This is a genomic window from Nocardia lasii (assembly GCF_042658545.1).
In the GTDB taxonomy this organism is placed as follows: Bacteria; Actinomycetota; Actinomycetes; order Mycobacteriales; family Mycobacteriaceae; genus Nocardia; species Nocardia lasii.
Window position 1 is genome coordinate 594342 of the sequence record NZ_JBHSQN010000015.1, and the last position, 47267, is coordinate 641608.

General features: G+C 69.3%; 32 protein-coding genes and 1 pseudogene. 6 read left to right on the forward strand and 27 right to left on the reverse strand.

What is annotated here, in order from left to right; all coding sequences use genetic code 11:
* Positions 1-173: 173 nt before the first annotated feature.
* The 6 genes and pseudogenes from ACFP3H_RS24725 to mftA form a co-directional block, all read right to left on the reverse strand.
* Positions 174-13094, reverse strand: a pseudogene (locus ACFP3H_RS24725) (non-ribosomal peptide synthetase); the annotation flags it as partial.
* Between the two features lie 279 nt (positions 13095-13373).
* Positions 13374-14738, reverse strand: a complete 1365-nt coding sequence (locus ACFP3H_RS24730; protein WP_378609516.1) for a GAF domain-containing protein — start codon at positions 14736-14738, stop codon at positions 13374-13376.
* A 105-nt stretch (positions 14739-14843) separates the two neighbouring features.
* Positions 14844-16424: a GMC family oxidoreductase N-terminal domain-containing protein gene (locus ACFP3H_RS24735; protein ID WP_378609518.1), complete on the reverse strand. Its 1581-nt coding sequence runs from the start codon at positions 16422-16424 to the stop codon at positions 14844-14846.
* 10 nt (positions 16425-16434) lie between these two features.
* Complete coding sequence (gene mftF / locus ACFP3H_RS24740; RefSeq protein ID WP_378609519.1) at positions 16435-17832, reverse strand: mycofactocin biosynthesis glycosyltransferase MftF; 1398 nt, start codon at positions 17830-17832, stop codon at positions 16435-16437.
* Positions 17833-17974: 142 nt separating this feature from the next.
* Entirely contained in the window at positions 17975-19450 is a 1476-nt protein-coding gene (gene mftC / locus ACFP3H_RS24745) for a mycofactocin radical SAM maturase (protein WP_378609596.1), read from the reverse strand.
* Positions 19451-19452: 2 nt separating this feature from the next.
* A complete protein-coding gene (gene mftA, locus ACFP3H_RS24750; RefSeq protein WP_378609521.1) occupies positions 19453-19557 on the reverse strand; it encodes a mycofactocin precursor MftA in 105 nt (34 codons plus the stop codon).
* 178 nt (positions 19558-19735) lie between these two features.
* On the opposite strand from mftA, the gene mftR2 reads away from it, so the two are divergent.
* Both mftR2 and ACFP3H_RS24760 read left to right on the forward strand, forming a co-directional pair.
* Positions 19736-20368, forward strand: coding sequence for a mycofactocin system transcriptional regulator MftR2 (mftR2, locus tag ACFP3H_RS24755; RefSeq protein ID WP_378609522.1), 633 nt, complete (start codon positions 19736-19738; stop codon positions 20366-20368).
* A 34-nt stretch (positions 20369-20402) separates the two neighbouring features.
* Entirely contained in the window at positions 20403-21458 is a 1056-nt protein-coding gene (locus tag ACFP3H_RS24760; protein ID WP_378609524.1) for a 2Fe-2S iron-sulfur cluster-binding protein, read from the forward strand.
* A 4-nt stretch (positions 21459-21462) separates the two neighbouring features.
* On the opposite strand, the gene ACFP3H_RS24765 is transcribed toward ACFP3H_RS24760, so the two are convergent.
* The 4 genes from ACFP3H_RS24765 to fusA (ACFP3H_RS24780) form a co-directional block, all read right to left on the reverse strand.
* Entirely contained in the window at positions 21463-22203 is a 741-nt protein-coding gene (locus tag ACFP3H_RS24765) for a DNA alkylation repair protein (protein ID WP_378609525.1), read from the reverse strand.
* 100 nt (positions 22204-22303) lie between these two features.
* Positions 22304-23068, reverse strand: coding sequence for a glutamate racemase (locus ACFP3H_RS24770; protein ID WP_378609527.1), 765 nt, complete (start codon positions 23066-23068; stop codon positions 22304-22306).
* A gap of 122 nt (positions 23069-23190) precedes the next feature.
* Positions 23191-24390, reverse strand: coding sequence for an NAD(P)/FAD-dependent oxidoreductase (locus ACFP3H_RS24775; protein WP_378609528.1), 1200 nt, complete (start codon positions 24388-24390; stop codon positions 23191-23193).
* 263 nt (positions 24391-24653) lie between these two features.
* Positions 24654-26732 carry an elongation factor G gene (gene fusA, locus ACFP3H_RS24780; protein WP_378609530.1) on the reverse strand — a complete coding sequence of 693 codons (2079 nt, stop codon included), beginning with the start codon at positions 26730-26732 and terminating at the stop codon, positions 24654-24656.
* A 281-nt stretch (positions 26733-27013) separates the two neighbouring features.
* Here fusA (ACFP3H_RS24780) and ACFP3H_RS24785 point away from each other — a divergent pair, with 281 nt between their 5' ends.
* Positions 27014-27445, forward strand: coding sequence for a PPOX class F420-dependent oxidoreductase (locus ACFP3H_RS24785; RefSeq protein ID WP_378609531.1), 432 nt, complete (start codon positions 27014-27016; stop codon positions 27443-27445).
* Positions 27446-27507: 62 nt separating this feature from the next.
* Complete coding sequence (locus tag ACFP3H_RS24790) at positions 27508-27864, forward strand: nitroreductase/quinone reductase family protein (RefSeq protein ID WP_378609533.1); 357 nt, start codon at positions 27508-27510, stop codon at positions 27862-27864.
* A gap of 10 nt (positions 27865-27874) precedes the next feature.
* Here the strand turns inward: ACFP3H_RS24790 and ACFP3H_RS24795 are convergent, their stop codons facing one another.
* The 8 genes from ACFP3H_RS24795 to hppD form a co-directional block, all read right to left on the reverse strand.
* Positions 27875-28375, reverse strand: a complete 501-nt coding sequence (locus ACFP3H_RS24795; RefSeq protein WP_378609535.1) for a hypothetical protein — start codon at positions 28373-28375, stop codon at positions 27875-27877.
* A 231-nt stretch (positions 28376-28606) separates the two neighbouring features.
* Complete coding sequence (tuf, locus tag ACFP3H_RS24800; protein ID WP_378609536.1) at positions 28607-29797, reverse strand: elongation factor Tu; 1191 nt, start codon at positions 29795-29797, stop codon at positions 28607-28609.
* Between the two features lie 135 nt (positions 29798-29932).
* Positions 29933-32035, reverse strand: coding sequence for an elongation factor G (fusA, locus tag ACFP3H_RS24805; protein ID WP_378609538.1), 2103 nt, complete (start codon positions 32033-32035; stop codon positions 29933-29935).
* 33 nt (positions 32036-32068) lie between these two features.
* Positions 32069-32539: a 30S ribosomal protein S7 gene (rpsG, locus tag ACFP3H_RS24810; protein ID WP_056814216.1), complete on the reverse strand. Its 471-nt coding sequence runs from the start codon at positions 32537-32539 to the stop codon at positions 32069-32071.
* A gap of 1 nt (position 32540) precedes the next feature.
* Complete coding sequence (gene rpsL, locus ACFP3H_RS24815) at positions 32541-32915, reverse strand: 30S ribosomal protein S12 (RefSeq protein WP_056814220.1); 375 nt, start codon at positions 32913-32915, stop codon at positions 32541-32543.
* Between the two features lie 269 nt (positions 32916-33184).
* A complete protein-coding gene (locus ACFP3H_RS24820) occupies positions 33185-33766 on the reverse strand; it encodes a DUF3558 domain-containing protein (RefSeq protein ID WP_378609539.1) in 582 nt (193 codons plus the stop codon).
* Entirely contained in the window at positions 33763-34287 is a 525-nt protein-coding gene (locus ACFP3H_RS24825; protein ID WP_378609540.1) for a DUF3558 domain-containing protein, read from the reverse strand. Before ACFP3H_RS24825 ends, ACFP3H_RS24820 begins: the two co-directional genes overlap by 4 nt.
* A 54-nt stretch (positions 34288-34341) precedes the next feature.
* Positions 34342-35484, reverse strand: coding sequence for a 4-hydroxyphenylpyruvate dioxygenase (gene hppD / locus ACFP3H_RS24830; RefSeq protein WP_378609541.1), 1143 nt, complete (start codon positions 35482-35484; stop codon positions 34342-34344).
* A gap of 131 nt (positions 35485-35615) precedes the next feature.
* Between hppD and ACFP3H_RS24835 the strand changes: the two genes are divergently transcribed.
* Positions 35616-36131, forward strand: coding sequence for an Lrp/AsnC family transcriptional regulator (locus ACFP3H_RS24835; RefSeq protein WP_378609542.1), 516 nt, complete (start codon positions 35616-35618; stop codon positions 36129-36131).
* Between the two features lie 72 nt (positions 36132-36203).
* Here the strand turns inward: ACFP3H_RS24835 and ACFP3H_RS24840 are convergent, their stop codons facing one another.
* From ACFP3H_RS24840 to ACFP3H_RS24880, 9 genes are all read right to left on the reverse strand, one after another.
* Positions 36204-36851, reverse strand: coding sequence for a GntR family transcriptional regulator (locus tag ACFP3H_RS24840; protein WP_378609543.1), 648 nt, complete (start codon positions 36849-36851; stop codon positions 36204-36206).
* A gap of 33 nt (positions 36852-36884) precedes the next feature.
* Positions 36885-37877, reverse strand: a complete 993-nt coding sequence (locus tag ACFP3H_RS24845; RefSeq protein WP_378609544.1) for an isopenicillin N synthase family dioxygenase — start codon at positions 37875-37877, stop codon at positions 36885-36887.
* 10 nt (positions 37878-37887) lie between these two features.
* Entirely contained in the window at positions 37888-39051 is a 1164-nt protein-coding gene (locus ACFP3H_RS24850) for a substrate-binding domain-containing protein (protein WP_378609545.1), read from the reverse strand.
* Positions 39052-39067: 16 nt separating this feature from the next.
* The gene (locus ACFP3H_RS24855) at positions 39068-39907 is read right to left on the reverse strand and encodes an ABC transporter permease (protein ID WP_378609546.1); all 840 of its coding nucleotides are present in this window, start codon (positions 39905-39907) and stop codon (positions 39068-39070) included.
* Positions 39907-40692, reverse strand: coding sequence for an ABC transporter ATP-binding protein (locus tag ACFP3H_RS24860; RefSeq protein WP_378609547.1), 786 nt, complete (start codon positions 40690-40692; stop codon positions 39907-39909). Before ACFP3H_RS24860 ends, ACFP3H_RS24855 begins: the two co-directional genes overlap by 1 nt.
* 106 nt (positions 40693-40798) lie before the next feature.
* Positions 40799-42112 (reverse strand): amidohydrolase family protein, encoded by a 1314-nt coding sequence (locus ACFP3H_RS24865; RefSeq protein WP_378609548.1) that lies wholly within the window; start codon positions 42110-42112, stop codon positions 40799-40801.
* Between the two features lie 324 nt (positions 42113-42436).
* Positions 42437-43549: a winged helix DNA-binding domain-containing protein gene (locus tag ACFP3H_RS24870; RefSeq protein ID WP_378609549.1), complete on the reverse strand. Its 1113-nt coding sequence runs from the start codon at positions 43547-43549 to the stop codon at positions 42437-42439.
* A gap of 67 nt (positions 43550-43616) precedes the next feature.
* A complete protein-coding gene (locus ACFP3H_RS24875) occupies positions 43617-44591 on the reverse strand; it encodes an NADPH:quinone oxidoreductase family protein (RefSeq protein ID WP_378609550.1) in 975 nt (324 codons plus the stop codon).
* A gap of 65 nt (positions 44592-44656) precedes the next feature.
* Positions 44657-46279, reverse strand: a complete 1623-nt coding sequence (locus tag ACFP3H_RS24880; protein WP_378609551.1) for a serine/threonine-protein kinase — start codon at positions 46277-46279, stop codon at positions 44657-44659.
* Between the two features lie 142 nt (positions 46280-46421).
* On the opposite strand from ACFP3H_RS24880, the gene ACFP3H_RS24885 reads away from it, so the two are divergent.
* Positions 46422-47192, forward strand: coding sequence for an acyl-[acyl-carrier-protein] thioesterase (locus tag ACFP3H_RS24885; protein ID WP_378609552.1), 771 nt, complete (start codon positions 46422-46424; stop codon positions 47190-47192).
* Positions 47193-47267 lie beyond the last annotated feature (75 nt).

A 47267-nucleotide genomic window follows, 5' to 3' on the forward strand; every position in this document is an offset into this window, starting at 1 on the left:
CGGGCGGGCTGGCCGTCGGCGCGGCCGAGGACCTCGGTGTAGACGGCGGCGACGAGCTGCTCGGTGACGGTGCTCGGGCGACGGTAGGCGGTGGTGTCGAAGACCGGGGCGGGCAGGGCGGCGCGGTCGAGCTTGCCGTTGACGGTCAGCGGGATGCGGTCGACGACGACCACGGCGGCCGGGAGCATGTGCTCGGGCAGCGTGCGGGCCAGTTCCTGGCGCAGGGCGGCGGTGTCGATCGCGGCCTCGGCGACGAGGTAGGCGACGATGCGGGGCTCGTCAACCAAGTCGGTGCGCACCAGCACCGCGACCTCGCGCGGCGCGACCGAGCTGTGCAGCAGCGCGGCCTCGATCTCGCCGAGTTCCACGCGGAAGCCGCGCAGGTTGACCTGCTGGTCGGCGCGGCCGAGGTATTCCAGGTCGATGGCGGCGCGGGGGCCGGGTTCGGCGGTCCAGCGGGCCAGGTCGCCGGAGCGGTAGGCCAGGCTGCCGGGCGGACCGTAGGGGTCGGCGACGAAGCGGCTCGCGGTGAGGTCGGGGCGACCGAGGTAGCCGCGGGCCAATTGCGGGCCGGAGACATAGATTTCGCCGGGGACGCCGAGCGGGACGGGACGCAGGCGCGAATCCAGCACGCGCACGGTCAGACCCGCGATGGCGCCGCCGATCACGCTGGCGGAACCGGTGTTCGGGGTGATCTCGCGGTAGGAGACGTGGACCGTGGTCTCGGTGATGCCGTACATGTTCACCAGGCGCGGAGCGTGCGGGTAGCGGGCGAACCAGCCGGCCAGGCGCTGGGGTTCGAGGGCCTCGCCGCCGAAGATCACGGTGCGCAGGGCGTAGTCGGCCGGATCGGCGGCCAGGTCGGCGGCGACGAGCTGGTAGAACGCCGACGGGGTCTGGTTGAGGACGGTGACGCCCTCGGTCACCAGCAGTTCGCGGAACTGCTCGGGCGAGCGGGAGGTGAAGTAGTCGACCAGGACCACCGAGCCGCCGTGCAGCAGCGCGCCCCACAGCTCCCAGACCGAGAAGTCGAAGGCGTAGGAGTGGAACATCGTCCACACGTCCGAGGGGCCGAAACCGAAGTGGGTGGCCGTATTGTCCAGCAGCGCGGTCACATTCGCGTGCGGGATCACCACGCCCTTGGGGCGGCCGGTGGAGCCGGAGGTGTAGATGACGTAGGCGGTGTTGGCGGGGGTGAGCGGGGTGCGGCGGTCCGCGTCGGCGACGGGCTCGGCGGGGAAATCCAGGAGGTTCTCGGCGGCGGGATCGATGACGGGGCCACCGAACCAGTCGGGCGCGAGGCCGGTGTCGCCGTTGGTGATGGCGCACAGCGGGCGGGCGTCGGTGAGGACGTATTCGATGCGGTCGGCCGGGTAGTTGGGGTCGATCGGCAGGTAGCCGCCGCCGGCCTTGAGCACGGCCAGCAGGGCCACGGGCAGTTCCAGCGAGCGCGGAAGTGCCACGGCCACCAGGGATTCCGGGCCGACGCCGGCATTGATGAGGCGGTGGGCCAGGCGGTTGGACCAGGCGTCGAGTTCGGCGTAGGTGAGGGTGTATTCGCCCGCCTTCACCGCGACGGCGTTCGGGTCGAGGGCGGCGGCGCGGGCGAAGCGGTGCACCATCGTGTCGGCGGTGGCCGTGGAGGCGCCGGTGGTGGACCAGTCGTAGAGGGTGCGCTGCTGCTCTTCGGCGCTGAGCAGCTGGATGTCGCCGACGACGACGGTCGGGTCGGCGACCACGGCGGCGAGGACCTGGGCGAAGCGGCGGGCCAGCACGGCGACGCTGCTCGCGTCGAAAAGGTCGGTGGCGTAGGAGATCTCGATGGACATGCCGTTGGCGCGGCCGTCGATGTCCTCGGCTTCGGCGAGGGTGAACTGCAGGTCGAACTTGGCGACGGCGGCGTCGAAGTCGACGGGGGCGACGCGCAGGCCCGCCGCTTCCAGGGCGGGGACGGTGAAGTTCTGCAGGACCAGTGCCACCTGGAACAGGGGGTGGCGGTTGCGGGCGCGGGCGGGGTCGATGGCGTCGACGACCTGCTCGAACGGGAGGTCGGCGTGCGAGAGGGCGTCGAGGTCACCGGCGCGGACGGCGTCGAGGGTGGTTTCGAACTCGGTGCGCGGGTCGATCTGGGTGCGCAGGACCAGGGTGTTGACGAACATGCCGATCAGGCCGTCGAGGGCGGCCTCGCCACGGCCCGCGACCGGGGTGCCGATCGCGATGTCGCTGCCGCCGGACAGCCGCGCCAGCAGCACCGCGAGGGCGGCGTGGACGGTGCTGAACAGGGTGGCCTCGTGCTTGCGGGCCAGTTCGCGCAGTTCGCTGTGCAGGTCGGAGTCGATCTGGAAGCGATGGACCGAGCCACGGTAGGTGGACTCGGCCGGGCGGGGGCGATCGGTCGGGAGGTCGAGCTGTTCGGGCAGACCGGCCAGGGCGCGGCGCCAGAAGTCGAGCTGGGTGTGGGCCAGCGAGGCGGGATCGGTGGTCTCGCCGAGGACTTCGTGCTGCCACAGGGCGTAGTCGGCGTACTGGATGGGCAGCGGGGTCCAGGTGGGGGCGGTGCCGGTGCTGCGGGCGGCGTAGGCGGTCATCAGGTCGGCGGCCAGCGGGCCGAGGGAGAAACCGTCGGCGGCGATGTGGTGCACGACCAGGACCAGGACGTGCTCGCCGTTGATCGCGAACAGTGCCGCGCGCACGGGGATCTCGGTGGTCAGGTCGAATCGCACTGCGGCGCAGGCCAACAGGCGTTCGGGGAGCTGCGCCTCGGTGATGTCCTCGGCGCGCAGGGTGAGGTCGGCGGTGTCGGCGATCAACTGTTCGGCGCCGTCGGGGCCGTCGGGGTAGCTGGTGCGCAGGGTCTCGTGGCGGGCGATGACGTCGGCCAGCGCGGCCTCGAGGGCGGCGGTGTCGAGGTCGCCGGTCAGGCGAAGGGCGACGGGGATGTTGTCGACCGCGTCGCCGATGCCGTCCACGTCGGCGAGGTAGCGGTTGAGGAACCACATGCGGCGCTGGGCGGCCGAGAGCGGAATGCGCTGGGGGCGTTCGCGAGTGGTGAGTTCCAGGCGGGCGCCGGTGCCGCGCAGGGCGGCGCAGCGGTCGGCCAGGTCGAGGACCGTGGGCGCGTCGAACAGCAGGCGGACGGGAATCTGGGTGTCGAGGGCGGCGCCGAGGCGGGCCGCGACCTGGGTGGCGTTGAGGGAGTTGCCGCCGAGGGCGAAGAAGTCGTCGTCGCGGCCGACTTCGCGATCGGCCGGGAAACCGAGGACGGTGGCGAAGGTGCGCGCCACGATCCGTTCGACCTCGGTGGCGGGGGCGCGGAAGACCGCGGCCTCGAACAGCGGGGCGGGCAGGGCCTTGCGGTCGAGCTTGCCGGAGGGGTTGAGCGGGAACTCGTCGAGGACGACGAAGGCCGCCGGGACCATATAGGCGGGCAGGGTGCGGGTGAGGGCGGATTTCACCTCGGGCACGTCGAGGTGCTGGGCGACGACATACGCGACCAGGCTGTCGTCGCGGACGAGCACGGCGGCCTGGGTGACCTCGGGCAGCACCGCGAGGGCGGCTTCGATCTCGCCGAGTTCGATGCGCAGGCCACGCAGTTTGACCTGGAAGTCGGTGCGGCCCAGGTATTCCAGTTCACCGCGCACGTCGTCGCGATCCGCGTCGACCGCGACGGGGCCCGCCGTGGTCCAGATGACGAGGTCGCCCGTGCGGTACATGCGCTCGCCGGGGGTGAAGGGGTTGGCGACGAAGCGGTCGGCGGTCAGGTCGACGCGGGCCGCGTAGCCGCGGGCCAGCTGGGTGCCCGCCAGGTACAGCTCGCCGGGGACGCCGGCGGGGACCGGGCGCAGACGGCTGTCGAGGACGTAGACCTGGGTGTTGTGGACGGGGGCGCCGATGGGGACGGTGGTGGTGTCGGCGTCGACGACCTCGTGGAAGGTGACGTCGACGGCGGCCTCGGTGGGGCCGTAGAGGTTGTGCACGGCGGTGCCGGTGCGGCGGCGCAGGGTGTGCGCGGGGGCGGGCGGCAGGGCCTCGCCCGAGGCGAAGACCATGCGCAGGGAGGTGCAGGCGGCGGTGTCGTCGAGGGCGGCGACGAAGACCGACAGCATCGACGGGACGAAGTGGGCGACGGTGATCTGCTCGGTGTCGATCAGCCGCGTCAGGTAGGCGGGATCGCGGTGGCCGTCGGGGCCGGCCAGGACCAGGCGGGCGCCGATCTGCAAGGGCCAGAAGAACTCCCACACCGACACGTCGAAGGTGGCGGGGGTCTTCTGGAGCACGGAATCGGCGGGGGTGAGGCGGTAGGCGTCCTGCATCCAGACCAGGCGGTTGACGATCGCGGCGTGGGTGACCACGACGCCCTTGGGCGTGCCGGTGGAGCCTGAGGTGAAGATCAGGTAGGCCGCGTTGGCCGGGGTGAGGGTGGCGAGGCGGTCGGCGTCGGTGATCGGGTCCGACGCGTAGTCGGCGGTGTCGAGCTGCTCGAGGTCGAGCACGGCGGGGGCCGTGGCGGCGGACAGGTCGACGGCGTCGAGCGCGCGGGTCAGCACGCAGACCGGGTCGGCGGCGTCGAGGACCGCGGCGATGCGGTCGGCCGGGTGGTCGGGGTCGAGCGGCACGTAGGCGCCGCCCGCGGCGATGACCGCGTACATGGCCACGACCAGGTCGGTGGAGCGGCGGATGCCCAGTGCCACGGTGCGCTCGGGGCCGACGCCGATGGAGATGAGCAGGCGGGCGAGGCGGTTCACCTTCGCCGCGAACTCGGCGTAGGTGAGGGAGTCGCCGTCGGCGCTCAGCGCGGTCGCGTGGGGGGTGCGGGTGGCCTGCGCGGCGAACAGCGACGCCAGGTTCATGCGGGCGTCGACCGGGTAGGCGGTGTCGTTCCAGGTGTCGAGCACAAGGGTGCGCTCGGCGGAGTCGAGCAGATCGATGTCGCCGATCACGACGTTGGGATCGGCGGTCACCGTCTCCAGCAACCGCGACAGGCGGGTGCTGAAATCTGTGATGGTGCGGGCATCGAACAGGTCGGTCGCGTACTCGAAGCGGGCGAGCAGGCCGTCGCTGGTCTCGCGCAGGGTCAGCTGCAGGTCGAATTTGGCTGTGCGGGTGTCGATCTCGATCTCCGAGGCGGTCAGGCCCGCGAGTTCGAGTTCGGTCTGGGAGTTGTTCTGGAAGTCGAGCATCACCTGGAACAGCGGGTGCCGGGCGGTCGAGCGTTCGGGATTGAGGACCTCGACGAGGCGGTCGAAGGTGACATCGGTGTTGGCCAGGGCGCGCAGGTCGCCCGCGCGGACCGTGCCGAGCAGGTCGGTGAAGGTGGCGTCGGGGCGGACCGGGGTGCGCAGGACCAGGGTGTTGACGAACATGCCGACCAGGTCGTCGAGGGCCTGATCCCCACGGGCGGCGACGGGCGTGCCGATCGAGATGTCCTGCTGGGCTGACAGTTTCGACAGGGTGGCGGCGAAGGCGGCGTGCAGGACCATGAACAGCGACGCGTTCGCGGTGGCGGCCAGTTCGCGCAGGCGATCGGTGGTCGCGGCGGGGATCGTGAACGCTTGGCGCGCACCGCGTCCCGAGGCCACGGCCGGACGGGGGCGATCGGTCGGGAGGGCGAGCAGGTCGGGCAGGTCGGCGAGTTCGGTTGTCCAGAAGGCGATCTGCTGGGCCATGGGCGAGGTCGGGTCGTCCTCGGCGCCGAGGGCTTCGCGCTGCCAGAGGGCGAAGTCGGCGTACTGGACGGGCAGCGGGGTCCACTGCGGCGCGGTGCCGGCCCGGTGGGCGGCGTAGGCGACCATCACGTCGCGGGTCAGCGGCGCGACCGACCAGCCGTCGGCGGCGATGTGGTGCAGGACAAGGACCAGGACGTGCTCGTCGGCGGCGGTGTGCAGCAGGTGCAGGCGGACCGGGGGTTCCTGGTCGACCGCGAACGGGACGGCGGCCAGGTCGCGGATGCGGCGGTCGAGGTCGACCGGGGCGATGGCGTGCGGTTCCAGGGTGATCGACTGCGCGTCGATGTCGAGGACCTGCTGGAAGGGGATGCCGTCGGTGGCGGGGTAGCGGGTGCGCAGGGCCTCGTGGCGGGCGAAGACCGCGGCCACGGCGGCGTTGAGGGCGGCCGGGTCGAGGGCGCCGGTGAGGCGGATGGCGGCGGCGATGTTGTCGGCGACCGAATCGGCGTCGAACTGGTTGAGGAACCACATGCGCTGCTGGGCGTAGGACAGCGGAATCCGGTGCGGGCGTTCGGCTGCCACCAGCGCGGGCCTGGTCGCGATCTCCTGCGCGGAGTCGAGCAGGGCGGCCAGGGCGGTGACGGCGGGGGCCTCGAACAGGACCTTCAGCGACACGGCGCGACCGAGCGCGGCGCCCAGGCGCGAGACGACCTGGGTGGCGACCAGGGAGTTGCCGCCGAGGGCGAAGAAGTCGTCGTCGGCGCCGACCTGGTCCACGCCGAGCACCTCGCCGAACACGCGGGCCACGGTGGACTCGGTGCCCTGGGCGGGGGCGCGGAAGGCGCGGGCGGCGAAGACCGGCTGCGGCAGGGCCTTGCGGTCGAGCTTTCCGTTGGGGGTCAGGGGCAGTTCGTCGAGGACGACGAAGGCCGACGGGACCATGTGGGCGGCGAGCGTGCCGCGCAGGATCGCCGTGACCTGGTCGACGTCGAGGTCTGTCCGCTGTAGGTCCGACGCCGCGTGGTCACCGAGTTCGGCTGCCGAGGCGATCGGTCCCGCGACAGCCGGAGACTGGCCGCCAGCGCCCGTGACGCTGGAGGTCGGGTTGGCGTCGCTCGCCAGGTGGCGGGTTCGGGGCGCGTCGTCGAGAGCGGATTCGGCCGGGGTGGCCGGAACCAGGTAGGCGACGAGTTGGTCGCCGCGGTGCGCGTCCGGGCGGACGAGCACGACGGCCTGGCGGATCGTGGGCTGGGCGAGCAGGGCGGTTTCGATTTCGCCGAGTTCGATGCGGAAGCCGCGGAGTTTGACCTGGTCGTCGTTGCGGCCGAGGTACTCGAGGGTGTCCTCGGTGGTCCAGCGGACCAGGTCGCCGGTGCGGTACATGCGCTCGGCGGGGGCCCACGGGCAGGCGACGAAGCGGGCGGCGGTGAGGTCGGCGCGGTTGCGGTAACCGCGGGCCACCTGGGCGCCCGCGACGTAGAGCTCGCCGGCGACACCGACGGGGACCGGCCGCAGGCGGGTGTCGAGGACCCATTCGGTGATGCCGCGCAGGGGGGTGCCAAGGGTGAGGGGGGTGTCGAGGTCGAGGGGGGCGCTGATGTTGGTGGCGACCGTGGTCTCGGACGGGCCGTAGGCGTTGACGAAGGCGCGCGGGACGGCGCCGGTGGTCCAGCGGGCGATCAGGTCGGGCGGGCAGGCTTCGCCGCCGACCATCACCATGCGCAGGTCGTCGAGCTGGGCGGGGTCGAGCACGGCCAGGCGCGAGGGGGTCATCAGGGCGTGGGTGACCCGCTGGCGCGAGAGCAGCTGCGCGAGTTCGTCGCCCACGTCGTGGCCGGGGACGGCGATCACCAGGGTGGCGGCGGAGTTCACGGCGAGCAGGAATTCCATCACCGAGATGTCGAAGGACGGCGAGCCGACCTGGAGCACGCGGGCGTCGGCGGTGCCGAACATGCGCGCCGATTCCTCGGCGGCGAAACCGGCGATGCCCGCCTGGCGCACGAGCACGCCCTTGGGCAGGCCGGTGGAACCGGAGGTGTAGATGACGTAGGCGAGGTGCTCGGCGCGCAGGGGGCGCACGCGGTCGCGGTCGGTGACGGGATCGCTGGAGCGCCAGGCGCATTCGGCCATGACCTTGAGGTCGTCGAGGGCGAGCCACTCGATCGGGCCGGGCAGCGACGCGTGCGACTGTGACACCGTAAGACCCAGTCGCGCACCGGAATCGGTCACCATATGGGTGATCCGATCGAGCGGGTAACTCGGATCGACAGGGAGCCACGCGGCACCGGACTTGGCGATGGCCCAGACCGCGAGGACGGACTCGATCGAGCGCGGAATGCCCACTGCCACCACATCATCGGGGCCGATGCCGGCGTCGATGAGGACCCTGGCCAGGCGTGCCGACGCGCGATCGAGTTCGCGGTAGGTGAGGGTGCGGGCGCCGTCGGTGGCGGCCTCGCGCTCGGGGCCGACGGCGACCGCGGCGGACAACAGATCGGGCAGCAGACCGGTGGCGGTGACAGGACCCCCACGCAGAGAGGTGAGGTGGGCGTGTTCGGCGGACGAGAGCAGGGCCAGGTCACCGACCGGGGTCTGCGGCGCGGTGACGGCGGCGTCGAGGACGCGCACGAAGCGGGCGCCGAGTTCGCGCATCTCGTGCTCGTCGAACAGGTCGGTGGCGTAGAGGGCGACGGCCTCGATGCCCGCGAATTCGCCGGTGGCGGTGCGGCGTTCGGCCAGGGTGATCTGCAGGTCGAACTTGGTGATGTCGAGTTCGATCTCGTGCACGGTGACCGGCGAACCGGCCAGGTCGAAGGTGGTGTCGAGGACGGCCTGGAAGTTCAGCGCGACCTGGAACAGCGGGTGACGCGACTGCGAACGCGCCGGGTTGACCACGTCGACGAGCCGGTCGAACGGGACGGTGGCGTGCGCGAAGGCGGCCAGGTCGGTTTCGCGGGTGTGCTCGAGGGCGGCGGTGAACGGGGCGGCGGGGTCGACCTCGGTGCGCAGGACCAGGGTGTTGACGAACATGCCGATCAGGTCGTCGATGGCCCGGTCGCCACGGCCGGCGACACCGGTGCCGATGGCGATATCGGTGGTGCCGGACAGGCGCGCGAGCAGCACGGCCAGCGCGGTGTGCAGGACCATGAACAGCGAGGCGCCGGCCTGCTGGGCCAGCTCCGCCAGGCGCCGGTGCAGCTCGGCGTCGATGGTGAAGTCGGTTCGGGCGCCGCGCATGGTGGACTCGAGCGGGCGCTGGCGGGCCGAGGGGAGCTCGAGCTGGTCGGGCAGATCGGCGAGAGTGCGCTCCCAGAAGGCGATTTCGCGCGAGGCGAGGGACTGGGGGTCGGTCTCGGTGCCGAGGAGTTCGCGCTGCCACAGGGCGTAGTCGGCGTAGTGGACGTTCAGGGGCGCCCAGGCGGGGGCGATGTTCTCGGTGGCCGCGCGGTAGGCGGTGAGGACGTCGCGGACAAGGACCTGGAGCGAAACACCGTCCGCGGCAATGTGATGCAGGACGACGGCCAGGACACACTCGCCCGCCTGATCGTGCGCGGCGACCGAATCGGCGTCGGCGGCACTCGACGCGGCTGTCGCGTCGTGAGCGTCCGCCGTCGTCGACACCGCGGCGGCCGAACGGGTTTCCGCGTCGTGCTCGGCGGCGTCGGTGGCCGCGACGAGGAAGATCTTCGCGCGGAAGGGCGGTTCGGTTTCGAGGTCGAAGCCGGTGCGGGCGAAGCCGGTGAGGGCCGCGTCCAGGGCGGGCGCGGGGACTTCGACGGGGGCGTCGATGTGGAAGCGGCCGGGCTCACGCACGACCTGCTCGGCGACCTCGCCACCGGGGGCGTCGACGGCGGGGAAGACGGTGCGCAGGGCCTCGTGGCGGTCGACCACGGCGGTCAGGGCGGTGACCAGGGCGGGCAGGTCGGCGGTGCCGCGCAGGCGGATGACGAACGGCATGTTGTAGCCGGGCGCCGACGGGTCGAAGCGGTTGAGGAACCAGATGCGCTGCTGGGCGGGCGAGAGCGGGATCAGCGCGGGGCGCGGACGCGCGGCGAGAACCGGCAGTTGCGCGGAGACGCCGGTGTCGCGCTCGGTGATGGCGGCGGCCAGGCGGGTCACGGTGGTGGCGCCGAACAGGTCGCGGATGCCGAGCCGGCAGCCGAGATCGGCGCTCAGGCGAGCCGCCACCTGGGTGGCGACCAGGCTGTTGCCGCCGAGGGCGAAGAAGTCGTCGTCGCGGCCGACCCGGTCGAGGCCGAGGACCTCGGCGAACACGCGCGCCACGGTCTGCTCGACCGGGCCGACGGGTTCGGCGTAGCTGACCACGGTGCGGGTGGGGGCGGGCAGGGCCTTGCGGTCGAGCTTGCCGGAGGCGTTCACCGGCAGGGCCTCGAGCAGCACGAACGCGGCGGGCACCATGTAGGCCGGCAGCGCGCGCAGGGCGGTTTCGCGCAGGGTGTCGACCGTGACGGCGCCGGGCTCGGCCTCGACCACGTAGGCGACGAGCTGTTCGCCCACGCCCGCGTCGTCACGGACCACGACCACCGCACGGGTGGCGGAGTCGACGCTCTCGAGCACGGCCTCGATCTCGCCGAGTTCGATGCGCAGGCCGCGCAGCTTGACCTGGAAGTCGGTGCGGCCCAGGTATTCCAGTTCACCGTTGGTGGTCCAGCGGACCAGGTCGCCGGTGCGGTACATCCGCAGGCCCGACGGCGCGGCGACGAAGCGTCCCGCCGTGAGCTCGGGTCGTCCCACATAGCCCCGGGCGAGCTGTACCCCCGACAGATACAGCTCACCCGGAGCCCCGACCGGAACCGGCCGCAGCCGCGAGTCGAGAACATGGAGCCGGGTGTTGAACACCGGCGCGCCGATCGGCACCGTGGTCCGGTCCGCGTCGTTCACCTCGTGGAAGGTGACATCGACCGCGGCCTCGGTGGGGCCGTAGAGATTGTGCAGCCGGGCGCCGGTGAGCAGCCGCAGCCGCTGCGCAGGCGCGGCGGGCAGGGCCTCGCCGGAGGCGAAGACCAGCCGCAGCGTGCTGCGCTCGGCGATCTCCTGCTGGGCGAGAAAGACTTCCAGCATCGAGGGCACGAAATGTGCCACGGTGACGCCGTATTCGTCGATGACCCGACGCAGGTAGGCGGGATCGCGGTGGCCGTCCGGCTCGGCGAGCAGCAGCGTGGCGCCGATCTGCAAGGGCCAGAAGAACTCCCACACCGACACGTCGAAGGTCATCGGGGTCTTCTGCAACACCACGTCGACGCCGTGCAGGCGGTAGCTCTGCTGCATCCAGACGAGGCGGTTCACGATCGCGGCGTGCTCGACGGCGACGCCCTTGGGCAGACCGGTGGAGCCGGAGGTGAAGATGACGTAGGCGGGGTGGTTCGGGCGCAGCGGGGCGGTGCGGTCGGCGTCGGTGAGCGGGTGCTCGGGGTAGCCGCTCAGGTCGAGGGTGTCCACGGCCAGCACGGGCAGGTCGTCGACGGGGGCGCCGTCGCGGCTGGTGGTGAGGACCGCGGCCGGGGCGGCGGTGGCGAGGATGTGGGCGATGCGGTCGGCCGGGTGATCCGGGTCGATCGGCACGTAGGCGGCGCCCGCGGCGAGCACCGCGTACATGGCGACGACCAGCTCGGGCGAACGGCGGATGCTCAGCGCGACAAGGGATTCGGGGCCGATGCCGTCTTCGCGCAGGCGGCGGGCGAGGCGGTTGGCGCGCTCGGACAGCTCGCGGTAGGTGAGCGTGTCACCGGCGTCGGCGGCCGCGGACGCCATGCGCACGGCCACGTCGTCGGGCGTGCGGGCGACCTGGGCCTCGAACATGGCGGGCAGGGTCGCGATCGACACCGCGCGCTGGGCCAGCGCGGCGTCCACATCGAACCGGGTGGAGTTCCAGATCTGGGTACTGACCTGCAGTTCCAGCTCGGTCGCTACGTCGATGCGGGCCAGCGGGGTGTCCAGGTCGGCGGCGGCGAGGCGCTCGAGGAAACCGAGGAAGCGCGCGTGGTGGCGGGCCAGGGTGTCGGCGTCGTAGAGGTTCGGGTTGGCTTCGAAGTCGACGTGCACGCGGTCGCGGTCGCCGTAGTAGACGTTGAAGCTCAGGTCCTCGATCGGACCGGTGGACAGCACCCGGTAGCGGCCGGTGGTGGAACCGAGGGTCAGGTCGCTGCGGAAGAGCATGAAGTTGGCCAGCGGGCCGAACAGGGCGCGCCGGGCCGGGCGGCCGTCGTCCTCGGCGTCGCGGCGGATGTCCTCGGCGCGGTAGCGCTGGTGACGCAGCGCGCCCGCCACCTCCACCCGGGCCGCGCGCAGCAGCTCGCCCCAGGTCGCGGCCGAATCGGCGGCGCCGGTGGGCAGTCGCAGCGGCACGATATTGGACAGCATGCCCGCCGAGCGGCGCATGACGGCGGTGGTGCGGGCGGTGACGGGCAGGCTCAGGACGGCGTCGGGGCGGTCGGTCAGGCGACCGAGGTAGGCGGCGAAGGCGGCGAGCAGCACCCCGGAGATGGTCGAGTCGTCGCTGGCCGCGATGGTTTCCAGGCGTTCGACCAGGCCCTCGGAGAGGCGACCGCCGGTGACCAGGTTGATCGCCGAGCGCGGGGCGGTGCGGCCGTCGAGCGCGGTCGGGCTGTCCAGGCCCGCGATGCGCTGGGCCCAGTGCTCGCGGTCGCCGATGAAACGGGTGCTCTCGCGGTAGCGCTGCTCGCCCTCGACCAGGGCGGACAGTTCGCCGGGAACGACCTCGCGGGCCTGGGTGCCCAGCACCCGGGCGGTGTAGAGCTCGGCGATGCGCTGGGAGTTGGTGAACGCGCCGTAGCCGTCGAGCACGATGTGGTGCCCGCGCAGGTACCAGAACCAGCGCCGCCGGCCGACCCACAGCAGCGCGCCCGCCACCAGGCGATCCGCGAGCAGGTCAAGGGGCGCGCCGAACTCCGCGCGCATCCACTCCTGCGCGGCGGCGATCGGGTCGTCGTGGTGGCGCAGGTCGATCACCGGCAGCTCGTCCTCGACCGGGATGGTGTGGTCGATGTACTGGTACGGCACGCCGTCGGCTTCGCCCAGGCGCACCAGCGAGGAGCCGTAGGCACGGGCGGCTTCGGCGCTGACCTGTTGCAGCGCAACAACATCGAGCTCGCCGTCGATATCGATGTACTGGGCGATGGTGATCGGAACGTCGGGGTCGAGCAGCTGCGCGTACCAGACACCCAGCTGAGCCGGAGCCAGCGCGAACGCCGGCCCGACGACCCGCGCTTCCTGTGGTAGCGCGCTGAACCCACCCAACTCCGTACCGTGCACCAGAGCCTCCTCACATCGCGAAAAAACAGCAGATCGAACGTTTTCGGGCAGCACGAATACACCTCGTGAGCCACTGGTTCGATGTGAACGTGGTGGGCGTGACGCCACACGCACGCAAGATCCCCGACAGATCATGTGGACGACGACCCGTGGTCGTCGCGGCGACGGACACCGGGTCCGTCGCGTGCCTAGCTGTTGATCATTCCTCCAACTGCTTTGTCTGTTGCATCACATGGACGCTTGACCATGCATTGGTGACACTAGGCGTTACGGTAATAAAAAGAAACTTTTCCCGCTAAAAAGATTGTCCGATTCTCGAGCCCGTACCGGCGGGTAGCCATGACCTGGGCATGAGTGTGGTCACCAACACAGGAGTCATCTCGATGTGACTCACCACACGTTCAGACCGGGACCTTATGAGCCGAAACGTTGCATCCGCGTTGCATCAGCGCCGATCCGCCGGTCGAGTACCCGGATTTTGGCCTCTATCTGCGCATACAGGGGCGAATCGCGGTCCACCGTCGAGCGGTAGGCGGCCCAGGCGGCGGCATCGTCACGACCCTCCGGGCACGACGTCCAGCGGCGCAGCACGCCGGCCTCGGGCGCGGCGAGCACCGCGGCCCGCAGTCGGACGCGCAGTTCGTCGCGAATGTCGCAGATGCCCGGCGCCGAGGAGCGCGGCAGCACCGGACCGAGGTACAAGCGTAATGCGGTTTCGATATCACCGGAGTCGAGCGCGGCCCGCAGCGCCTCCACATCGGTTGCGACATGCACGCGCAGACGGTAGGGACGCGAACCCACCACCGAGGCGCCGACCACCGAACGCAACCGCGACATCGCGGCGCGGATCGTGCCGTTGTCCAGATCGGTGTCGTCGAGCAGCAGGGCCAGATGGTCGGCGCCCAGACCCTCGGGATGCTCGGTGAGCAACAGCAGGATCTCGGCATGCCGCTGCGAGAGCGAGACGCGCTCCCCGGCCACACTCAACTGCGGCTGGCCGAGACCGAGCACATCCAGGGCCAGCGGGGCGGGTTCGCTCTCGTCGGCGGCGGGCTCGGCCGGCGCGGCGATGCCGTGACTGGCGCGCATCGCCCGCAGCACCAGGTCCATTTCGGCGGCGGTCGCGGCGGCTTTGACCAGCGCGAGGATCTCGGGCTTGGCCACCCGCATCCCACCGGCAATCATCAGCACACCGATCAGGCGGCCGTCGGGCTCGTGCACGGGGGCCGCGGCGCCGGTGATCTGGTGCATGCGATGCAGGAAATGTTCGGGTCCGTGGATCCAGGTGGCGCGCCCGGTGCGCACGACGAGGCCGACGGCGTTGGTGCCGATGCGACGTTCACTGAGATCGTCGCCCTCGCGCACGCCGATCTCGGCGGCGGCGGCGACCTGCTCGGGATGGCCGTGCACCGAGAGCACGCGACCGAACTGGTCGGCCACGGTGACGATCAAACCGGCCTGCGACGCGTCCTGGACCAGCAGTTTGTCGATCAGCGGCATGAGCACGGCGATGGGGTGGGCGTCGCGATACCGCTCGAGGTCGGCGCCGCGCAGACCGCGACCGCCGATCACATCGGTCGGATCGATACCGCCGCGTACGCTGCGCAACCACGACTCGAGCACGAGCGGGCGCAGCAGACCGGCCAGCTGGGTCAGCTGTTCACCACCGGCACTGAGAAATCCATGGGCCTGTGCGGCATAGGCCTCGAGAGCCCCGAGCTGCGCGCCCGACTCCGGTGCCTGCCGTGGGGGCCGCCCACCTGCAAGATTGCTGACCATTTGCCTTTCTTTCCCGCTACAAACTGTACCGGGCAGCTAACGGCGTAAACGCAAGAAGTGGGGGTTTGTCCGGCAGGTCACATCGTGGTATCGATCGTCACATCGTCACACGACCATATGGTCGGCTATGGCTGCGGCGAGCATCACGGTGGTGGCCTGGGGGCCACGGCGCAGCGGGACCGGGACGATCGAGAGATCGGCGATCGTGAGGGCGTCGATGCCGTGGACGCGGCCACTCTCGTCGACCACGGCGCGCTCGTCGTCGGCGGGGCCCATGCGGCAGGTGCCCGAAAGGTGTTGGGAGGTACCGAGGTTCGCGCGCAGCCAGGGGTCGTCGGCGGGGCCGATCCGGCGGCCGTAGAGGTCGGCGGTCAGGGCTACGCCGTCGCGGAGTCGGGCGCGGTCGCGGGCGGTGCGCAGGTAGCGCTGGTCGACGCGGGCGGGGACGGTGGGGTCGGTCGAGACCAGGGTCAGTTCGCCCGTTGATTCGGGGTGCATCAAGGCCACGCCCACCCGTCGGAGGCCCGGCGAGAACATCGTGGCGTACGGGCGTATCTCGAGGTCGTCGAGGTGGAGGACGTATTCGAGTGGGACGGCGGGCTGGGCGGGGTCGGTGGTCGGGAACTCGACGCCGATCTCGGGGTGGTCGGTGCACCAGGTGCCCACCGGGAGCGGCTGGACCACCGGGACGCCGAGGGCGCGGAGCTGGGGTTCGGGGCCGATCCCGGATCTGAGGAGGAGTGCGGCCGACTCGATGGCGCCCGCGCACACCACCGTGTGATCGGCGTAGGTTCGCCCGCGCTCGCGACCGCGTGCCCATTCGGCGCCGATCACCCGCGTGCCGCTGAGGAGTAGGCGGGTCACCGTGGTGTCGCCGGTGACCGTCAGGTTGGGGCGGGTCATCGCCGGATAGAGGTGGGTGACGGCGGGGCCCGCTCGACGGTGCCGCGACACCGCCAATGGCACTCGGCCGAATCCCGCCGGAAGGGCCGGGCCCAGCCGCGCGAGGGTGTCGACGAATCTCGTCGGGTCGACTGCGGAGAGTCCGGGGAGTCCGGGGAGTCCGGGGAGTCCGGGGAGTCCGGGGAGTCCGGGGAGTCCGGGGAGTCCGAGTATCGGTGGACGTTCGACCCGTAGGCCTCCGCGCTGTTCGGTGGGGGGCTGTGACTGGTCGAACCCGGCCGGGGTGTTGAGGTCGGGAAGCTCGGTGAATCCCGCCGCAGTGCACCGCTGCGCGAACTCGGCGCTGAACTCGGTGAAGTCGCTGGTTCGCGAAATCGGGATCGGGCCGTGGGCGCCGTGGCCGGGTGCGTCGCCGAAATCCTCGTCGCGTTCCAGGGCGCGGAAGACGGGCAGCACCGAGGCGAACGACCAGCGCGGGCCCGCTATCGCACTCCACGCGGCGAAGTCGGCGGCGGGTGGGCGGAGGAAGTAACTGCCGTTGATCGACCCCGATCCGCCGATGAGTTTGCCGCGCAACAGATTTCCCCGGTACCGCCACACCCACCGGGATTCGGGACCGATCGGGAGCCGGGACGGGTCGAGCAGCTCGCGCGGCAGCTCCCCCATCGTCCGGAAGACCGGGCCTGCTTCGAGGACGCTGACCGAGCGGGCCGGATCGGCGCTGAGTCGGGCGGCGAGCACGCACCCCGCCGACCCGGCGCCGATGATGAGGGTGTTCGGCACGCGGTCGGATTCAGCGGGGCGGCATGCTCGGCTTGAGCGCCTCGAAGCTGCGGGCGCGCAGGGCGCCGAGCCACAGGCCGGTGCCGTAGGCGACGTCGTCGAGGCGTTTGTAGGCGACGTAGCGGACTGGGTCGAGGCCGCCGGCATCGCGGTGGGTGAACCAGTCGGCCAGGCCGTCGGCCAGTGCCATGGTGAGCGCGACCTTGCGGATCCGGCGCGAGGTGAGCACCGCGAGCAGGGTCACCGGCCAGTAGTCGCGGCACATCGCCGAGGCCAGGCGCCACATGCCGGCGAAGTAGCCGCGGGCGAGGTAGACCGCGGCGATCCTGGTCGGGTTGTCGAGTTCGGTGAAGACGCGGCGCAGGCGGAGCAGGGCGGTGGTCAGGGTGACCAGGCCGCCGAACAGGCCCCACCTGGACAGGGTCGCGAACAACAGACTGGCCAGCACGGTCCAGGTCGGGACCTGGAGCGGCGAGACCAGGCCCGAGTGCCGCTTGCCGAGCGGGGCGGCGCCGGTGCCGTAGAACAGCTTTCGGCCGAACCAGGCGCGGAAGGCCACGCGGTGATCGTGGGCCACCCGCGCGGCGGGTTCGTAGCGCAACCGCCAGCCCGCGCGTTCGAGCCGCCAGCACAGGTCGACATCCTCGGCCACCTGCATCGACTCGTCGAATCCGCCCTCGGCCGACAGGGCCGAGTGCCGGGCCAGCAGCGCCGCGCTGGGCACGTACGACACGATGCCGCGCGCGTGCACGGCCGACTCGCGGCGGCCCAGATCCAGCGAGGAGCGGGTGTGTTCGTAGCGGGCCAGCGCGTTGGACTCGGCGTCGAGCGCGACGATGCGCGGCGCGACCAACGCGACCTGCGGATCGCTGAAGTGTCCGAGCATGACCTCGAGCCAGCCGCTGCGCGGGACCACATCGGAATCGAGGAAGGCGACGAAGTCCGTTGTCGCGGCTTTCAATCCGGCGTTGCGCGCCGCCGCGGGACCGAGCGGGGATTCGTGACGGATCACCGTCACCTGGCCACGGCCCTGGCGCGGCGGGATGCGGACCGGCTCGTCGGAACCGTCGTCGACGACGATCACATTGTGTCCGCGCAGCACGGCCAACAGGCGCACGAGCCCGTCGGCGTTGTTGTACAGCGGGATGACCACCGTGACATCGTCGAGCGAGGGTTCCAGGCGCGGACGCGGGTTGGCCACACCGGAATCGAGCAGTCGGCGGGCGATGGTCGCGGACTTGCTGTCGGTCACCTCCAGGTATCCGTCGCCGATCAACTCGGCGGCCTCCGGGGCCAAGCGCAGCATCCGTGCGGGCGATCCTCCGATCAGGATTCGACCCCCGGAAAATGCGCGTACCCGTGGATCGATCCGTACCCCGAAGCCGTCGGGCAGACGATCATGGCGCATTCCTCGCATGCTATGCGCAGTTGGGCTCGCAGACATCATCACCCCAGAAAAAAGGACCAAAGTCTGTTCCAAATGCGGTCGTGACCGAGTTAGCGGACGCCTCAACAAGATCGGCAGCGCACTCTCGGCAACCGATCGACGGCTACCCGAGCGGACTCTCGTTGCACGCCTTGGCGGGTGGGCGCCGCACGGTCAGCGGCAACGACACTCGGGTGCGGGCGCGGACCGGCCGGGAATGGTCGACGGCGGGGCGCGGAATGGTCCGGCCGGGGGCCGACAGGGCCGCTTCGCCGTAGCCCTGCACGCACTCCGGGTCGGGGCCGTCGGCGGGCAGACCGGTGAAGAATTTCGCGGCCATGCAGCCGCCGCGGCAGCTGTCGTAGTGCGCGCAGCTCGTGCACGCGCCGCCGTCGACGGGTTCGCGGAGTTCGGCGAACAGCGTGGAGTGGGTCCAGACCTCGTCGAAACCGCCGTCGGCGACGATGTTTCCGGCCTTGAAGCGGTCGTGGATGGCGAAGGGGCAGGCGTAGACGTCACCGAGCGGGTCGATCAGGCAGACCACCCGGCCCGCGCCGCACATGTTCAGGCCCGGCAGCGCCGAGCCGAACGCGGACAGGTGGAAGAAGGAGTCGCCGGTGAGCACGCCCTCGCCGTTGCGCACGAGCCAGTCGTAGAGCTCGCGCTGCTGTTCGGGCAGCGGGTGCAGCTCGTCCCAGACGTCGGCGCCGCGACCGGACGGGCGAAGGCGGGTCAGGCGCAGGGTGGCGCCGTACTTGTCCGCGATGGCCTTGAACTCGTCGAGTTGGGCGATGTTGTGGCGGGTGGCCACGACCGAGAGTTTCGCGTCGGTGAAGCCCGCGCCCGCCAGATTGGCCAGCGCCCTGATGGCGGTGTCGTAGGAGCCGGGGCCGCGCACGGCGTCGTTGACCTCGGCGGTGGCGCCGTCGAGGGAGATCTGCACGTCGACGTAGTCGCTGGCGGCCAGGCGCGCGGCGACCTCCTCGGTGATGCGAACACCGTTGGTGGAGAACTTGACTCCCACGTGGTGGGCGGTGGCGTAGTCGACCAGTTCCCAGAAGTCCGGGCGGACCGTGGGTTCGCCGCCGCCGATGTTGACGTAGAAGATCTGCATGCGCTCGAACTCGTCGATCAGCGCCTTGCACTGTTCGGTGCTCAGTTCGTCCGGGTCGCGGCGACCCGAGGACGACAGGCAGTGCACGCACGCCAGGTTGCAGGCGTAGGTGAGTTCCCAGGTGAGGCAGATCGGGGCGGCCAGACCGGATTCGAAACGGTCGATCAGCTTGCCGCCCTGGGGTTCCCCGGTGCGGGCCAGCGGCGCGGGCGCGGCGGTGAGCGGGCCGGTCGCGGGCACGATCATGTCGGTGTCGGCCAGTTGCGCGAGCGCGCTGAGGTGCGCGGCGGAGTCGCCGATGCCGTTGGCGCGCAGGGCCGCGCGGGCGGTGGGATGCGCGGGCAGCGAGCGCACCACCTCGACCAGGTCGCGACTCTTGAGGAAGGAGAGCTTGCGGGTGCCGAAGTGGTAGAGCAGAGCGCCGAAGGACTCGGGACGCACCGACACCCGAGGGTGCAGCGTCCAGCGGGTGTCGAGATCGAGCATGGTCAGTACACGCCGCACATGCCGTCGATGCTGACCTCTTCGATCAGCGTCTCGGTGACCAGATCCGCGTCGGACTCGACGGTGTCGGGGGTGGTGTGCTCGGACATGTGCGCCTCCAGTGTGTTGCCGGTCACTGCGGACTTTAACGTCAGTGACTGCCATAAAGGGCCGGATCGGAAAACTTCGATCCGCGCACCCCGCCCACAGCGCGTGCGTACCCCTCTAGACTTCCGGGAGATACAGGGGCGCGAAGCCCGAGCGACAGCTAGAGGTGAGGCAAAGGTTTTGCGTAACCACGGTGGGGCGGGCGCCAGTTCAACGCTTTCCGAGTCCGAGATCGTCGACGCGGCACTGAAGGTGGTGCGCGAGGACGGGGTCGAGAAACTCTCGATGCGGCGGCTCTCCCGCGAGCTCGGGGTCTCGCCGATGGCGCCGTACTACTACGTGGCCGACAAGCGCGAACTGCTCGATCTGGTGGCCAGCGCCGCGCTGCTCGGGGTGCGTAAGCCGCCACGCGAGTCCGGTCCGTGGCAGGAGCGCCTGCGCGATCTGATCGATCAGATAGACGATAAACTGCGCACGCATCCCGGGCTGGGCGATGTCCTGCTCGAGCAGATGCTGGGCAAGCAGCTCGACCTGATCGATGCCGTGATGGAGATCCTGTTCGACGCGGGCTTTTCCGATCGCAATGTGCTGGCCGCCTACGCGACCATCCACACCTACCTGTTCGGACGCAGCAGAGTGAACCCGCGCGATCGTTCCGCGCCGGCGGACGTGACGCTGCCCGAGGCGGTGGCCCGAGCCACGAAGTACATGGCCGACCTGCGCGGCAAGTACTCCTACGACTTCGGGATGGAGGTGTTGGTAGCCGGTCTGGAGGCGCAGCTTGCTCTGCAACCGGGCCCCGGCCTACCATAAAACTGAAACACGTTCTATTTTTGAAGGGGCTTACATGACCACAGTCGACGTTCCGCACGGCTCACGCTCGGTCGTGCTGCGGGTCGCCGCGGTGATCGCCGAAACGGCCGACACCCACTCCGTGGTCTTCGACGTCCCCGCCGAGTTGCGCGAGCGCTTCGCCTACGCCCCCGGCCAGTTCCTGACCCTGCGCATCCCGAGCGAGCTCACCGGATCGGTGGCGCGCTGCTACTCGCTGGCCAGCTCGCCGTTCACCGACGACCTGCCGAAGGTGACGGTCAAGCGCACCGAGGGCGGCTACGGGTCGAACTGGTTGTGCGACAACATCTCCGCCGGCGACGAGGTCGAGGTACTGCCGCCCGCCGGCGTGTTCACGCCCAAGGATCTCGACACCGATCTGCTGCTGTTCGCGGCGGGCAGCGGGATCACGCCGGTGATGTCGATTCTGAAATCGGCGCTCTCGCAAGGCGATGCGAAGGTGGTACTGGTGTACGCCAACCGCGCCGCCGATTCGGTCATCTTCGCCGACGAGCTGCGCGAGCTGGTCGGGAAATACCCGCAGCGGTTGAGCGTGGTGCACTGGCTGGAACCGCTGCTCGGGCTGCCCAGTGCCGACATGCTGGCCCGGCTGGCCGCGCCGTACACCGCGTACGAGGCGTTCATGTGCGGGCCCAAGCCGTTCATGGATCTGGTGCACGAGGCGTTGGCCTCGCTCGATGTGCCGCGCACGCGCACCCACGCCGAGGTGTTCAACTCCCTGGCCGGTGACCCCTTCGTCGACCACGCACCCGTCGAGGTGTCCGACGCCGAGGTCGCCGAGGCCGCGACCGTCGAGGTGGAACTGGACGGGCAGGTGCACGAGCTCGCCTGGCCGCGCAAGCAGACGCTGGTCGACATCATGCTCGACAAGGGCCTCGACGTGCCGTACTCCTGCCAGGAGGGCGAGTGCGGGTCGTGCGCCTGCACCGTGCTGGAAGGCAAAGTCGAGATGGACAACGCGGAGATCCTCGATCCCGCGGACATCGAGAACGGTTACATCCTCGGCTGCCAGGCGCGGCCGGTGACCGATCGGGTGCGGATCCAGTTCTAGCGTTCTAGCGCATGGCCCGGTAGGTGGCGCGTTGCTCGGGACTCAGGTGTTCGGTGGCGTAACTCAGGGCGGTGCGGCCGAGGTCGGGGGCGTTGCGGTCGAGGTAGTCGGTGAGAGCGGTCTGGTCGACACGTTTGCCGACTTCGCGCAGCATCCAGCCGAGGGCCTTCTGGATGAGGTCGCGGCGATCGTCTCGGAGGACCTGCGCGAGTTCGAGGGTGGTGCTCGGGTCGTCCGCCTTGATGAAGGCGAAGGTGGAGAGCAGGGCCACCCTGCGCTCCCAGAGTGAATCCTGTTGGGCCAGTTCGAAAAGCAAGGATCGGTCTCGGTCGAGCAGCCACGGGCCGACGATGTGCTCGGCGGAGGCGTCAACCAGGTCCCAGTTGTTGACCCGGCCCCGTCGGACGGCGGCCAGGTAGAGCTCGACCATTTCCTCGCGGGCCTCATCGTCGCGGGTGCGGGGTTTCGACGCGGCGGCGAAGCGGGCGTTGAGGATGAACAGGGCGGCCAGGCGTTCCTCGTGCAGGGGGCTGTCGAGGAGTTCGTCGATCTGCGCCAGGGGCAGGGCGGCGAACTGTTTGGCGATACGTCTCGTGGCGGGGACTCGGACGCCGAGGAAGATGTCACCCTCGCCGTATTCGCCGGGACCGGTTTTGAAGAAGCGTTGCAGGTTGTGGGCGTCGGTGGGGTCGGCGGCTTCGGCGAGTGCTTTCCGTACCTGTGCTGCGGTGGGGACTTCGGACACACGCACCTCCTGGTCGACGGGTTCGTGTGCATTCAACACGGGGGCACCGACAGGTTTCGCGGGCGCTCGGCTCGGGGTCGACCCGCTTCGTTCGGTACGGTCAGTCGACTACCGCACCGAGGAGACGGCCCGACTCGAATGCTGCTGCGCCGGAGGGCAATTCGCCCGGCCTGCCGCTGGTTCGCACGGTGACGGTGCCGGTGCCGGTGGTGGGGCGGCCGAGTTCGTCCATTTTGCGGAGGGTTTGGGCGGCGACGGCCTGGGCGCTGTCGAACAGGCGGACGCCCGGCGGGAGGGCGGCGATGATGGCGTCGATGACCAGCGGGTAGTGGGTGCAGCCGAGGACGACGCCTTCCACATCGGCGGGGGTGCGGGCGGCGGCGTCGGCGATGGATTCGGCGATGGCGGGCAGGTCACCGCGATCGATGGCGTCGGCCAGGCCGTGGCAGGCCACACCGACCACCTTGGCGGTGCCGCCGAAGCGGGCGATCAGGTCGGCCTGGTAGCGGCTGGCGGTGGTCGCGGCCGTGGCCCACACCGCCACCGAACTGCACTGCGCCGCAGCGGGTTTGATAGCGGGCACGGTGCCGATCACCGGTACCGACTCCCCCACCGCGTCGCGCACATGCGCCAGCGCGGTCACACTGGCCGTATTGCACGGCAGCACGATCACCTCCGCGCCGAGCTCGAGCGCCTGACGCGCGGCGCCGAGCACCCGCTCGACCACCCAGTCCTCCGGTTTAGGCCCCCAGGGCGCACCCTCGGGATCGAGCAGGAGCAGCAGATCCACATCGGGACGCAGCTTGCGCAACCACGCGGCCGTCGGCAGCAGGCCGAGGCCGGAATCGATGAGCGCGACGATCACTGGTACACCGTATTACAGTGCCGTGAGGGGCGGATCGGGGCCGTGCGGACTGGGCGTCTCGAGACGGTGTTCGGCGGGGCGAGGCAGGGCCCGAACCACCGCACTTTCGGGGTTCACACCCCTCAATTGGCGGCTGCCAAGAGGTCGGCGACGGGGGTAGGGGTGGCCAGTTTGGCGCGGAGTTTCATTACCTGGGCGGTGAGGCCCGCGCCGAGGACGGCGGTGAGGATGCCGTCCCGGGAGTAGTAGGCGAGGAATTTGCGGCCGTCGTCGGTGACGATGGTGACGTCGTCGGTGGGGGTGGGGGTGCCGAGGGCCTGGATCTTGACGTCGTACTGGTCGCTCCAGAAGTACGGGACGCGGGCCGCGGTGGGCGGTGCGCCGCCGAGCAGGGCGGTGACCAGGAGTTTCGCCTGCTCGCCCGCGCTGGTCCAGTGTTCGACGCGCTTGCGGGCACCGGTGCGGTGCGCCCAGGCGGCGACGTCGCCGACGGCCCACACGCCCTCGGCGGAGGTGCGGCCCACCTCGTCGGCCAGGACTCCGCCACCGGCCGCGCCCTCGGCCAACTCGAGGCCCGAGCCGGTGAGCCAGTCGGTGACCGGGACCGAGCCGACGCCGATGACGACCAGGTCGGTGTCGATATCGGTGCCGTCGGTGAGGATCGCGCCGCGCACCCGGCCGGTGACATCGGCGCGCAGGGTGTCGACGCCGACGCCGCAGCGCAGGTCGACGCCCTCTTCGCGGTGCAGGCGCGCGACCAGCGCGCCGATCTGCTCGCCGAGGACCGAGGCCAGCGGGGTGGGCTGGGGTTCGACCAGGGTGACCTCGACCCCGGCGGCCCGGAAGGAGGCGGCCAGCTCACAGCCGATGAACCCGGCGCCGATGATCAGCGCGCGGTCGGCGGCGGCGAGTTCGGCGCGCAGCGTTTCGGCATCGTCGTGGGCGCGCAGCACGTGCACGCCCGCCACCTCGCCGAGGTCGGGCAGGCGGCGGGGGCGAAGGCCGGTCGCGATGATGAGCTGGTCGTAGGCCAGGGTGGTGCCGTCGGCGAGTTCGACGGTGCGCGCGGCGGTGTTCACGCCGGCGACCTCGGTGTCGAGGCGGAGCTCGATGTTCTTGTCCGCGTAGAACTGTGGCGGGCGCAGGGCGGTGTCGTGGGTCTCGCCGCGCATGAAATCCTTCGACAGCGGCGGACGGTCATACGGCGGGCGCGACTCGTCGCCGAGCAACAGCACCTCGCCCTCGTACCCGGCCCGACGCAGTTCCTCGGCGGTGCGCAGGCCCGCCAGACCCGCTCCGACGATCACGATGGGCGCGCTCATATGGTGTCCTTCTGCCGTGTCATGGACCATTCGGCCCACTACTGTTTCTACCAGTGCGCACGGCGCGAACGGACCCCACTACCCAGAAGCCCGGACACCACAACGCATCTCGGCCTGACCACGCCAGGCCGAGGCTCGTGCGTCACCGGGTGGCAAAATCGTGCATTCTTCCGCGATTCCGGCCCGAAATCGGCACCAGCGGCGAGTGATCGCACGAAAATGCCACGACGGTGGCGCCGCACAGGCGACGCCACCGGCGTGGATCAGCTACCCGCGATGATCGACGCGGCCACGCCAGGGGGAACCGGGGCGTAGGAGTCGAACGTCATCGAGTAGTTCGCTCGGCCACGGGTTTTCGAGCGGAGGTCACCGATATAGCCGAACATCTCCTGGAGCGGGGTCAGCGCGCGGATGACATGCGCGCCGCCCCGTTCGGTGAGCTCGGTGATCCGACCCCGGCGGGCGTTGAGGTCGCCGATGACCTCGCCCACGTACTCCTCGGGGGTGACGACCTCGACGGCCATCACCGGTTCGAGCAGCACCGGCTTCGCCTTCGCGACCGCGGCCCGCACCGCCGCCGCCCCGGCCGACCGGAAGGCCAGTTCGGACGAATCCTGGACGTGGGCGGCGCCGTCGAGCAGCGTCACCTTCACGTTCACCAGCGGGAAGCCGGCGAGCGGGCCGATGCGCAGCGCGTCCTGCGCGCCCGCGTCGACCGCGGGGATGTACTCCCGCGGCACCCGCCCGCCGGTGACCCGGCTGTCGAACTCGTAGATCGCGCCGTCCTCGGCTACGTGGGGTTCCAGCGCGAGCACCACCTTGGCGTACTGGCCGTGTCCACCCTGCTGCTTGCGGTGGGTGTACTCGAACAGTGCGACCGGTGCGGTGATGGTCTCGCGGTAGGCCACCCGGGGCGCGCCGATGTGGGCGTCGACCCGGAACTCGCGTTTCATCCGGTCGACCAGGATCTCCAGGTGCAGCTCGCCCATGCCGCCGATGACCGTCTCCCCGGTCTCGGCGTCGACCGCCACGGTGAACGTCGGGTCCTCGTCGGCCAGGCGAGCCAGTGCGGTGCTCAGTTTGTCCTGGTCGGCGCGGGTTCTCGGTTCGATCGAGACGGCGAGTACGGGGTCGGGGAAGGTCATCGACTCGAGCACGACCGGGGCGTGCCGATCGCACAGGGTGTCGCCGGTGCCCGTGCCCTTCAGGCCGATCACGGCGCAGATCTGCCCGGCCCGCACCCGATAGACCGCGATCTCGGTGCTCGACTGCATCTGGAACAGTTTCCCGAGACGCTCCTTTCGTCCGTTGGTCGAATTCAGTACTGTCGCACCGGGTTCGGCGGTCCCGGAGTACACCCGCAGGTAGACGAGCTTGCCGAAGAACGGGTGCAGCGCGACCTTGAACGCCAGGGCCGCGAACGGCTCGGCGATATCGGGCGCGCGGTGGATGTGCTCGCCTGCCGGCGAGAATCCGTGCACGGCAACGACATCCAGCGGCGACGGCAGGTAGTCGACGACGGCGTCGAGCAACGGTTGCACACCGATATTGGCCAGCGCCGAACCGCACAGGACCGGGTACGCCTTGGCGTCGATCGTCATCCGTCGGATGGCCGCCTTCAGCAGGTCGACGGTGATCGGTCGGCCCGCGAGGTAGTGCTCGAGCACGTCCTCATCGGACTCGGCGACCGCCGCCTCCAAGGCGTCACGATGCTGGAACGCCTTGGCCCGCAGCTCTTCCGGGATCTCGATCGTCTCGAAACGGGTGCCGCGATCGGTGTCGCCACGCCACACCTTCGCGGTCATCTCGACCAGGTCGATGATGCCCTCGAACTCGCGCTCGGCACCGATCGGCAGCTGAATCACCAACGGGCGCACCCGGAGTCGCTCCGCGATGGTGCGGACCGTGAACGCGAAGTCGGCGCCGAGCTTGTCCATCTTGTTCACGAAGCAGATCCGGGGCACGCCGTACCTGTCGGCCTGGCGCCACACCTGCTCCGATTGCGGTTCCACGCCCTCCTTGGCGTCGAACACCGCGACCGCACCGTCGAGGACCCGCAGCGAACGCTCCACTTCGACGGTGAAGTCGACGTGGCCGGGGGTGTCGAGGATGGTGATCTGGTGTTCGTGCCACCAGCAGGTGGTGGCCGCGGCCGCGATGGTGATGCCGTGCTCGCGCTCCTGGATCATCCGGTCCATGACGGCGGTGCCGTCGTGCACCTCGCCCATCGTGCGGGTGACGCCGGTGTAGAACAGGATGCGTTCGGTGGTGGTGGTCTTGCCCGCGTCGATGTGGGCGGCGATGCCGATATTGCGGATGCGGGCGAGATCGGTGCTGGTCATGGGAAACCCCCGGGCTAGTGCGGTCGATGAATCGACGCTCGCCAGTCGGGCGTTCCGGGAACGGCACGGGCGTCGGATCACGCGGGGTCGCCTCGGCGCCCGTGGACCCGATGCGAATTACCGCGACTGCGGAGGTGCTGTAACCATGGGTCCAGTTCTACGCGGTCGGGGCGCGGGGTGTCGACGGGTTTTTCGCGGGCTCGGGCATAAACATCGGATCGGCGCGGTTCGTCACAACGAGCCCACCCCTGACCCTTCATCGCACCCGAGGAGCGATCACGATGTCGAAAACCCCGCCCGACCTGCATTCCCTGCTCGCCGAGAGCCGGATCGGCATTCTCGCCACGATCAAGTCCGACGGTCGGCCCCAGCTCTCGCCCGTCACGCCGTACTACGACCGGGAGGCGGGGATCATCTACGTCTCGATGACCGAGGGGCGGGCCAAGACGGTCAATCTGCGGCGCGATCCCCGGGCCTCGCTCGAGGTGACCAGTGCCGACGGGTGGACGTGGGCGACGGCGGAGGGCACCGCGACCTTGATCGGGCCGGGCACCGATCCGCAGGGGCCCGAGGTGGAGGCGCTGGTCGGCTACTACCGGGCCGCGGCCGGGGAGCATCCCGATTGGCAGGAGTACCGGGAGGTCATGGTGTCGGATCGGCGAGTGCTGATGGCGTTGGCGGTCGAGCGGGTGTACGGGGAATCCGTTCGGTGAGCTGCGCGGAATGTCCGTAGGCTGGGTAACGACAGGTGGTCACTACTGAGTCGGGAGCAGCTATGACGCAGGAATCGTTGGTACGCAGGGGAATTCGTGGATTCAACGCGGGCGTGGTCGCGTTGACCGAGGCGCCGGGCATCGGGAAGGTGCTCGGCAAGTCGTTCGCGCAGATCACCTATGTGGGGCGGCGGTCCGGGCGGACGTTCAGCACGCCGGTGAACTATCGACGGTCCGGGAGCGACTACGTCCTGGCCGCGGTGATGCCGGACAAGAAGCAGTGGTGGCGCAACTTCCTCGGCGAAGGAGCGCCGATGTCGCTGCGCATCGACGGTGTCGACCACCCGGGACACGCGGTGGCGACCAGGGACGAGCGCGGGAAGGTGACCGTGCGGGTTCGGCTCGACGACAAGGCGTGACCAACGGCCCTCACGAACCGCTGCTGCCCCCGCCCCGGCCGAGGCCGCCGCGCTGAATCACCGTGCCCGACTTGGTCCTGATCTCGGCATCGCTGGGCGCGAGACGCGAGCCGCCGGTGGGCGGTTGGCCGAGGGTGGTGTTTCCGCCGTAGTAGTAGTTGTACTGGGGCCAGGTGCTGCTGCCACGGAAGGAACCGCCGCCGGCGCTGCCCGAGCAGTTATGTTCCGCGACAACGGTTTCCGCGCCACCCCGGTCGGTGCGCACACACGAGGCCACCACCGTGCGCGGCGGATCGGGGCGGGTGAGCAGGTAGCCGCCGATCAGCGCGGCGACACCGACGATCGCGACCGCGCCGATCATCTTGACGTGGGCCCGATCCTCGCTCGCGGCGGCGGCCTCCTGGATCGCCCGCCGACGCCGTTCGTGGTCGGTCTCCTGCTGGCGGATCGCGTCAGCGAACAGCAACTTCTCCGGCTGCGGCCGCTGCGGCCACCGCGTGGGCTCGGGCACCCGATAGGGCGTGTGCTCCCCCGCATGCCATGAATGTTGTTCCGGCCCAGACATTTACACCACCCCCGTGGCTCGGATATCCCCCATCCTGCCACGTCCGGCGCGAGGGCTCACCCGATTATCCCGAGCCCGGCTTGCGAATTCCTTGCCGCACAACAGGGTCCGACAAACGCCGAACGGCGCCGCTCCGAGGAGCGACGCCGTTCAGGTTGTGCAGTGGGTCTTACCGACTCACTTGATGATCTTCGTGACGCGACCGGCACCGACGGTGCGGCCACCCTCGCGGATCGCGAAGCGCAGGCCTTCGTCCATGGCGACCGGCTGGATGAGCTTGACAGCCATCTCGGTGTTGTCGCCGGGCATGACCATCTCGGTGCCCTCGGGGAGGGTAACGACGCCGGTCACGTCCGTGGTACGGAAGTAGAACTGCGGGCGGTAGTTGTTGAAGAACGGGGTGTGGCGGCCGCCCTCATCCTTCGACAGGATGTAGGCCTGGCCCTCGAACTCCGTGTGGGGAGTCGTGGTGCCCGGCTTGACGACAACCTGGCCACGCTCGACATCTTCGCGCTTGATGCCACGAACCAGCAGGCCGACGTTGTCGCCCGCCTGGCCCTGGTCGAGCAGCTTGCGGAACATCTCGATGCCCGTGACGGTGGTCTTGGTCGACTTCTCCTTGATGCCGACGATTTCCACCTCCTCGTTCACGTTGACGATGCCGCGCTCGATACGACCGGTGACGACGGTGCCACGACCGGTGATCGTGAAGACGTCCTCGACCGGCATCAGGAACGGGAGTTCGGTCTCGCGGACCGGCTCCGGGATCGAGTCGTCGACGGCCTGCATGAGCTCGACGATGGACTCAGCCCACTTCTCGTCGCCCTCGAGGGCCTTCAGACCGGAAACGCGCACGACCGGCGCGTCCTCGTCGAATTCCTGCGAGGCCAGCAGTTCGCGGACCTCCATCTCGACGAGCTCGAGGATTTCCTCATCGTCGACCATGTCCGACTTGTTCAGCGCGACCAGGATGTAGGGCACGCCGACCTGACGGGCGAGCAGCACGTGCTCGCGAGTCTGCGGCATCGGGCCATCGGTGGCCGCGACCACGAGGATGGCGCCGTCCATCTGCGCCGCACCGGTGATCATGTTCTTGATGTAGTCAGCGTGACCCGGGGCGTCGACGTGCGCGTAGTGGCGCTTATCGGTCTGGTACTCGACGTGGGAGATGTTGATCGTGATACCACGAGCCTTCTCCTCCGGCGCCTTGTCGATCTGATCGAACGCGAACGCGTCGTTCAGATCCGGGTACTTGTCAGCCAGCACCTTGGTGATCGCTGCAGTCAGCGTGGTCTTGCCGTGGTCGACGTGACCGATGGTGCCGATGTTGACGTGCGGCTTCGTCCGCTCGAACTTCGCCTTCGCCACTTTTGGGTCCTCCTGGACTTGTTGGTGCGTGCATTTGCAGCAGTGCGTGTGTCATCCCCGCTGGAGGCGGGGACCGGGGTATTACATGACGCCCGGCACTTGCGGTCCAGTGTGCCACTGGACCGCAAGAGGGTTTTATTCGCCGGTCGCCTTGGCGATGATCTCCTTGGACACGTTGGCCGGAACCTCCGCGTACTGGGCGAACACCATGGAGTAGTTCGCGCGACCCTGGGTCTTGGACCGCAGGTCACCGATGTAACCGAACATCTCCGAGAGCGGAACCAGCGCCTTGACGACACGGGCACCACTGCGTTCCTCCATGGCCTGGATCTGGCCACGGCGGGAGTTGAGGTCGCCGATCACGTCGCCCATGTACTCCTCGGGCGTGATGACCTCGACCGCCATGAGCGGCTCGAGGATCACCGGACCGGCCTTGCGGGCCGCTTCCTTGAGGGCCTGCGAGCCCGCGATCTTGAACGCCATTTCCGAGGAGTCGACGTCGTGGTACGCGCCGTCGAGCAGGATGACCTTCAGGTTCACCAGCGGGTAGCCGGCGAGCACGCCGTACTGCATGGCATCCTGGGCACCCGCGTCGACCGACGGGATGTACTCACGGGGCACGCGACCGCCGGAGACCTTGTTCTCGAACTCGTAGGTCGCGCCGTCTTCGCCGACGAACGGCTCGACCGCGATGATGACCTTGGCGAACTGGCCGGAGCCACCCGTCTGCTTCTTGTGGGTGAACTCGAGCTTCTCGACCTTCTTGGTGATCGTCTCGCGGTAGGCCACCTGCGGCTTGCCGACGTTCGCCTCGACCTTGAACTCGCGCTTCATGCGATCCACGAGGATGTCGAGGTGGAGCTCGCCCATGCCGCCGATGACGGTCTGGCCGGTCTCCTGGTCGAGCTTGACCGAGAACGTCGGATCCTCGCGCGCCAGCTTCTGGATCGCGGTGCCGAGCTTTTCCTGGTCGGACTTGGTCTTGGGCTCGATCGAGACCTCGATGACCGGGTCCGGGAACGTCATCGACTCGAGGACGACCTGGTTCTGCGGGTCCGACAGGGTGTCACCGGTGGTGGTGTCCTTCAGACCGATCACGGCGTAGATGTGACCGGCGGAGGCGGCGGTGACCGGGTTCTCCTTGTTGGAGTGCATCTGGAACAGCTTGCCCAGACGCTCCTTCTTGCCCTTGGTCGAGTTCACGACCTGGGCACCGGAGGCCACCGCACCCGAGTACACCCGGATGTAGGTGAGTTCACCGAAGAACGGGTGCACCGCGATCTTGAACGCCAGCGCCGAGAACGGCTCGTCGACGTTCGGCTTGCGGGTGACCAGCTCCTCTTCCTTGTTGGGCACGTGGCCGGTGGTGGCCTCGACGTCCAGCGGGGAGGGGAGGTAGTCGATGACCGCGTCGAGCATGGGCTGCACGCCCTTGTTCTTGAACGCGGAACCGCACAGCACCGGGTACAGCTCGGAGTTGACCGTCATCTTGCGGATGGCGCCCTTGATCTCCTCGATCGAGAGCTCCTCACCGCCGAAGAACTTCTCGAGCAGCGCCTCGTTGGACTCGGCGACGGTCTCGAGCAGTTCCTGACGGTACTGCTCGGCCTTCTCCTTGAGGTCCTCGGGGATCTCGACGACCTCGTACTCTTCGCCGAGCTTGGTCTCGCCCTTCCAGACCTTGGCGTTGTTCTCGACGAGGTCGATGATGCCCTCGAAGTCGTTCTCCGCGCCGATCGGCAGCTGGATGACCAGCGGCTTGGCACCGAGACGGTCCTTGATGGTCTGCACGGTGAAGTAGAAATCCGCACCGAGCTTGTCCATCTTGTTCACGAAGCAGATACGCGGCACGTCGTACTTGTCGGCCTGACGCCACACCTGCTCGGACTGGGGCTCGACACCCTCTTTGCCGTCGAACACCGCGACCGCGCCGTCGAGGACGCGCAGCGAACGCTCCACCTCGACGGTGAAGTCGACGTGCCCGGGGGTGTCGATGATGTTGATCTGGTTGTCTTTCCAGAAACAGGTGGTAGCCGCGGAGGTGATGGTGATACCACGCTCCTGCTCCTGCTCCATCCAGTCCATCGTGGCCGCGCCGTCGTGAACTTCACCGATCTTGTACGTGATACCGGTGTAGAACAGGATGCGTTCGGTCGTGGTGGTCTTGCCCGCATCGATGTGGGCCATGATGCCGATGTTGCGGACCTTGTTCAGGTCGGTGAGCACGTCCTGTGCCACGAAATTCTCCCTTTTAAGTGACGGGCCGGACTATCACCAGCGGTAGTGCGCGAAGGCCCGGTTCGACTCGGCCATCTTGTGGGTGTCCTCGCGACGCTTCACCGCGGCACCGAGGCCGTTGCTGGCGTCGAGGAGCTCGTTGGCGAGACGCTCGACCATGGTCTTCTCGCGACGGGCGCGGGAGTAGCTGACCAGCCAGCGCAGCGCCAGGGTGTTGGCGCGGCCCGGACGGACCTCGACCGGCACCTGGTAGGTGGCGCCACCGACACGACGGGGCTTCACCTCGAGGGCGGGCTTGACGTTGTCCAGCGCGCGCTTGAGGGTGACGACCGGATCGGTGCCGGTCTTCTCACGCGCCTGCTCGAGGGCACCGTAGACGATGCGCTCGGCGGTGGACTTCTTGCCGTCCATCAGGATCTTGTTGACCAGCTGAGTGACCAGCGGGGACCCGTAGACCGGGTCGTTGATCAGCGGACGCTTGGGTGCGGGGCCCTTGCGTGGCATATCAGCTCTTCTCCTTCTTGGCGCCGTAGCGGCTGCGGGCCTGCTTGCGGTTCTTCACGCCCTGGGTGTCGAGCGAACCACGGATGATCTTGTAACGAACACCGGGAAGGTCCTTCACACGACCGCCGCGAACGAGCACCATCGAGTGCTCCTGCAGGTTGTGGCCTTCACCGGGGATGTACGCCGTGACCTCGATGGCGCTGGTCAGGCGAACACGTGCCACCTTACGGAGCGCGGAGTTCGGCTTCTTGGGGGTGGTGGTGTACACGCGAGTGCACACGCCACGACGCTGCGGGCTCCCCTTCAGGGCAGCCGTCTTGGTCTTGGTGACCTTGTCGCGGCGACCCTTGCGGACCAGCTGGTTGATGGTTGGCATATACCGGCTTTCTGGCTCATCCCCACTGCGCGGGGACCCTGTTCAGTGTTGGTCGATGGTTAACCTGCACGTCCAGCCACGTTTCCATTAACCCGCGGTCGGGCGTGTCGGGCGCTGCTCGGTGCTCTTTTTCAGGGCACGGTGGAACGGTCCGGCCGCTCTCGCTGGCCTACGTTCACGCACGAACTTGCCCGTAGCAATCCGGGCACAGGGATCCACGATACTCGGACAGGCCATGAGGGGTCAAAGCGGGTGCCTGGTCAAGGGTTCTAGCGGGCCCGATTCAAGGTGAGCTCGACCAGCTTGGCCGCGACGGGGCACGGATCGGGGTGGGCCGAGCCCGCGCGGTAGTTGATCCACCAGCCGACCACCCCGGCGCCGGCGGCCTTGGCGCTCACGCCACAGGAGTCGGGATCGCCCGGTCGGCGGATCTCGAGGGCCGAGGCGCCCTGGATCGAGGTGATCGACGATTCGTAGCCGAGTTTCTGATAGGTCTGGCGCTCGACATTGAGCGAGCCGTTCTCGTACCAGTTCAACGTGAGCTTGGCCGCGCCGCCGGGTGCGCCCAGCACGTCCCACATGCAGATCGCGCCGACGAACGAGGCGTCGAACATCGCGCCCTCGCCGACGGCCATCGCCATCTGCTCCTCGGTGAGCACCTCGCACTCGCGCAGCAGGTTGTCGAAGTTGACGTTCACGGGGCCGCCGCCACCGCTGTCGCCGACGGCGCGGCCGAACTCGTCCACCGGAGCGCCCGGCACCTGCTGACCACAGCCGACGAGCGTCGCCGACGCGACCGCGGCCAGGACCAGCGCGCCCAGCCGACCGCCCACGGTTCGCCGCCCGGTCACTGCATCCGTCCCAGGGTGAGTTCGGCCAGTTTGCGCGCCGCGCCGCACGGCTCGGCACCGACGACGGTGTAGCCGAAGGTGGACCATTCGAAGAAGTCGTCGCCGAGCCCGATCGCGAAATCGCAGGTGGTGCTGCCGTACCCGGTGCCGAAGGACTGGAAACCGGTGCGCCCCTGCACGGTTATCGTCTCCACGGTGCGGTCCTTGGATTCGACCCACGCGCGTTCGCGGTCGATCGGGCTGCCCCGGTAGGAGGCGAAGGTGACCACGGCGGAACTGGTGCCCGCCGATTGCCAGTTGCAGCCGGTGGCGTTGCGGAACACCGCCGAGACGGCGGGCAGACCGGCCAGCGAGCGGACCTCGTCGTCGGAGACGTGGCCGCACTCGCCGACGAACGGGCCGAGTTCGGAGACCTTGGGTGGGATGCGCGCCGGACCGGCGGAGTCGTCATCGCCCGACCCGCACGCGGCCGACACCACGACACACGCCAGCCCCACCACCAACGCTGGTTTGAACCGCATGGGTCCGACTCTACCCAGTGCGCGGGGCACCGGCCGTAGTCGCGCTCGCGCGATCTAGAGGTTGCCGCGGGCCTCCTGCTCGCGTTCGATCGCCTGAAAAAGGGCCTTGAAGTTGCCTTTTCCGAAGCCGAATGAACCGTGACGTTCGATGAGTTCGAAGAAGACGGTGGGGCGGTCGGTGAGCGGGCGGGTGAAGATCTGGAGCAGGTAGCCGTCCTCGTCGCGGTCGACCAGGATGCCGCGGCGCTGGAGTTCCTCGACCGGGACGCGGACCGCGCCGATGCGGGCGCGCAGTTCGGGATCGGAGTAGTAGGTGTCGGGGGTGGCCAGGAATTCCACGCCCTGGGCGCGCAGAGCGTCGACGGTGGCGAGGATGTCGCCGGTGGCCAGCGCGATGTGTTGGACGCCGGGGCCGCGATAGAACTCGAGGTACTCGTCGATCTGAGAACGCTTGCGGCCCACCGCCGGTTCGTTGAGCGGGAACTTCACGCGGTGGTTGCCGTTGGCGACGACCTTGCTCATCAGCGCGGAGTACTCGGTGGCGATGTCGTCGCCGACGAACTCGGCCATGTTCGTGAATCCCATGACGCCCCGGTAGAAGTCGACCCAGCGGTCCATCATGCCGAGTTCGACATTGCCGACCACATGGTCGATCGCCTGGAACACGCGCGGGCCGGGGGTGCGGGTGGAGGTGCGCGCGATATAGCCGGGGCGATAGGGGCCCGCGTAGCCGGAGCGGTCCACGAGGGTGTGGCGGGTGTCGCCGTAGGTGGCCAGGGCGGCGGTGCGGACGGTGCCGAACTCGTCGGTCTCGTCGCGGGGCTCGGCCAGGATGGTGGCGCCGTGCTCGCGCGCCCAGGCGATGCAGCGGTCCACATCGGGGACCTCGAGGGCGATGTCGACGATGCCGTCGCCGTGGCGGTCGTGATGGGCGACCAGCGGACTGTCGGGGTCGACGGCGCCGGTGACGACGAAGCGCGCTCCCCCGCTGCGCAGCACGAACGCCTTGTGGTCGCGGTTGCCGGTCTCGGGGCCCGAGTACGCCTCGAGGCGCATACCGAAGGCCGACTGGAGGAAGTGGGCGCTCTGGGTCGCGTTGCCGACGACCCAGACCAGGGCGTCCCACCCGATCACGGGGAACGGATCGACACTGTCGTCGTGCTCGATCAGTCCGACGAGCTGCTGCTCAATGGTCATGACCAAGGAAATCGCCTCCGCCGCGACTGGGCAACCACCCCCGCCGCGCCTGGACATGCTGGCACGAGTTGCCACCGGCAGCGGGCAAATGGTGGACAATTTGACTAGTAGCCGGACACGGAGGTCACCATATGCGCAGCCCTGCCAAACTCGACGAACTCGACCTGGCGATCCTGTCGGCGATGCACGAATTCCAGCGCGCGGGGATTCTCGAGCTGTCGCGGCGGACGAAGGTGGCGCGGGCGACGGTGCAGGCGCGGATCAACCGGATGGAGGAGTCCGGGGTGATCGCCTCCTACGATCCCCAGATCGATGTCACCGCAGCGGGTTTCGATGTGCAGGCGTTCGTGACCTTGGAGATCGCGCAGGGGGCGCTCGATACGGTCAGTGCCGAGTTGAGCGCGATTCCTGGGGTGCTCGAGGCGTATGCGACGACGGGCTCCGGCGATGTGCTGTGCCGGATCGGAGCCGATTCGCACGCGGGGTTGCAGGCGGTGCTGCTCAGTATCGATCGGACGGGGTCGGTGGTGCGGTCGCACAGTGTGATCGTGCTGTCGACGGTGGTCGCGCGGCGGATGATGCCGCTGCTGCACACGCTGACCCCGGCGGGCACGGCCAAAGCGCCCGCCTATCGGGATCAGCGCTGAGTGGTCGGGACGCCCGGCGGGCCGGGCTGTCAGCGCCGCCGGGGCTGCCCGGTCACGGTCGGGGCCGTGTCGTCACTGCCGGGCCAGCCGGGTGAGCAGGCCGTGGACGTGGGCTTCGGCGGCGGCGCGGGCGGATTCGGGGTGGCCGGATTCGAGGGCTTCGACGATGCGGCGGTGTTCGCGCAGGGCGACACGGCGGTTGCGGGCCGAGCACCACAGGTCGCCGCGATAGAGATGCGCCTGGGCTTCCAGACGGGCCAATTCGTCTGCGACACAACCATTTCCGGAGGCGTCGCGGATGAAGGTGTGAAATTCCAGGTCGAGTTGGGCGTCGCGAGCGGGGTCGGCGGGATCGGCGAGGTTGGTTTCCTGGGCGGTGATGATGGCGGTGAGCTTGTCCAGTTCGGCCTCGGTGAGGCGGGTGGCGGCCGCGGCGGCGGCGAGGCCGTCCAAGGCGGCGCGCACGGCCAGCACGTCGCGGATGCGGTCGTCGTCGACGGCGGCGACCTTGGCCCCGGCGTGCGGCGCGCTCACCGCCAGGCCCTCGTAGATGAGTTGCTGCACGGCCTCGCGGACGGGGCTGCGGCTGACCCCGAGCTCGGTCGCCAGCGCGGGCACGCTGAGTGACTGGCCCGAGGTCAGCACGCCGGAAAGGACCATCTGCCGGATCTGTCGATGGACGGACTGGCCGAGCAGCGCGGAATTGCTGTCTTCGGTCATCGCAACAACTGTCCTTTCCGTTGGTTTCGCTGATTATCCCTGGGGGCGGTAGTTCGCCTGGACGCGCTGGGTCAGGAAGTCCGCGGCGGTGACGGGCGGGTACTTGCCCGCGGGCCCCTGGATGACGGCGTCGCGATCGGCCTGGGCGAAGTAGGCGATGCTGTAGCGCTCACCCTGGTACTCCCCCTCGCCGGGGCTGCGCACGCGGTGGAAGTTCGACGGCAGCAGGTCGTCGCTCCAGCGGGTGAGCATGTCACCGATATTGCAGGTGATCAGGCTCGACGACGGCGTGATCGAAGTCCACTCCTGATCTTCCATCTCCTTGCCGGGGCACACCTGCAACCCGCCCTGCCCGTCGCGCTGGAAGAGCAGGGTGAGGCAGTCGAAGTCGGTGTGCGCGCCGGCCCGCCAGCGACCGGGCACGCCGCGCAGTTCCTCGGGGACGGCGAAGTAGTGCAGCAGGCGAAGGGCGCTCTGGTAGTTCGCGGAGCCGGGATCGTGTGCGGCGGTGAAGTGTTCGCGTTCCAGGCCGAGCCGGTCGGCGAAGCAGGACAGCACCCGCATCGCCACCTCCCACGCGCGATGCTCGAAATCGAGCGCGCGCGAACGGAATCCGGCCAGTTCGTCCTCGGTGGGCCACAGCTCGGCCATGTGCGGCCGGGTGATCTGGTAGGACTCCTTCTGGTCGGGCACCCCGATGGACGGGCGCACCTGACTCAGGCTCTCCCAGCCCGCGTTGTTCTTCTTGACCAGCGGGTACCGGCCCTTGGTCGCCTCCGGTAGGGCGAAGAAATCGGCGGTGGCGCCGAACATCTCGTCGATCAGGTGCTGGTCGATGCCGTGTCCGGAGAGCTGGAAGAAGCCGATCTCGGTGGCGGCGTCCCACAGCTGTTCGGTGATCTCGGCGCGGCGGTTGTCGAAGTCGGACAGGTCGATCACGCGGATCTCGCGGTCGGTGGTCTCGCGACCGAGCCCGCCCATCTGCTTTTCGCGCGAGACCTCGGACAGGTCGTAACTGGTGGTCATGGGTGGCTCCTTAACCGGTGACGGAGATGGTGGGGTCGAGGAATTCCTTGGTGACCAGGGCCGCGGCGGTCAGGTCGGTGGGCACTTTCGCGCCGCCCGCTCGCAGGATGGGTCCGAATTCGTCGATGATGCGCTGCACGCGCGCGGTGTCGAAGCTGCCGAGCACGCCGTCGGAGTCGTTGCCGATCAGGCCGCCGTCGATCAGGGCCTTGGAGCCGAATTCGGCGAGTTCGAGGCTGTAGGGGTTGAGCTTGGGGTTCTGGGCGACCACGTCGACCACCACCTCGTTGACGTGGCTGGGATCGGCCTTGAACGACGCGGTGGCCCGCTGGATCATCGGCACCAGCTTTTGCAGGCAGGGGCGCAGTTCGTCGAGCTTGTCGGCGCGCACGTTCACGGTGCGGGCGTAGCCCTCGTAGCCGACGTCCTTGAGCAGCTGGTAGCCGACGGGCTTGTTCCAGGCGCGGACCTCGTGCTCGTAGGTGAACGGTTCGGCGTTGGCGAAGCCCTGCTGGGCGAAGGACGGATCGGAGACGAAGCGCGAGGGCGAGTTGTCGTAGGAGGCGTCGATCTGATCCTTCGTCACCAGGCCGCGCGCGACCAGCCAGTCCGGGTACAGCTGACCCTTGGACACCACGACCGGCTTGCCGGACCTGCCGATATCGGCGATGCCCTGCCAGTCGGGATGGGTCTCGGGATCCCACATCAGCATCTGTGGGCTGTTGCGCAGCAGCGTGGTGACCGCGACGATCGGCTGCTGCCCGGCGGCGGCGATGGCGTGCTCGGAGTGGGCCAGGCCCAGGGTGATGCTCTGGTCGACATACATCTGCGAGGGCACGGTCTGGAACCCGATCGCCGGACCGCCCGCGCGGATCTCCAGTTTTACGCCGGTGTCCTTGCCGTCGGCGACGAGCGGGCCGGTGATCTTGTTGTTGTCGGCGTCGACGGTGTAGCCGGGGCCGAGCAGGCCGAAGATCGGGCCGGAGTCGGTTTCGGGGGCCCACTGCAACTGCACCACCACGGTGGCGGGGCAGGCGCCGGCGAGTCGCTGTTCGGCCGGTGCGGGTTCGAGGGCGACGGCGGGGGCGTCGGTGGCGTCGTCGGAGCAGGCCGAGGCGGTACCGGCCAGCAGCACCGCGAGCGCGGCGATGCCGAGGCGATGAACAGTCTTCATGATCGATCCTTGGGAGCTAGTGGGCGGAGTTGTGCCAGCGACCGACGCTGAGCTTCTGGATGACGGTGAACACGGTGAACACGAGCACGCCGAACAGGGCGGCCAGCAGTAGCGCGCCGATCAGGTCCTCGGATTGCAGGCGGGCGCGGTAGGTGTCGAGCAGGGTGCCGATGCCGGGCTTGCCCTGGGCGAAGAACATGTCGCCGATGATCGCGCCGGTGACGGAAAGTCCGGCGGCCGTGCGCAATCCGGTCAGGGTCGACGGGAGCGCGGCGGGCAGTTGCAGCGACCACAGCCGGCGCAGGCGACCCGCGCGGCCGAGCGTGAACAGTTCCTGCAGGTTGGCGTCGACGGATTTGATGCCGAACAGGGTCATCGCGATGATCGGATGGATGGCGATCAGCACACACACCGTGGTCCGGGCGGCGAAGCCGTAGCCGAGCCACAGGCCGATCAGCGGAACCACCGCCAGCACCGGAATGGCCTGCAGGACCACCGCGTACGGGTAGACGACCTGCTCGATCGGTTTGGCCTGACTCATCAGCACCGCGATCAGCACGCCGAGCACCGCCGAGATCAGCAGCCCGACGATCGCGACCCTGGCGGTGACGGCCAGCGCCTCGAGCATCACCTCGAGCTTCTTCGGATCGGCGAGGGACTCGCTGAACACCACGTGCGGGGGCGGGAGCAGGAAGCGGCGGTCCTCGCTGAGCACCAGCATCGACACCGCGTACCAGGCGGCAAGGGCCAGCGCGGCCGACACCGTCGGGGCCACCACCGCCCTGCCGAGCTTGCGCAGCGGCGCGGTGGACAGCGCGGTGGTGGCGGCGGGCAGGCGGGTCGCGATACTCACCATCAGGAAGCCTCTTTCAACGATCGCGAGATGCGGGAGACGAGCTCGGTGAAGGCGGGGTCGAAGCGCAGTTCGCGGTCGCGCGGGTAGGGCAGATCGACCTCGACCACCTCGTGGATGCGACCCGGACGCGCCGACATGACCACCACGCGCGAGGCGAGGAACACCGCCTCGGCGACCGAGTGGGTGATGAACAGGGCGGTGAAGGCGTTGTCGCGGTAGAGGCGAAGCAGCTCTTCCTGCATGTTGAGCCGGGTCATCTCGTCGAGCGCGCCGAACGGTTCGTCCAGCAGCATCAGCCGCGGTTCCAGCGACAGCGCTCTGGCCAGCGAGACGCGCATGCGCATCCCGCCGGAGAGCTGACTGGGCAGTTTGTTCGCGAAGTCGGTCAGGCCGACGGCCTCGATCGCCCGGTCGGCGCGTTCGCGGCGGGTCTTGCGATCGATGCCCGCCAGTTCGGCGGACAGTTCCACATTGCGCCGCACCTTGCGCCACGGCAGCAGCGTGGCCTCCTGGAAGATGAAGCCGATCGAATCGGTGCGGACCGCGACGGCGCCCGAGCTCACCGGTTCGAGGCCGGCGGCCAGGCGCAGCAGCGTGGACTTGCCGCAGCCGGAGGGGCCGACCACCGCGACGAACTCGCCTTCGTCGATGTCGAGGTCGATGTCGGTCAGGGCGAGTGTGCCGTCGTCGCCACCGAAGCGCTTGCGCACGGCGGCGAAGGAGACCTCCATGCCGGACATCAGCGTCCTCGCGTCGGCGTCGTTCACCGTGTCGTAGAGCGTCACCGTGATCACCTTCTCCTGCGGTGGTTTGCGTGCAACTTGTTGACTTCTTCAGTATTGGGCAACTGAATTACATGCAATGCGTTGCCAGTTTCCAGTGCGTTAACTGTCATCGCATGCGAATCAGGCGCTGGACGAGGTCGCGGTGGTCCACCCGGGTGCTCACGCCGTCGCGGATCACGGCCTCGCCGTCGACCCACACGGTGTCGATCACGCGCGGTGACGCGGCGGTGAGCAGGGTGGCACCGGGGTCGAGCACCGGCAGGCAGGCGAAATCGCGGTCGAAGCGCACGAGGGTCAGATCGGCGCGGTCGCCGATCGCGATGCCGGTGTGGGTGGGGCGGCCCAGGACGCGACCCGCGGCGCCGGTGGCCATGTGCAGCATCTGCTCGAAACCGAGCAGGTCGGCCTGTTTATGGGCCGCACGCTGCAGGTACGCGCCGATGCGCAGGGCCAGCAGCATGTCCTGGGTGTCATTGCTGGCGGCGCCGTCGACACCGAGGGTGACGTCGATGCCCGCCGCGAGCATGTCCGGGACGGGGGCGACACCGCTGCCAAGGCGCATATTCGAAACCGGGTTGTAGGACACGGTGACACCGCGCTCGGCGAAGAGCCGGCGGCCGTGCGCGTCGAGGTTGACGCAGTGCACGGCCAGGGTGCGGTCCCAGAGGAAACCGCTCGCGTCGAGGTAATCGACAGCCGAGGCACCTGCATGCAATCGGCACATGTCGTCGTCGGTGGTGGTCTCGAGAACATGTATCGACACGGTCTTGCCGGTGGCGGTGGCGTATTCGCGGGTGGCGGCCATGCCGTCGGGGGTGAGGCAGCGCGGATTCGGGACGGCCAGCGCGGTGGTGATGCGGGAGCCGAGCAGCTGCTTGTCGAGTTCGTCGACGTGGGCGAGGGCCTCGTCGAGCGGCTGCATGAGGCGGGGGTCGAGGCCCCATTTGCGGGTGATGTCGGCGCGGTCGGCGATGCCACGGCCGAGCACCACGCGGATGCCGAGTTCGCGCAGGGCGCGGATCATCGCCTGGTGGACCTCGTCGGACGGGCTGGGCCACAGGTGCTCGACCACGGTGGTGACGCCGCTGCGCAACAGTTCCAGGCCACCGGCCAGGGCCGAGAGGTAGGTCTGCTCGGGGGTGGCGGCCACGGTGTGTTCGCCGACGCAGCGCAACCATTCCAGCAGCGGCAGACCCTCGCCGACCCCGCGCAGGACGGCCTGCTGCAGGTGGGTGTGGGTGTTGACGAAACCGGGGAGCAGGTGGCCGCCACCGCCGTCGACGCGGGGCAGATCGGCGTGTTCGGTGCCCGCGCGCAGGGCGGTGACGATGCCGTCGCGGACCACCACCTCGCCGGGCTGCCAGCCCTGCTCGGTGTAGACGGTGACATCGGTGATGACGACGGACGCGGCGGATTCCATGCGCGCACCTCTTTCGGGATGCGGCTGGTTAGCGCGCCGGTTTCAGCGCCGCACGTCGTCCGTTGCAGCCATGAACGTCGTGGTGACGACCCTAGGCAGCCGGTGTTGCCCGGACGTTAATGCGGCGTCACGGCGGGTGTCGCGCTCGGGAGCAGCCGTTGGGAACCGCGCGGGCCGGAGCCGCAGGCGGGGGTCCGCCGTGGTCACGAGTGCGCGCCGCCTCTGGGCGACGGACGTGGGCCCGTTCCGGGTAGCTGGGGCCAAGGCCCGCGCATATTCCGAGTGCGCGCCCGCTACGGGGATACCGGCGAGATCCGCGTGGGGTCACGGGCGTAGGTCGGCGCCGGGGGCGAGGACTTCGATGCGGGGCGCGGAGTCCGGTTCCAGGAAGGACAGGAGGGCGGACGCTTCCGATTCGACCTGAGCCGCTTCGGTTTTCGACCACGGGCGGGACGGGCTGATCCGCAGGCGGGCGGTGTCGGAATCGACGAAGACCTTGTAGACCCCGGCGACGAAGCCGTCCACCAGGATCGAGGACACATTGCTGGCGAAGACCCGCAGCGGTGGGACGGCGCTGTCGGCGAGGACGCGGGAACGGTCGCGGTGCGAGAGCAGGGCGTTGTCGTACCAGCCGAGCAGGCGCACCGGGGCCGGACGATCCGGGTCGGCGAGTTCGAGGTCGGCGGCGTCGTAGAGGGTGCGGCCCTGTTCGTCGGTGTAGGCGCGGACTCGATCGCCGAGCGCGGTGACGGCGTTCTTCATCGCGGGCAGGCGCGACCAGGCCTGCATATCCGTGGTGGACGCCGGACCGAACGCGCGCAGGTAGCGCAGGATCAATTCGGCCACCGGATAGGTGGGGTCCAGCGGTGCGCCGAGCCAGGGTTGCACGCGCGACCACACCGGGCGGCTGTTGTCGCGCCAGCGCCCGCGCGGCGGAGTTTGCAGGACGGGCAGTTGATAGAGCCAGGCCTGCACGACGGCGCCGGGGTCGCGATCCGGGTACAGCCGACGCGCCGCGGCGCGCAGGTCGGCGGCCGACACCGGTTCGTCGCCGAACACCGCTTCACCGTCGGCCCTGACCCGTTCGGGATCGAGGCCGACCATCGCGCCGAAGTTGAAGCCCTTGCGGAACGGCACCTTCTCCAGCTCGGGCTGGATCAGCGGGGCGATACGCAGGGCGTCGGGCGGGGTGACCAGATGAATCGTGCCGCGCATCACGGTGATTCGCACCAGCGAACGGTCCTCGAGGCCGACCGATACCGTCGCCGGATCGAAATCGGCTATCCGACTCCACAATCCGACGAACGGGGGTGGCACGTCCTGGGCCTGGAGACCGACCAGGTGATCGCACATCTCGGCGGTGGTCAGGGTGGACCGTGCCAGCAGGTGCTGGCGGGCGAGCAGGGTGCGGTTGAGCGTTCGGTTCGACAGCTGCATTCGGCTTCCCCACCTCGCCTTTCCTGGTTCGGCCGAGCGTACCGCCGAGCACCGACACGAAACCGGGTCAGCGCAGTTGGATGACCACCTTGCCGGTGGCGGTCCGGTTGTCCAGGGCGGCAACGGCTTCGGCGGTTTGCTCGAGCGGGTACAGCACCGGCTCGGGCGCGGCGATCGCGCCGGAGGCCAGCAGCGGCGCGACCTGCGCCCACTGTTCGGCCAGGTAGGTGGGGTGGGTCATCACCCATTCGCCCCACGCCGCACCGACGACCTCGACGTTCTTGAGCAGCAGGCGATTCACCTTCACGGTCGGGATCTCGCCCGCCGTGAAACCGACCACCAGCAGACGACCACCGCTGGCCAGCACGCGGATACTGTCGGTGAAACGGTCACCGCCGACCGGATCCAGGACGATATCGACGCCGCGCCCCTCGGTGAGCTCCTTCACCGCGGCGAGCCAGCCCTCGGTCAACACCACGTCGGTCGCGCCATTGGCCTTGGCCACCTGGGCTTTCGCCTCGGTACTGACCACCGCGATCACCCGGCCCGCGCCCAGCGCCCTGGCCATGCGCAGGGTGGAGGTGCCGACGCCACCGGCCGCACCGTGCACGAGGACGGTCTCGCCCTCGGCCAGTCGACCGCGCGTGGTCAGACAGAAGTGGACGGTGAGGTCGTTGAACAGGATGCCCGCGCCCGCCTCGAGGGAGATGTTGTCGGGCAGCGCGAACACGGCCTGCTCGGGCGCCACCGCGACCTCGGCGACACCGTTGCCGAGCATGGTCAGCGCGGCCACCCGGTCGCCGGGACGCAGCGCCGAACCCTCGGGGGCCGCGCGCACGACCCCGGCCACCTCGCCGCCGACGACGAAGGGCAGGCCCGGCTTCATCTGGTAGAGCCCGCGCGTCATCAGCACGTCGGGGAAGGCGATGCCCGCGGCGTGCACGTCGATCAGGACACCGCCCGGGTAGACCTCCGGTTCGGGAATCTCGACGATCTCGATCGCCGACGGTCCGTCCAACTTGCCGACCTGGGCTGCGCGCATTTTCGACACCTTCCTCGAGGACACCCCCGCGTGACTGCTCCCGCGAACATAACCCGACAAAGGGGTCAGCGATGGGCGAACTCGGTGACCGGTTCGGTGACCGGGGTTCTACCCGGGCTCGAGATGGTGAAACCGGACGCGCTGAGCTGATAGCGGGTGCCGTCGGTGGGGTTGGTCGCGGTGAACGCGCCGCCGCCGTTCGGCACCGGGTCGTCGAGTTCGATGCCCGCGCCGTCGCTGGCGCGCACGCCCTTGTAGTAGTAGCGCTGATCGCCGGTGTGGCAGATGACGACCCGCGACTGGGACGTGCGGGCGATGGTCATCGCGGCGTCGTTGTCGTTGCAGCGAGGGCCCGCGCTCACGAAACCCTGACCGTCGGCGCCGGACACGCTCGACTGCAGCGGCGGCACCGTGGTTCGCGGCGGCGTGGTGACCTTCGGTGGCGCGACGGTGGTGGGGACCGGTTGGCTCACGGTCACGATCTGCGGCGGGGGTTGCGCCTGGCCGGACGCGGACGGCGGGACGGCCACCTGCCGCTCGGTGTTGTCCATGCTCAACAGGAACCACACCGCGCCGCCGATCACCGCGAGCACGATCAGCGAGACCAGGGCGCCCGCCAGGATCGGCGTCGACGAATTACGTTGCGGGGGAACCGGAAGCGGCGCCGACGGATGGGTATAGCCGGGTGGACGGCCGGGCGCCTGCTGGGTCGGTTCATAACGGGACGCGGGTACCCGGCGGGTGGGGTTGGGCACGACCGCGGAATCGCGGGTGGTCGGCGGGTTGACAGGGTGGTTGGCGGACGCGGCGGGCGGGGGTTCGACACGCGGGCCGGAAATCGTTGACGGCGTTGATCTTTCCGCCTGCACCAACGCGGCACGGGCCGCACGGGCGAGATCGCCGGGAGTGGCGAAGCGGTGCTCGGGACGCTTGGCCATGCCGCGCTCGATCACCGGATCGAACGCGGCCAGCGCCGGATCGACCGCGCTCGGCCGCGGCGGCGGCGCCATCTGATGCGAACCGATCGCGCCCGCCAGGCTGTTGACCGGGAACGGCACCCGCCCGACCAGGCACTCGTAGAGCACACAGGTGAGCGCGTAGGTGTCCACCGCCGGTGACATCGGAACGCTCTCGAACCGCTCCGGCGCCATATAGGCCATCGAACCCACCGCGCTGCCCACCCCGGTCAACTGCGGATCTGTAGCGGTATGGGCGATGCCGAAATCGACCAGGTAGGCGAACATAGCGCCGGTGAGCAGGATGTTCGCCGGCTTCACATCGCGGTGGACCAGGCCCACCTCGTGCGCGGCGTCGAGCGCGAACGCGATCTGCTCGACCACCCCCACCGCCTCGGCGGGCGTGAGACTGCCGTGCTGCTGCAACCGATCCTTGAGATCGACGCCCTTGACCAGGCGCATATCGATGTAGAGCACACCGTCGACCTCGCCCCAGTCGTGCACGGGGATGACGTGCGGTTCCTGCACGCTGGCCATCGCATGCGATTCGCGACGGAAACGCTGCACGAAAGTAGGGTCGCCGGCGAGTTCGCGATTGAGCATCTTGAGGGCGACAACACGATTCTTGGAGGTGTCGTAGGCCTCGTAGACCTCCCCCATACCGCCGACTCCGAGCAGCCTGCGGATCTCGTAGCGCCCGAACCGCGAGCCCGCCATCGCTCCGCCGCCCATTCCTGCAGGCTACCGGGCGCCGAGTGCGCTGTCATGTGTGACAACTGCCTGCGCGTGAAGGTGTGATCTGGGACCCGTAAAGTCGTGTGCAGAACTACGCAAGAAGTCGCGGCGCACCCGGTGGGCCGCGCAAGGAGCACACGTGTCACTCGATCAGCCACTGGCCCCGCTTCCCCAGGAGGGCACGGGTTTCGCCACGGCGTGGCCCGTCCGGGTCGGCGACGTGGATCCTTATCAACGGCTGCGCCTCGACGCGGTCTCGCGATACCTGTCCGACATCGCCTGGGACGAACTCAACCAGACCGCCCTGCACCTGACCGACCCCACCTGGATCGTGCGCCGCACCGTCATCGACGTGATCCGCCCGATCGTGTGGCCCGACCACGTGCACCTGGAACGCTGGTGCTCGGCGATGTCGACCCGCTGGACCAACATGCGCACCCGCATCACCAGCGAACGCGGCGGCCTCATCGAGACCGAGGGCTTCTGGATCAACCTCAGCGAGTCGAGCAACCTGCCCGCCCGGATCAGCGACGACGGCCTGGCCTACCTGGCCCGCTCCACCGACGAACACCGCCTACGCTGGCGCCCCTACCTCACCGACCCGGCCCCCCGCGAATCCGACACCGACCTGCCCTTCCCGGTGCGCGCGACCGACATCGACCAGTACAACCACGTCAACAGCGCCTGCTACTGGCAGGCGGTCGAACAGTTCCTGGTCGACTACCCGAAACTGGTCGCCGGACCGCACCGCGCGGTGATCGAGTACGTGGCGCCGGTGCTGGCCCGCGAACACATCACGGTGCGGGCCCGGCACGAACCGGGTGATCGGACGGGGCAGATGGTGCTGCGGTTGTGGTTCGTGGTCGGTGGGGTGACCACGACGGTCGTCCGCATCATGCCCCTGCCGTAATATTGGCGGCTGGCGCCGCTGTTCTCGGCGCTTAACTCCGCCTCTTCCCTCCCTCCGGGTACTCCTTCGTCGCAC

Bases quoted from the DNA above. Each gene is read 5' to 3' on its own strand.
- rpsG (WP_056814216.1), bottom strand. From the start codon at position 32,539: ATGCCACGCAAGGGCCCCGCACCCAAGCGTCCGCTGATCAACGACCCG.
- mftA (WP_378609521.1), bottom strand. From the start codon at position 19,557: ATGTCCGAGCACACCACCCCCGACACCGTCGAGTCCGACGCGGATCTG.
- mftF (WP_378609519.1), bottom strand. From the start codon at position 17,832: ATGCGCCATGATCGTCTGCCCGACGGCTTCGGGGTACGGATCGATCCA.
- ACFP3H_RS24760 (WP_378609524.1), top strand. From the start codon at position 20,403: ATGACCACAGTCGACGTTCCGCACGGCTCACGCTCGGTCGTGCTGCGG.
- mftC (WP_378609596.1), bottom strand. From the start codon at position 19,450: ATGCTCGATCTCGACACCCGCTGGACGCTGCACCCTCGGGTGTCGGTG.
- ACFP3H_RS24785 (WP_378609531.1), top strand. From the start codon at position 27,014: ATGTCGAAAACCCCGCCCGACCTGCATTCCCTGCTCGCCGAGAGCCGG.
- ACFP3H_RS24850 (WP_378609545.1), bottom strand. From the start codon at position 39,051: ATGAAGACTGTTCATCGCCTCGGCATCGCCGCGCTCGCGGTGCTGCTG.
- fusA (WP_378609530.1), bottom strand. From the start codon at position 26,732: ATGACCAGCACCGATCTCGCCCGCATCCGCAATATCGGCATCGCCGCC.
- hppD (WP_378609541.1), bottom strand. From the start codon at position 35,484: ATGACCATTGAGCAGCAGCTCGTCGGACTGATCGAGCACGACGACAGT.
- ACFP3H_RS24845 (WP_378609544.1), bottom strand. From the start codon at position 37,877: ATGACCACCAGTTACGACCTGTCCGAGGTCTCGCGCGAAAAGCAGATG.
- ACFP3H_RS24790 (WP_378609533.1), top strand. From the start codon at position 27,508: ATGACGCAGGAATCGTTGGTACGCAGGGGAATTCGTGGATTCAACGCG.
- ACFP3H_RS24840 (WP_378609543.1), bottom strand. From the start codon at position 36,851: ATGACCGAAGACAGCAATTCCGCGCTGCTCGGCCAGTCCGTCCATCGA.
- ACFP3H_RS24865 (WP_378609548.1), bottom strand. From the start codon at position 42,112: ATGGAATCCGCCGCGTCCGTCGTCATCACCGATGTCACCGTCTACACC.
- rpsL (WP_056814220.1), bottom strand. From the start codon at position 32,915: ATGCCAACCATCAACCAGCTGGTCCGCAAGGGTCGCCGCGACAAGGTC.
- ACFP3H_RS24870 (WP_378609549.1), bottom strand. From the start codon at position 43,549: ATGCAGCTGTCGAACCGAACGCTCAACCGCACCCTGCTCGCCCGCCAG.
- ACFP3H_RS24855 (WP_378609546.1), bottom strand. From the start codon at position 39,907: ATGGTGAGTATCGCGACCCGCCTGCCCGCCGCCACCACCGCGCTGTCC.
- ACFP3H_RS24730 (WP_378609516.1), bottom strand. From the start codon at position 14,738: ATGGTCAGCAATCTTGCAGGTGGGCGGCCCCCACGGCAGGCACCGGAG.
- ACFP3H_RS24835 (WP_378609542.1), top strand. From the start codon at position 35,616: ATGCGCAGCCCTGCCAAACTCGACGAACTCGACCTGGCGATCCTGTCG.
- ACFP3H_RS24880 (WP_378609551.1), bottom strand. From the start codon at position 46,279: ATGGGCGGCGGAGCGATGGCGGGCTCGCGGTTCGGGCGCTACGAGATC.
- ACFP3H_RS24875 (WP_378609550.1), bottom strand. From the start codon at position 44,591: ATGCGCGCAGCCCAGGTCGGCAAGTTGGACGGACCGTCGGCGATCGAG.
- ACFP3H_RS24825 (WP_378609540.1), bottom strand. From the start codon at position 34,287: ATGCGGTTCAAACCAGCGTTGGTGGTGGGGCTGGCGTGTGTCGTGGTG.
- ACFP3H_RS24775 (WP_378609528.1), bottom strand. From the start codon at position 24,390: ATGAGCGCGCCCATCGTGATCGTCGGAGCGGGTCTGGCGGGCCTGCGC.